This is a genomic window from Enterococcus montenegrensis, assembly GCF_029983095.1.
GTDB lineage: Bacteria > Bacillota > Bacilli > Lactobacillales > Enterococcaceae > Enterococcus_C > Enterococcus_C montenegrensis.
Window position 1 is genome coordinate 1876200 of sequence record NZ_CP120467.1, and the last position, 57671, is coordinate 1933870.

Below are 57671 nucleotides of genomic sequence, written 5' to 3' on the forward strand. Positions count from 1 at the left end.
TTTCTTAAAACACCTAATGTTAAGCGTATTTTATCTTTTTTAGTTTTACCTTCAATTCCTTGTAGCTGAATACGACCAAAGCCCCGTACTGAAATAATGTCTAGTAAATCTAACATAAAATCTGGTCGCAGCGTTTCTGTCCAGTTGACTTTGATTTTCCCGTTTTCCACCAATTGTTTGGCCCGCTGGCGGGAAATGTTGAAAACAGTAGAGATTACTGTGTCTAAACGTAAAGAAGAAACCGTAGTTTTTTCTTCTTCCCAACTGTCTTTGGGTTTTAAAATCTCTGTATAACGTACTTCTTCTAGGCGAGTTGTTACATTACCGACTTTAGTAAGTTGTAAGGCAACAAAACTAGCAACTTCTTTTGCAATAAAGATTTGCCAGGCTGTACCATCACTAATAATATCACCGAAATATTCCCGCTTAATTCCAGTACCCATTAAAGTACCTAATAATTTACCGTGACTTAAATTGGCAAATTTAACAGGATAGTGCACTTGATAAACGGCAATATCAAATTCGTCTAAAGAGGGTTCGTAATAATCCGGATAAATTAATAAACGCCGTCTTTCAGCTTGTTCATAACCGCCATAAAACATAAATTTCAATTCTGTTTCCTGACGAATCAACGTTTGCGCGATATACGCTTGACGCGGATCTAAAAAGTCGGTTAAATACGGTGCATATTGCATTTGCACTTGTTCAATCCAATCGGTTACAGCGTCAATAAAAGGGCGTTCATCAGCCCGAAAATGTTGATAGACATTTACGTTCATTGACTCCCACCCCTCATTTCTTAATACATAATATTGACTAATATAGTCGTTAGGCCTTGGCTGGCCAAATTTAACACGATAATTGCAACAGCAATCGTTAAGTCAATCGGCCCAATTGTTAAATTAAGACGATCGAATAAACTTAAATATGGTTCACAAATTTTCCGCAAAAAGCGACCAATCGCTGATTGATAACCGCCTGGAAACCAAGACAGTAAAGCATAAATCATTAGTAAAACCGAATATAAATAAACGGCATCGCTAAATAAACTCAATAACCTAAAAATGGCAATTGCCTCCTCAATTTAAATCGTATAAATCCGTTTCAGTTGGAAAAGTTCCTTGGCCGTCAATTTCAACATCATAGGGCGTACATAAGAAAATTTCGTCCCCCACGCGTTTAATGTCGCCATCTTGAGCATAGACTGTTCCGGTTAGAAAATCTACGATTCGTCTTGCTTGATCTTCTTCAACTGATTGAAAATTAACTAAGACTGCTTCTCCATTTAAAATATGTTGGGCAATCTTTTTTACTTCATGGTAATTACGCGGCTCTAAAATAGTAATTTTTCCAGCCGTATTTTTACTTGTATTTACCGGCTGTTGCCGTTTAGGCGTTACAGGTGTCTTCATATTTTGCCGTAACGAAACAACTTTTTTATCTGATTTGGGTGTTTCATAGACAGGTTCATGATTTGTTACAGGATTTGATTTTTCAACCGGAATTTCTTCAACAACTGCTTCTTCATAACCATTGACCGCAGGGGCCACTTCATATTCTTCATAGCTATCTTCTGATAGACCGAAAAAATCTGCCGCTTTACTAAAGATCGACATGATAACTCCTCCTTTTAGGCATCTTTGACTAAAGCCGTACCGACACGAATAAATGTTGCCCCTTCATAAATAGCTGCTGGAAAGTCATTACTCATTCCCATGCTTAATTCATGACAGGGAGCATAGACTAAATTGGCTGCTTCAATTTCTTGTTGCAGCTGCCGTAGCTTTCCAAATATAGCGCGTTGTTCTTCTACCTTAGCTCCAAATGGTGCCATTGTCATCAGACCTACGACTTGGATTTTATCATAAGCGTAAAGAGCAGCAATAAATTCAGGAAGTTCTGCCGGTGTGACGCCATGTTTTGACGCTTCACCAGAAACGTTAACTTCTACGAAGCATTTAATTACATGCTCCGCTCTTTTTTGAATTTCAGCCGCCAAGCTTAAGTTATCTAAAGCATGGAAATAGTCTATTTTATTTATAACTAATTTTACCTTTCTCCGCTGTAAATTGCCAATAAAATGCCAGCAAATCGTGTTAATATCGGCTAATTCTTGTTTTTTTTCTAAGAAAACATCTGTCCGGTTTTCTGCTAGATCCAAAACATTTTGCGCAATTAACTGGCGCATTACCTGGCTGGAGACAGTTTTCGTCACGGCAACCAACCGGACACTTTTTTCATCACGACCAACAAGAGCACATGACTCCTGTATCTCTTGTCGGACCTCCCGCAAGTTCTCAGCAATCATGTGCTCTTACCTCCAAAGCTTTAATTAACGTTTGCGACGGAAGAATGGTGGTGTACTTAATTCGTCATCATCACCAGATTTTACATCGTCACGATTAAATGTATCGAATTCTTTCTTTTCGATATTTTCAAATTGTGTATCATCAACTTTAGGACGCACTGTTTGCTCCTTGCGAATATCCCAATCACCAAAAGCATTATCATCTTCAGGTTGTGTTGGTTTTGCTTGTTCCATATCTAAAACCGGTTTTTGTGGGATGCTGTGGATTTGATTTTGTCTTGAAGTGCGGCCTTTATTTTCCTTTTTTGTTGGATCAATTCCTGTTGCAATTACTGTTACGCGAATTTCATCACCTAATTCTTCATTAATTGAAGTACCTAAGATAATGTTTACATCGCCAGTTGCAGCATTTGCAACAATATCAGAAGCATCTTGTGCTTCAAATAAAGTCATATCCAAGCCGCCTGTGATATTTAATAAGACTTGTTCAGCACCATCGATTGAAGTTTCTAACAATGGCGAAGAAATAGCTTTTTTCGTCGCTTCTATTACGCGATCTTCACCAGAGGCAACCCCGATCCCCATTAAAGCAGTACCTTGGTTTTCCATAACTGTTTTCACATCAGCAAAGTCCAAGTTCACGTAACCCGGAGCTGTAATCAAATCAGAAATGCCTTGTACACCTTGGCGTAAAACGTTATCAGCTTCACGGAAAGCTTCTAACATTGGCGTTTTCTTATCAACAACTTCTAATAGACGGTTGTTCGAAATAATTAATAATGTATCCACATTTTCTTTTAATTGTGCGATACCTTCAGCTGCAAAGCGGCCGCGTTTTGGTCCTTCAAAAGTAAAAGGACGTGTCACAACACCTACAGTTAATGCGCCAAGTTCTTTGGCGATTTTTGCTACGATTGGAGCAGCACCAGTACCAGTACCGCCACCCATACCAGCGGTGATGAAGATCATGTCTGCACCATCTAAGGCTTCGCGAATTGACTCTTCACTTTCTTCAGCGGCTTTTTGGCCAACTTCAGGTTGTGAACCAGCACCAAGACCACGTGTATATTTAGGGCCTAATTGAATAACTGTTTCTGCTTTTGAATTTTTTAAGGCTTGCACATCCGTATTAGCTGCGATGAACTCTACACCTTTAACGTTTTCTTCGATCATTCGGTTGACTGCGTTGCCACCGCCACCGCCGACGCCGATAACTTTAATGACTGCGCCGTCATTTACGGTATTGTCAATTGAAAATTCCATAATGTTTATTCCTCCTGCTTGGGTTTAGTCGAAAATATTCGAAAAGAAATCTTTTACTTTATCTTTAACGCTTTCGCCAGTAGATTCATTTGTTTCTTCATAAGTATCTTCTTGGCCGTCATATTCATCATAGGCTTGCTCTTGTGTAACAGGAACTGGTGCTTCATGGCTTGTTGCAGGTTGTGTTTTTTCCCCTGTTACAGCCGTTTTAGCTAATTGATAAACTTCACTTAAGTTAGCGGAATAGTCTACGATTGAAATCACATTAGTAAAGACTGGGTTACGTAATCCCATGTGATTTGGTACGTACAATTTCACATTTGTGCCAAAAATTTCTTGGGCTAAGTCTACCACACCAGGTAAGCTTGCAGCGCCGCCTGTTAAAACGACACCTCCTGGTAAACTTAACGCATCAATTTCGTCTAGTACTTCTTTAGACTTGTTGAAGATTTGTTCCATCCGCGCTTCAATAATTTCTGCTAAATAGCGTTCATCAATTTTAACCGGTTCAGATTTACCAATGACATCTACTGGAAACTCTTCGCTAGCAGAAGTACGCTCTGGATAAGCATCCCCATAATTGATTTTTAGTGCTTCAGCGTTGTTAAATGAAGTATTTAAAACAGTTGAAATATCTTTTGTAACATATTCCCCGCCTTCTTGGTTAACGTGGGTGAATTTCAATTGTTTATCATGCATAACTGAAGTTGTCGTTTGACCGCCACCAATATCAATCACGGTCGTACCAAAATCTTTTTCACCATCAGATAAAATAGACTCTGTTAAAGCAAGTGGTGTAATCACCATTTCATTTAAATGAAGTCCTGCTTTTTCAACACATTTACGAATGTTGTGTAAAATTGTTTTAGGGCCGGTGAAAACAACGCCGAACATTTCTAGACGTACACCAATCATCCCCCGTGGATCTTTAATACCTTCAAAGCCATCCACAGTAAATTCTTGCGGCAAAATCGTAATGATTTGTCTTTCAGGAGGAACTGAACGTACTAAAGCAGCTGAAGCGACGTTACGTACATCTTCATCTGTAATTTCTTTTGATTCGCTGTTAACAGCAATCATTCCTTGACAGTTTTCTACTTCTAATAAGTTTGCTGGAACACCAACGCTCACACTGCGAATTTGGATACCTGCTTTTTCTTCTGCTTGCTTGACGGCCCGTTGAATTGCTTGAACCGACTTTTCAATATCGACAATAATCCCTCTGTTAATACCTTCAGATTTGGCGTTGCCTACACCAATGATATTCATTTGGTTTTCGACATACTCTGCAACGACAACTTTGACTGAAGTCGTTCCAATGTCAAGGCCGACATACATTCCCGTTTTTGCCATGAATGGGATTCCCTCCTACTAAATTTCCATATAGATCGAACAGTAAAGGTTCGTTTTTATCTATCAGTTTAATATTTTGTTCACTGCTAACAATAATACCACAAAAATCGACTTTTTAGAAATACGTTATGAAAAATATTTGAAATTTTTATTGCCCTATTTGGCTGTTATTATTTGTTTCACTTTGGTTTTCATTTTCTGCTGTATTTTCATTAGTTTCATTTTGATTGGTAGTATCATTTGCGGTTGTTGTTTCATTGGTTTTTGTAGTAGCTTTTTTTTCTTCTTTGGGATAAGGATAAGTGAAAATCCCCACTTCCATATCCACTACCCCTTTGCCTTTTAATTCTTTAGCAACTTGAGGATAGTATTTTAATTGTTCTGCTAAATTCGAGATATTAATAATCACCGTATTGCCATCATTCATTAATAGATTTAGCAATTCTTGATTAGCGCTAGTTGGCGTGTATTTAATTTGAGACACGCTAGAACGTAATTCTTGCGAAAGTTTTTGATATTGCGTTAAAACAGCTAAAATTCGTTTTTGCGATTTAAAATCTTCTAAAATTGGTAAGTTTTTAGCTGGTTCTTTGACTGTCTCTGCTAACACTTTCCCATTTTCAATGACAGGGGCATAACTGTCGCCTTTTTCTAAAATAGCCACTTCTTGATATTCGGTAATCGCTAGTTTAAATTCGTTGAAATGTTCAATTGAGATTGCCACATTTTTAACACGTGGTAGTGCTTTTTTTATCCTCTCTTCATTACTACTACGCTGAAAATATTGCGACCACAGGCCTTGACTCAGTTTAAAGTCTGCCGCTTTTGTCACAGCAGCCTTTGGGACGGCATCATTTTTCACCACATGAAGTGCGGATAATTTACTTAATGGTGAAACATAATAAAGTGCAAATAACAACGGAATCAAAAACAGCGTGATGATAATTGCTAAGCGGCGATAAAGAACCGAATTGCGCTCATATTTCAATTTTGGCAGCCGATCGGCAAAAGAACCATTAGGATTTAACGATCCTCCCTCAGCTGGTAAGTCGCTCGCATTTTCGGGTAACTGCACTTCTTCTTTTTCTTGCCCATCAATGACTGTTGGCGACCACGGCGCATCTTGACCATTTTTTTTCCGATACTCCAAGTTGGCCTTTTGCCAGGGCGTCAGATCCACTGCATGAACATCAGAATTCTCACCTTTTTGCTTGGACTGGTCTTTTTTACTGATATGCGTCACCACCTTTAACTTACACTGTAATTTCTTTAACTAATTGATATAAACGCTCACTAGCATCTGGAATTCCCTCAGCCTTAGAGGCCTTAGCCATCTGTTGGCGTTTTGCTTGATCTTGCATAATTTCGTCAACAGCACGAACTAATGTTTCAGCTGTTAGCGCATCATCTTTAATCATTAGTGCTGCCTTAGCATCGACTAAGCTTTGCGCATTTTTTGTTTGATGATCTGCGGTCACGTAAGGACTTGGAACTAAAACTGCTGGCAAGCCTAAAGCCGTAAATTCGGCAATAGATGTTGCACCAGCACGTCCCACCAATAAGTCACAGCAAACCATCACTGCTGCCATTTTATCAATATAGGGGGCAACCCTGACATTTGTCAACTGGCTTAAATCAATCTTTGCTGCATCTTTAATTTCATTAAAGTAGCGTTCACCAGAAGCGTATAAAACCTGATAATCTCGACTAGCAAAAATCGGGAGCGCAGCTGTAACAGCTTGATTGATTTTTAATGCCCCTTGACTACCACCAAAAATTAAAACGGTAGGCTTTTCTTTTGCTAGACCAAACGTTGTTAAAATATCCGATTTTTGCGTATTGCTAACTTCACTGGCACGAGGATTCCCTACCAATACCGTTTTTTCTGCAGGAAAAAACTGGGCAGCATCTTTAAAACAAATCCCAATTTTTGTCGCATAACGACTTAAAAATTTATTGGTTATCCCTGGAATACTGTTTTGTTCGTGAACAATTGTGGGAATCTTCATTTTGGCAGCGGCATAAACTACCGCACCAGAAACATAGCCTCCTGTTCCAATTACAACATCAGGTTTAAAGTTTTTTAAAATTTGTTTTGCTTCTTTGATGCTCTTAAAAAAAAGTTGCAGTGTTTTAACATTATCAAAAGACAACTTGCGCTTAAATCCTTGTATTTCTAACGTTTTAAAAGGAATATCCGTTTTTGGTAGAATTTTATTTTCTAATCCTTTTTTTCCACCAACATACATAAACTCAGAAGCCGGTTCTTGTTGTTTAACATAATTCACAAAGGCTAAGGCTGGGTAGATATGTCCCCCTGTTCCGCCACCGGTTACTAGTATTTTCACGTGCTTCGCTCATTTCTATTGTTTATTCAAGTTATTGACCGCCGCAATAAAGCGATCTCCTCTAATTTCAAAGTTTTTATACTGATCCCAACTAGCATTTGCCGGAGATAATAAAATCGTATCGCCGACTTCACTAATTCCATAGGCTTTTTCAACTGCGGTTTCAGCATTTTCACTAAATTCAATCTGTGGTACTTTTGCATCTCGTGCGGCTTGTGCGAGCTTATCTTTGGTTTCACCAAAAACAATTACAGCCTTCAGACCGACTAAAGATGGAACCAATTCATCAAAACTATTACCACGATCTAATCCACCTGCTAATAAAATTAATTTTTCATGGTCAAAACCACTTAAAGCCATTTCAGTAGCTAAAATATTGGTAGCCTTGGAATCATTAAAAAAGCGTCGTTCATTAACAGTACCGACAAATTGTGTTCGATGCGGCACACCACTGAAACTTTGTAGTGTTTCTTTGATATCTTCATTTGAAATGCCTTTAAGTTTTGCTACTGCAATTGCGGCCAAGGCATTTTCCACATTATGATTTCCGGGAACACCTAATGTATCTGAGTCCATGATAAATTCATCTTTAAAGTACAGCTTACCGGCTTTTTGATAGGCGCCCAAAACAACTTGTGTGCTAGAAAAGGGAATAACTTCTGCCTTGGTTTTTTTCGCTAAATTTTGTAATACTGCTTGATCCCAATTTAAAATTAGATAATCATTTGGCGTCATATTTTCTTGGATATGCCATTTGGCTTTTTCGTATTCAGCTTGTGAACCATGATAATCCAAATGTGCCGAAAAAATATTGGTGATAACCGCAATTTCAGGATGAAAAGTCTGAATTCCCATCAATTGAAAACTTGATAGTTCAGTCACCATAACGTCTTTTTTTTGCGCATGTTGGGCGACTGTACTAGCAGGATAGCCAATGTTGCCGGCTAGTAGCGCTTTACCTTCCCGCATACCCGCATTTAAAATTTCACCAATCATAGTAGTCGTGGTCGTTTTACCATTTGTCCCTGTAATCCCAATTAGCGGACATTCAGCAATTTTATAAGCTAACTCAACTTCTGTAATAATTGGCAGACCTTTTTCTAAAGCCTTTTTAACTAACGGCTGGCTATAAGGTATCCCCGGATTTTTCACCATCAAGGCAAAATCTTCATCTAACAATTCAATTGGATGACTTCCTGTAACAACTTTTACCCCTAACGCTAAAAGATCTTGTGCTTCCGGGTTTTCTTCAAAGGGTTTACCGTCGTTAACGGTAACAAGTGCGCCCAAATCATGTAACAATTTGGCCGCACTGAATCCACTCTTTGCTAATCCCAGCACAAGAACTTTTTTATTTTGATATTCACTAATTTGCTTCATTTTTTTCCATCTCCTACCAAATAATCAAAAGCGTAAGTGCAGAACAGACTACCGTGATCCCCCAAAAAACCAGATCGATTTTCCATTCAGTCCAACCGCTCATCTCAAAATGATGATGGATAGGTGACATTTTAAACAGGCGTTTACCGGTTAATTTAAAGGAAGTGACTTGTAACATAACACTGGCTGTTTCAATCACATAAATTAAACCAACCAATAACAACGTCCACTCTTGATGTAAAAGGATTGACGTTGCCGCAAGCAAACCGCCAAGGGCAAGCGATCCTACATCTCCCATAAAAATCTTTGCTGGTTTGTGGTTGTAAGGGAAAAAACCCAATAGTCCACCAATCACACTTAAACAGATGATCAAGACATCAAATTGGTTTTGCTTCCAAGCTATCATACCATAAGTTGCAAAGGAAATAACCCCCAACCCGGATACCAATCCGTCAATACCGTCCGTTAGATTAACCGCATTGGAAAAACCAACTAACCAGAAAATGACAAAAAGCCCATAAATAATTCCTAAGTTAACTTCTAAACCAAAAATATTTAATGTGTTCGCATTTCCCTCATGTAAAAAAACAACATAAAAAATAATTGCGCCTAAAATTTGACCAATTAATTTTTGTAGAGAATTCAACCCCATATTGCGTTTTTTAAAGATTTTAATAAAATCATCTAAAAAACCCAATAAACCATATAAAAATAGAATAAATAAAAGAATGAACAACGATGGTGTTAGTAAATTTTGCCACGCACCTACCCAAAGGCCTGTTAAAACCGAGGCAATTAAAAAGACAACGCCACCCATTGTTGGTGTACCAGCCTTAGCATTATGCCACATTGGTCCTTCATCACGAATTTCTTGTCCAAATTGTTTGACTCTAAAATAACCAATAAAAAGTGGCATGACGGCATAGGTCATCGCAAAACTACTCACAATCGGTAAAATCATCTTTGTCCATTCCATTTTTTAATTCTCCTAGTTCTTTTTAATGTATTCATTTTTTCTAAAAAATGAGTTCTATTTTCACTGCGTATATCATTTTTCTACAGTGGAAATCACTTAGAAAAACTGACATCCTAGTTCTTTTTAATGTATTCATTTTTTCTAAAAAATGAATTTTATTTTCACTGCGTATATCATTTTTCTACAGCAGAAATCGCTTAGAAAAATTATTCCATGGTGAATTCTATTGCCTTATCACCGATGCGCTCGTAAGGAGCCAGGCTTTGTGCTGTGCAGTAGCCATCACCTTTAAAAGTGACTTTTACCCCCAACAAGTCGCCTAATTTAACTAAGTCAGCTTTAGACCAACTAGTTACGTCTGGCATATAATATTCTGAACCAGTCGTTAGCAGCAATAATTTTTCTCCGGCTAATACTTTTGTTCCATGGGAAGTTCCTTGTTCTTTAATTTTGCTACCTGTGCCAAGCACGACAGGAACTAAACCATTTTTGCTGGCATCAGCTGCAGCAGAGTCTGTTCCTAAATTACGATAGTCGGCAATTTCAATTTTTTCTGTATTCTCACTAGCGGGATCTGTCTGTTCATCTTTAAATTCCATCGCACGTTTTAATAATGAATTCCCAATATCGCCTAAAGCTTTTTGTTCCCAATGTTCAGGCATCTTCATCGTCATGTACAACACATACTCTGGATCTTCTGCAGGTACCATTTCAACAATAGAATACAAATAAGCTGTATCCCCTTGATAATAGCCGCCATTTTTTTCATCCGCAATTTGGGCAGTACCGGTTTTAGCAGCGATTTTATAGCCTGGGACATGATACACGTCATAAGCACTGCCATAGTCTTTGCTTTCCACTACATCCCGCATATATTCGCGTACTTTTGCCGTTGTTTGTGCACTAACAGGATTGCCCACCACTTCAGGTTCGGTTACACGTTCTGTGCCATTTTGACTGTTAACAACTTTACTAATGTAATGTGGTTCTAACATTTTACCATTGTTGGCAATTGCAGAAAATGCCCGCATCATTTGAAAATTCGTTACCCCAACCCCTTGACCAAATGAGCTCATGGCTTTATCCACAATATTATTGGTTGGTAAAATACCACTATTTTCCCCCGGCAAACCAGAGTAAGTACTTTGACCAAAACCAAATTTCTTCAAATACTGTTGCCACGTATCTCCCATTTTTTGCTCGAGTTTTACCATTCCAACATTACTTGACCAAGATAGCGCTTGTCGCATATTCAAAGTTCGGCGTTGCTCTTGGTAATCCCAGTCGTTAATTGTGGCATCAGCAATTTTAATTTCACCAGAAGTAAACGTCTCGTTTTCATTAAAGACACCGGACTCAATTGCCGCTGCGGTAGTCATTACTTTCATCGTTGAACCCGGTTCGTAGCGATCTTCAACTAACAGGTTCATCCAATTGAAGTTTTTATCAGAAAATTCTTTTTTTGTTTCAGGGTTAAAAGTTGGACGTTGTGTCATGGCCAATATTTCGCCAGTCTTAGCTTCCATCAAGACAGCAGTCGCATCTTCTGGTTTGTATTTTTTAACAGCAGTGTCCATTAAGGATTCTAAATAAGTTTGTAATCCACTATCAAGTGTTGTGTAAATATCTTGACCATCTTTGGCTGCTTTTTTTTGAGCAACGGTTCCTGGCAATGGGTTTTGGTAGTTATCTTTTTGATAAACAATTTTGCCATCTGTCCCGCTTAAAATATCGTTATAAGCAGCCTCCAATCCCATCTTGCCAACTAAGCCTTTATCAATTCCTTTGTCATCTACTTCAGGCTCGGCATAACCAATAAAATGAGATGCAAATGTACCATTAGGATAAATACGATTGGGATGTTCATCAAAGTCTAATCCCGAAAGTCCTGCATTTTCCATCGCTTTTTCGATTTTTTTCTTTTTCTCTAAAGTTATATTTTTTCCCTTACCGGAAAACTCCACTTGATACAGTTCATTTTTGGCACCGTCTTTAAGGCGATCGATGACTTCTTTTTCATCTAAGCCTAAAATATCATGCAAAATAGTAGCAACTTTTTCGTAGTCCTTACTTTGAACATACAGTTTTTTATCCCCGGTTTTGTAATTTTTTGACAAAATAGCTTTTAAAGAATAAGAGGTAGCATCTTCAGCAATTGCAACACCATTACGGTCGTAAATCGTTCCTCTTTTAGCCTTGACTACTTTGCTGCCTTCATATAATGCCGCTGTCTTTTTCTCCAGTGATGTGCCAGCAACGTTTCCTACTACGACTAAATAGCCCAAACGAGTGGCAAACAAAAAGAACAACCCAATACTCGTAGCAAAGAGAATAATCCCTACTTTTTTGCGGTTGTTCGTTGGATTTTGATTTTTCTTGCGGAAATACTTTCTAATTCGTTTAAAACGCATTTACTTCACTTTCCTTAAATTATCATCGTTAATTTTAAGTCCTTTTTTCTCTGCGATTTTTTTAATTCGCTCAGTTTTCGAAAGTTCGCTTTTTTCTTGTTCTAGCCGCGTTTTTTCTTCCGCTTGCTGTGTTGTTTGTGCTTCAATTTGGGAAACTTCTCGTTCTAGTTGACTGATATCAGTCCTTACATAGACAGTTAAAACAGCTAATCCGATAACTGCTGCCAAAAGAAAGATTCCAATAATTTTTTCCAAACCACTGATACGTTTTAATTTTCGTGCGGGTGAAGATGGGATGCGAATAATTTCAGGACGAGGTGGCGTCGATGGTTTCGCTGACGGATTTGGTTGTTCAATTTGTGGTGCTGCTTGATTCATATCGTAGTGATATTCACGTTTCGCTTCTGCCATTTCGACGCTCCTTTTTATTCTTTAATTCTTTCAGCAATTCGCAATTTTGCACTACGGGAGCGATTGTTTTCATCAAGCTCTTTTGTAGTTGCAACAATTGGTTTGCGATTAATTAATTTTAATTCTGGTTGATATTCCACTGGTACGATTGGTAAACCTGGTGGCAAATCTTTGGAACTGCTGTATTCTTTAAAAATATTTTTAACCAAACGATCTTCTAACGAGTGAAAGGTAATCACACTCACTCTACCACCAACATTCAAAAGTGCTATCGCTTGTTCTAGAGACTCTTCAATTGCACCTAACTCATCATTGACTGCAATGCGAATCGCTTGGAAAATTCGTTTCGCTGGATGACCACCCTTACGTCTTGCCGGTGCAGGAATCGCCTCTTTAATTAGATCCACCAATTCTCCGGTAGTTTCAATTGGCGCAATTTGACGTGCGCGTTCGATTTTACGGGCCACTTGTTTAGAAAATTTTTCCTCGCCGTAGCGATAGAAGATTTTGACTAAATCATGATAATCATAAGTATTAACTAAATCATAAGCAGAAAAATCTGCCGTTTGATCCATACGCATATCTAAAGGCGCATCCTGATGGTAACTAAAGCCTCGACTCGCTTCATCAAGTTGTGGCGATGAAACACCTAAGTCATATAAAACTCCATCAACTTGATTTATTCCTTGCTCTTTTAATGCGGCAGCTAAATTGCGGAAATTACTTTTTATAAAGGTTACTTTTCCAGCTGCAATCGCGTCTTTTAAAAAATCTTTTGCATGATCAATTGCTTTTTGATCTTGATCAAAGGCATAAAGATGACCTTTTTCATTCAATTGGGATAATAAATATTGACTATGACCGGCTCCGCCTAAGGTACAATCAACATAAATACCGTCTGGTTTAATATTTAGTCCATCGACTGTTTCTTTAAGCATCACGGTGTAATGTTGAAACGACTCCGCCATTTAAGTTCCTCTTTCTATAAGCCAAAATCAATCATTGTTTCGGCAATTTCGTCAAAATTCTCTTCGGCTTCTTCTGAGAAAGCCTGCCATTTTGCTTCATCCCAAATTTCAATACGGTTACTAACGCCGGTAATCACACAATTTTTCGTCAAACTGGCGTGCTTTCGTAAAGTCTGGGGAATATTAATCCGACCTTGTTTGTCAATCTCACACTCAGTTGCTGCGGAGTAGAAAAAACGGACAAAGGTACGGGCATCTTTTTTAGCCAATGGCATTTCATTTAGCTTTTCTTCTAATTTTTCCCATTCTGCTATCGGATAACCAAATAGACAGCCATCAAGTCCTCTTGTGACAATGAACTTTTCGCCGAGTTTTTCTCGTAATTTCGCGGGGACGATTAAACGACCTTTTGCATCGATTGAATGCTGAAATTCCCCCATAAACATCGAAAAAGCCCCCTGTCACCACTTGATATACACAGTCTACCACAATCCCCCACTTTCTACCACCAATTATGTATACTAATCAGAGAAGTTTTTTGACTTTTATTCACCAAGAAAGACAACAGAATCAATAACAAATTCATTTCACTTTTGAATGCTAGAAAATCAGACAAAATGCAGGATGCTAAGCACAATAACAAAAATATAAAATACCATTGTTAACAGAAAAATCAAGCGCCAAAACATTTTCAAGTAACGTCCGTAAGACAGTTCACCATAAAAATAAGCGTGGAAAATTGCCAAGCCAATCCCTAAAACCAACATACCAATAATAAAATACGGTAATGCTGAAAAAGCAAAAGTAGCTTGTGATACTTGGTTGATTCCCAAAAAAAGAAAAGGAACAGCCAAGTCTGGTGCTTTGATTTTGAAACGTTTCGTTAAAGCAAAGGTCGTAACTAAAAAGTTACAGGCAACCAAAACGATTACCGGAAAAATGTACCAAAATGCTAATAACGGTGTAAACTTTTCCATTTTTCATTTCCTCTCCATACCGCTAGGGTAACTATACTTGATTTTCTTTACATCCGTGTAACAGTTCTTTTAAAAGTTCTTGTAGTCACCTAAGTTTTTCTTAAGTTTTCATGCCCTTTCAAAAGAAATCACACCGTTTTTCTATTATAATGTTTCATAAAGGATGTGACTACATGATTACGCATTATTTTCTTAAAGATAATCAATTGAATGTAACAGAAGATATTAAAGAGTCTCTTTGGCTTCATGTTGAAAAACCAACCAATGAAGAAATCGAACATCTTTCAAAAAAATACGAATTGCCAAAAGATTACTTAACCAGTGTCTTAGACGATGCAGAAAATGCGCGTGCTGAAGGCCTTAACCAAGAAAACTTTTTAATTCCCGCGTTGCTATTATTACAGTTTCCTTATGTTTCAACAAGTCCTAGTGGTTATTTGCAATTTAATACTTACCCTTTAGCCTTAATTATCACCCCTGACAAAAAACTGATTACCGTCTGCAACTATCATATGCCTTTTTTTAAAGCTATTTTGGAAAAACCGTTACCTAAAAATGATATGAGCAGCAAGTTAAACTTGGTTTTACAAATTTTATGGCATTTGGCATTAACGTATAATCAAAATCTGGCTGATTTAAAACGGCAAGTCGACAAATTAGAAGGCCAAATCCAAGTTTCCACCGAAAATAAACACCTCTATCAACTTATGGATATTCAAAAAAGTCTGGTTTTGTTTGAAGCCGCTACAAAAGCTAATTTTAAAACCTTAACTAAATTAGCCAGCACAACCGAGTTTCAAGATCATCATGCTTATCATAATCATCTCCATGATATATTAGTTGAAACAAAGCAGTCCATGACCTCTGCTAAAATCAATTTACAACTCGTTAGTCAAATGAATGAAACTTTTTCGGCCATTGTTTCAAACAACTTGAATATCGTGATGAAAATTTTGACTTCTCTAACGATCGTTTTAACAATTCCTACTATTATAGGTGGTATCTATGGCATGAATGTAAAACTGCCTTTTGCCGAATCGGATAATGCTTTTTTACTGATTACTGGTGCTACGATCCTTCTTTGCTATTTAGCAATTAAATATTTAAAAAAGAAGAATCTTTTGTGAATTTATTGCCAGTTTACTTGAAGTAAGGCGCAAAAGAGAGTAAACTCCAAGAGAAGAATCTATGTAAGGGTGGCCTCTATGAACGAAAAAAAATCAAGCAGCACTTTTAGTAAAGTAACTAAAATCGTCATCTGGACGATGCTAATTTTAACGGTTGGTTCTGTCTTTTTGACTGCCATTTTAAGCGTCATGTAAAAATGAATACTGATTAAACAAAAACTGGAGACGAATTGTCCAGCTATAAACAAAGAGACCATAAAATCCAAAAGCTTGAGCGCTATCTTTTGAATTTTATGGTCTTTTTGTCTTAGTGCTAATTCTGTTTTACTTTTTAATTTCAATCTAATCACAGAAAAACATTTACATTCCACGGTTTTTTTACACTTTAATGACCTGCCATAGCTAAAAGTTCTTTGGCGTGTTCCAGCGTTAAATCTGTCACTTCTGAACCCGCTAACATACGGGCGATTTCATTCACTCGTTTATTCGGGGCTAATTCAGAGACGATCGTTTGGGTCCGTCCATGGCTAATTTCTTTTTTAATGTAATATTGATAATCGGCAATGGCGGCCACTTGTGGCAAGTGGGTAATACATAGAACTTGTGAGTTTTCAGCAATTTTAGCGATTTTCTCGGCAATAGCTTGTGCGACCCTGCCACTCACGCCAGTATCAACTTCATCAAAAACAATACTTGTAATGCCCTGACTTTGAGAAAAAATGGTTTTTAATGCTAACAACATCCGCGATAATTCCCCACCAGACGCGACTTTGACTAATGGTTTTAACGGTTCTCCCGGATTTGTAGTCAAATAGAATTCAACTTCATCAAACCCATTTTCATGGAGTACTTTTTTACCATTTTTAAACCGTACTTCAAATTGACTGTGTTCCATATAGAGTTCTTTTAACTCGGTTACAATTGCTTTGGCAAGTTTTCTAGCAATTTCTTTGCGCTCTTGGTGTAATTCTTCAGCTAAGTGCCAAGTAATTTCTTCTTGGGCACTGACCTCTTTTGCTAATTGTTCCAACTGTCCTTCAGAAAAAGCCGATTCTGCCAATTCTTTTTTTATTTCATCATAGTAAACTAAAATTTCTGAAATAGTTTCACCATATTTACGTTTTAATTGGCGAATTAATTCCAAACGTTGGTTAACCTCTTCTAGGCGACCTTCATCAAAGGATAAACTATCTAATTGCCGGGAAATATCCCCAGCAGCATCTTGTAACAGATAAAAAGCAGATTGTAAATTTTCACTGACTGTTTCGTATTCACTATCCAAATGCGCAATATCTTGCATACTCGTTAAAGCTGCACCGATTCCATCTAAACTATTTGCTTCATCATTGGTTAAAAGCGCATAACTTTGGGCCAAACTATCGACAATTTTTTGATAGTTACCCAATTTTGCTCGTTCTTCTGCTAATTCTTCTTCTTCGTTTGGTACTAAATTTGCGCTGGCAATTTCATCTTGCTGAAAATGCAGCATATCCACTCTTTGTACATAGGACTGTTCATTGGCTTGAATTTTACGCATCTGCTGGTTCAAATGGGTAAATTTTTCATAGGCTCGTTGATACTTTTCCAATAACCCATGAAATTTTTTACCACCGAATTGATCCAATAAATGCAAATGACGTTCCGGCTGCAAAAGTTCTTGATGTTCATTTTGCCCTTGAATATCAACTAAAAAAGCCCCAATCCGGCGCAAATTAGCTAACGTCAATGTGCGCCCGTTCACGCGACAAATATTTTTACCACTTTGGCTAATATCTCGCTGCACTATTAATAATTCCTCTTCTGTTTCAATGCCTAATTCTTGTAATAGTTCACTAAATTGACTATCTTTAGGCAATTCAAATAAGCCTTCTAGACTACATTTACTGCTGCCTTCACGAATATAATCACTCGATCCACGACTACCACACAAAAGGCCCATCGCATCAATAATAATCGACTTACCTGCTCCTGTTTCCCCGGTTAAGGCAGTCATTCCTTCATGAAACTGCAGTCGCAGGCTGGAAATAATGGCAAAATTTTTAATCGCTAATTCTACTAACATCTGCCTCAACTCCTGCTTTTATAAAAAGCGTAAAAATTCCCGACGTAAATCTTGCGCTGCCGTTTCCGTCCGGGTAATCATTAAAACCGTATCATCATCATTTAACACCGAAAAAAGATTATCTTGAAATCTTTTTTCAATTAAATTGGCGATAGCAGACGCGTTTCCGGGTAATGTTTTTAACACCACAAATTTTTCCATCTGATCGACAGAAACAAAGGCGTCTTTTAACATTTTTTCTAATTTGGCGCCTACATCTTCTGCTGTTTCAGCTGGTAGACTATAACGATAGCCACCTTCTTGGGATGGTACTTTGATTAATTTTAATTCTTTTATATCACGAGAAATCGTTGCTTGTGTAACCACAACACCGCGACTTTTTAACAAATCAACAAAGTCTTCTTGTTTTTGGATATTCTTTTCTGTTAACAAGCGGGTAATCAAACGATGACGCTCTTTCTTTCTCATAGCTTGCTCCTTCACATAAAATAAAGCCGCAGTAAATCAAATAAATCAATTCACACGCCTTTTTCTAAAAATTATTTTACTTTGAATTCTTATTAATAATAACGTATTTTTGCGTATAAATAAAGGTAGGAGTAAAACTAAAATTGCCCTGTTACTTTCCTTAAAAATAAAAAAAATCCAAATAGTAGCTGTACTTTAGCTATTTTTACAACGCTTTAGCTCAAGGAGAAACGTTGTAAAATTAAAATACAATTACTATTTGGATGATGGAGCTAAAACTTTCATTGTTTTAATTGCAGATGGGCTCTATCCACCACATCGGAAATGACAATATCTGCAGCCAGCACTGGAACTTCACTTTTTTTCAGGTGGGTGATAAACTCAATGTTTCCTTCGCCACCTTTAATTGGTGAATAGTCTAGCCCAACCACAGAAAATCCGCTGGCTACTGCCATTTTTAGCGTCTTTTCCAATACCGCTTGATGGACCTTAGGATCTCTTACAATTCCGTGTTTTCCTACTGCTTCTTTTCCAGCTTCAAATTGAGGCTTGATAAGGGCCATGACATCTCCGTTGTCCACTAGAATTTTAGCTAACGGAGGTAAAATTAAACTTAGTGAAATAAAGGAGACATCAATTGTGGCAATTTGTGGCAAGCCATTGATAAAATCATCCGGTTTACTATAACGAAAATTCGTACGTTCCATCACGACTACCCGGGGATCTTGGCGTAGTTTCCATGCCAATTGATTGTAGCCGACATCTAATGCATAGCTTAACTTCGCACCATTTTGCAACGCCACATCAGTAAAGCCACCTGTAGAAGCGCCGATATCTAACAAAACTTTATCTTGCATCGTCAAATCAAAAACTTGTAAAGCTTTCTCTAATTTTAAACCGCCGCGAGAAACATAGGGTAATTTGGCGCCTTTTAGTTCTAACAGGGCATCTTCTGCAATCTTTTCACCGGGTTTATCCAAGCGTTCGCTATTTTTAGCTAAGTAGACTAACCCTGCCATCACACCTCTTTTAGCTTGCTCTCTGGTTTCAAATAAACCTTGTTGGTGTGCTAAAACATCTACACGTTCTTTTTTCATCTTACAACTTCGCCTCCAAGGTTAATTCTTCTGTTAACATAAGCAGCAACTCTGGTTTCACCAGTGAAATTTCCTGTAATTTTTTAAGAGATTCTTTGGATGCTGCTAATTCAGCTGCTAATAATTGATAGCTTTTTTCTACCCCCAGTAAAGCTGGATAGGTACTTTTATTTAACGCAGCATCATGACCGACATTTTTACCTAATTGGGCAGTAGTTGCAGTTACGTCTAATAAATCATCGCGAATTTGAAAAGCTAGTCCTAAATGCTCCGCTAAAACAGCTAATAAGGCGATGACACTTTCCTCTTGTTGAGCCAACAAACCTCCAGCTGTCAACGCAAACGTAAACAAGGCCCCTGTTTTGCGTTGGTGTATATAAGCCATTTCTTGTAAATTCAATAGCTTTCCTTCGGCTTGCACATCTGCCGCTTGACCGGCAACCATCCCAAAACTGCCGCTAGCTTTGGCTAGATTTTGAACTAATAATAAACGCAATTCACCGTCTAAATCAGCTCGACTTAAAAGGTGAAATGCTTCAGTCAAAAGCCCATCACCTGCTAAAGTCGCCATTCCCGCACCAAATTTCATGTGGTTTGTTGGTAAACCGCGCCGCAGTTGATCATTATCCATCGCCGGTAAATCGTCATGAATTAACGAGTAGGTGTGCATCAACTCTAGTGCTGCACTTACCTGATAGGCACCTAAATCAATTTCTTTTTCAAAACCGGCAATCGTGGCTAATAATAATAGCGGGCGTATTCTTTTGCCCCCAGCATCAATTGAATAGAGCATACTTTTAAGGAGTGTTTCATCTGTTGTCTGCTGTCTTAGAAAATTGCGCATTTCAGCTTCAACCAATGGGAGCTGATCGTTTTTAAAAGTCGTTAATAAACTCATTTTTCTTCCTCTTCAAATACAACAGTCTCACCGTTTTCTTGCATAATCTTTGTTAGTGCATCTTCGGCTTTGGTTAAAGTTTCTTGACATTGCTTGCTCAATGTAATCCCTTTTTTAAAGGCAGTCAAAGCTTCTTCCAAAGGAACATCTCCTTGTTCTAGCTGCTTTACAATAACTTCTAATTCTTGCAATGATTCTTCAAATGTTTGTTTAGCCATTATTTCCTCCATTTTATAAAGACGCTGCTTTAACATTAAAGCTTTTTTTAGTTTACTCGCTTATCTTCTTATTGTCTGTCTCAGCAATGCTTTTAACTTTTGCTGTGGCCAGACCATCTTGATAGTGAACAACTAATGTATCGTCCACTGCAATTTCTGTAACACTTTTAATCACACTATCGTCTTTAGTAGTATAACTATAGCCTCGTCCCATAATTTTTAGCGGGCTTAATAAATCCAAAGACTGCACTGTATTTTGAAACACTTGTTGCTTTTGTTGTAACAAGTGATAAATACTTTTTTCTAAACGTTCTTGTAAATAGTTTTGTTGTTGCATTAATTCATTTACTTTATTTTTAGGATTAAATTGACGCAAATTATGATCTAGTTGCATAACTTTTTTTTCTTCTTCAAAAAGACGATTTTGCGTACTTTGCAGCAGCCGTTGTGTCAACTGATCCAATTTAATCGCTTGAGCTTCATACAATCGTTCCGGCTGGCGCAAGACATACGAAGCACTTAGACGTTCATAACGTTCCTTTTTCAAGGCTAGTTGATGCATAAAGGCTTGTTCTAGTCGCGTTTGTCGTTCTTTAATTTTTAAAATCTCATCACTTAACACCGGTACCGCCAATTCGGCTGCGGCAGTCGGTGTTGCCGCTCTCACATCCGCTACTAAATCGGCAATCGTTGTATCTGTTTCATGTCCTACCGAAGAAATAATCGGCGTTTTAGCTGCAAAAATTGCCCGTGCAACTTTTTCTTCATTGAATGGCCACAAATCCTCAATCGAGCCACCCCCACGGCCAATAATCATCGTATCAAAATCTCCACTGGCTTCTACACGTTCAATATTAGCTACGACATCTCCGGCTGCTTTATATCCTTGTACCACAGTTGGAAACAACGTAATCTCAGCAATCGGATACCGTCTTTTCACAGTTGTCATAATATCACGAATGACGGCTCCACTAGGACTGGTTAAAACGGCAATTTTTTTAGGATATTTGGGTAAAGCTTTCTTTGGCGCTAAAAACAAGCCCTCTTTTTCCAGCTTTGCCTTTAATTGTTCATAGGCTTGATACAAAGCTCCGACGCCATCAGGTTCCATTTGTTCAACATAAATTTGATAATTTCCACTTGCTTCATAAAGGGAAATACGCCCTACAATAAAAACCTTCATTCCTTCTTCTGGCTGAAATTTTAGTTTACTAAACGCGCCTTTAAACATTACCGCAGAAATTTTAGCTCCATCATCTTTTAAAGAGAAATATTGATGATTAGGTCGCAAGCGAAAATTTGAGATTTCACCAGTCAAGTACACTTTTTCCAAATACGGATCTGCATCAAATTTACGTTTCAAATACTTGGTTAAAGCCGTGACTGTTAAATACTCCTGCGCCATTTAAACACCTGATTTCTGCATATTATAAGCTTTGATTGTTTGATACAACAACATCGTAATCGTCATAGGTCCTACACCACCAGGAACTGGCGTAATAAAATCGGCAATCGGCTCCACCGCAGCAAAATCAACGTCACCGATCAACTTATTATTTGCATCGCGATTCATGCCCACATCGACCACGACGGCACCTTTTTTTACATAACTTTCATCCACTAAATGTCCGACACCTACTGCTGCAACCAAAATATCAGCTTGTCTAGCAATTTCTGGTAAATTTTTGGTTTTGGAATGAGTAATCGTTACTGTCGCATTTTCCTGTAACAAAAGATGAGCCATTGGTTTACCAACAATATTACTACGACCAATCACTACCGCATTTTTCCCAGCTACTGAAATATCGTAAGCTGCTAAAAGTTTCATAATTCCATAAGGGGTACATGGAACCATCAAGGGGTCTCCAGCAAACAAACGGCCAATGTTTAAAGGATGAAAGCCATCCACATCTTTTTTGGGATCAATGGCCATGATGACTTTTTCTTCATCAATATGGGCAGGAAGCGGCAATTGGACTAAAATTCCATGAAAACGTGGATCTTGATTATAAGTTTCGATTAAAGCCAATAATTCTTTTTCAGTAATATCAGCTGCCCGTCGATCAACTTTAGAATAAATTCCCATCTTACCTGCTGCCGTTTCTTTATTACGAACATAAATTTTGCTGGCAGCATCTTCGCCTACTAAAATTACGACTAAACCAGGCACTGTTCCATCATTTTCTTTAATCTTTTGAACTTCATCTTTCATTTTTGCCTGCATCGTTGTTGCTAATTTTTTTCCATCTAATAATTGGGCCACACAATCGCCTCTTTCATTCATTTAGACCTATTCTAGCACAGGGGAGTTTTATTGTGAAAGTTCCCGCGATATTTTGTAAGAATTTACCATTGAAAAATAAAATCAACTCACAGCATATAAAGGCTTGGCAAATTCACTTAACTTTTGAGTAATTCAGGCAAAATATTTTTAAAATGCTCTCTTAATTTTTGAAATACTTTACAGATTGCCACTAAAGTTAATTTTTGAAGTAAACTACCAATAAAATTGACTAAAAAGCAGATTCCCTCGTGTCTTAAAAAAATTCTAATCACTAAAAAAACAGGTGAAAATCATTTAAGATTCTCACCTGCCTTAATTTATTTCACTACAGTTTATCCTTATCGGCCACTTCTTTAGTCAAATCCGTATTAATTGCGGATAAAACCCCATTGACGAATTTACGTGATTGATCATCGCTAAATGTCTTGGTCAGCTCCAAGGCTTCGTTTAAGGCCACTTTGTTGGGAACATCTTTTTCATACATCATTTCGTAGCTGGCAATGCGTAAAATACACAAATCCATTTTAGAAAGACGTTTAATACTCCAACCTTTTTTTAAATGTTTTTGAATCAATTCATCTAAGGCAACTTTATGTTCGCACACACCTACTACTAATTGATCTAAATATGCAGGAACAAAATTTTCTTGTTCTGCGTCCACCATTTCGTGGTGCTCTAATTCGATTGCTTGCATAATGGCATCTTTTTTGTCTAAATCCTGGTTAAAATCTAAGGGAAATAAAGCTTGTAAGGCCATTTTTCGGATCTCGTGACGAGATAATTCTTTACTCATTTTCTTCCTCATTTTCAAATAATTCATCTAAATCTGGTGTTTCAATTTTTTCTGGTACGACAGCAACAACATGAACGTTTACCTCAGTTAATTCAACATCTGTCATAAAGAGTACTTGTTGTTTCACTCGTTCTTGAATTTCCATTGCTGTTTTTGGCACAGAAACACCATACTTCATATAGCAGTAAAGGTCAACCTTAATCCCGGTCTCGTCAATAGTTAAAGAAACACCTTTACCATGGTTTGAACGACCTAATAGTTGGGTCACATTACTCGTAAAGCTTCCTTGCATGTCATAGACACCGTCAACCTTGGAAGCGGCAATCCCAATAATAATCTCAATCACTTCAGGAGCGATTACAATTTCTCCTAAATCTTGATTTGCATCTAATACTAAATTCTTTTCGTCAGCCACAATGACGTCCCCCAGTCTAATTACAATTATGCGCGTGAAACATATGAACCGTCAGTTGTATTAATAATCAATTTATCGCCTTGATTAACAAAAAACGGTACGTTCACGGTCACGCCAGTTTCCATGGTTGCTGGTTTACCGCCCCCAGAAGAAGTATCTCCTTTGATATTGGGTTCTGTTTCAGCAACTTCTAAAACCACAGTATTTGGTAAATCAACACCTAAAATCTCTGATCCATACATAATAACCGTGATTTCCATGTTCTCTAGCATATATTTCAATTCGTCTTTAATTTGTTCTGTTGGAATCTCAATTTGTTCATAAGTTTCCAAGTCCATAAAAACATGGCTGTCGCCACTTTCATACAAGTATTGCATTTTACGATTATCAATTTGCGCTTTCGCAACTTTTTCACCGGCTCGGAAAGTTTTTTCTTGCACGGCGCCATTCCGCAAATTTTTTAATTTTGAACGGACAAAAGCTGCCCCTTTACCAGGTTTTACGTGTTGGAAATCTACCACACGCCAAATATCACCGTCAACTTCAATTGTTAAACCTGTTTTAAAATCATTTACTGAAATCATGGCTATCCTCCTTATTTACTAGCACCAAAAGGCTGTCTGCAATCCAGCATATTCGTTAATAGTTTATCATTATTTTAATCCAAAGGCTATAAAAACCCTCTTTGTTAGCTGCAACTCTTATGTAAAACAGTTTGCGTTCACGACAAAAAAAACGCAATTTTTTATCGGATAAAACCAAATAAAAAATTGCGCTTAAAAAATTACTGCAAGGCGTGTAAACCAGCCCCAATAATTCCGCCAGTGTTTGGATAAGGAGAGATAGCTAATGTACTAATACTATGACTTTGCGCAGGAACAATCCATTCTCCTAATTTTGTTTTGATTAATGGAAGTAAATCAGGATTTAGCGTCATAACACTGCCGCCAAAAACAATTTTTTGTGGGTCTAGCAATGACACGATGGTGTATATCGCCTGACTAACATCTTTGCCCCAAGCTTCCACTAAATCTTTTGCTAAGGGTTCTCCTAAGCGATAACGGCGAAAAATTTCTTCTGGTGTTACAGTCCCATCATTATAGGCTTCTTTGCCTTGTTCTGCTAAAGCAGGACCTGCCGCACTTTGCTCGACAGAATACATTTGACCATTTCTTTTCTTTAATGGAATTAAACCAAGTTCTCCGGCAAAACCATTGCCACGAATAAAGTCACCTCTAGTCATAATAGCACAAGACAATCCTGTACTAATGGTGACATAGACGAGTAATTCCTCATTTTTAAGACCAGCATAATTCCATTCTGCTCGCGTTGCTTGATAGACATCATTGTCGATCACGATATTTCCCACAGCTGGGAATGCTTCTCTTAAGCGCGCCACAACTGGAAAATTTTCCCAAGCTAAATTATTTTGAAAAACTGCCACACCAGCTTTGCGGTCCACTAGACCGGGAACTCCTAGTCCTACACACACTTCATGAGGGGATAGCTTACTATCAACTAACACTTGTTCGATTACGCGACAAACGACAGCAAACATTCCTTCACGATCACTAGCACTTGAAAGTAGACGGGTGATATGGGTGACATTCCCCAGTTCATCCACCAAACCACCAGCAACTTTTGTCCCCCCAATATCAATACCGATTGCATATTTCATTTTGCCATCTCCTACTGATAATTTTTGTTATAGCCCCACAAAAGACTAAGTAGCCCTGCAAGACCTACAACTTGTAACGCTAAACCTGTATAGCCAATATTTTTTTGTCCATAAACGATTAATAAAAAACAGACGATAAAGACTGCTACCTGCAGCCAAAACTTCGCTTTACTCATCATAATTCCTCCATTCGATTGCCCCAGGAGCCAATGTAATCACGTAATTTTTTTTGTCTGTATAAATTTTTGACACTTGTTTTTCGTCTGTATTATTTACCACCGCATATTGTCTTTTTTCTGGATACGCATGAACTTCCACATCGGGATTTTCTGCATACCAAATGTTTAACTCTTCTTCTTTATGGGCTGCATAATAAATGGCCCGTAAAAAGATTTGTGCATTTTCTGGTGAATAAGGCATGCCACTAAAGTACACGCCACGTCCTTTAGAAAAGTCGTGGGTAGCCAATTGTACACTACCATCAAGATAGCGTAAAATTTGTGTTTCTTCCGATAGTGCATAAATATTTTTTTGCATTTCTCCAAATTCTACCTGCGTTGCTTTGTCGGTGATGAAATGTGCTGAAACTTCATCTTTAAAGTATTTATCTGTCGATAAGCTGAATCCTAATTCTTTGTCGACACCTAAAATATGCGCCAATTGGAAGAAGCGTCCATTCGCTAGATGAGCCGTTGGTTCTCCAATTCCAATTAAACCACCACCGTTTGCTACCCATTTCGTTAAAGTTGCAATTAATTGTGTATCTTGCCAATTTTTGCCACCAGAAAACGCGGTACCCGCATCTCCTACATTAATCAAAACATCAATATCTCCTGGAACACCTGCTTTTATATCCGCAAAGTTTAAAAATTCAACGGCAATTTTTTGTCCTGATAATGACTCTAAGACACCAAGATAGCTATAAATTTGTTGATACCACAAAGCGTGGGCCACCATATGAGTCTGCCATGAACGCAGTTTTCCCCAAGAGTTTAAAATACCAACTTTTATGCCTACATAAGGTTTGACATCTGCTATTCTTTCATACAAATCGCGAAATTCTGCAGTGACACTACTTACGTAATCAACAAATTCAGGGAATTTATTGGCTAGGGATAAATACCCGCCATAACCAATGCGATCGACAGGTTTACGTAAAATAGCGCGTCGTGCTGTTAACCAGTTTTCTTTGGCTTCGATTGTTGGATCATTTCCCTCATAAAAAACATCTGGGAAAAAGTACGGTAAAAATCTTCCTTCCGTGTACTTCACATGGGGAATTTCTGAAATCATTCTTAAAGTTGTTCCGTTGCCCACGCTTCCTACAACTGCATCCAAGCCAATTTCTTTAAAATAAGGTCCATAGGGCTCTGTTCCAATCCAGTTATCTCCTAGAAACATCATCGCTTCTCGTTTAGCATCGTGTACAACTTCCACTAGCTTTTTGGCTTCATTTGCAACAAAGCGTTGGATGAAATCAATATAATCCAAAAAGGCTTGGGAAGGAACACGAAATGGTGAATTATAATACCCTTCATCAACAAAATCTTCGGCGTGTAATTTGTAGCCATAGGCTTGTTCAAATTCTTTTAACGCTCGCACAGATACCGTCGAACCATAACCAAACCAATCGACAAATTTTTCCTTTTTTTGATCATTGAAAAATAGTGTGAAATGATAAAAAAAGGTCGTAAAACGCACCACATCAGTATCTGGATTATCGGCTAGCCAGTTGATCAAAAAATTACGAACAAAGGCTTTGGACTCAGGCTGTCTAATATCAAAAGGAATCTCATGGGGTTTATCTCCCCAATCGTTGGTGATATGATTGTACATTTGGGTTGGATCCCAAATCATACTGGCTAAAAAGGAAACTGTGTACTCATGATAAGGTTGCCATTTTTTTAAAGAAACGACATTTTGTTCTTGATCCACTTGCCAATCTTCATTGGCTAACTTCTCACCAGTCGTTCGATCGTATACTTCCCATAATTCTTTGGGATCTTCTCTGTAATTTGGTTGCAGTTGTTCTTCTAGATAACCTTTCATAAACCAAATTTTAGGTTCATCTTCTGTGGCACAGACCCGCTCACTTAACAAAAAAGCTTGTTGCACTTCTTCTAAGTGCTTTTGGGCAAAGTCATTGTGTCCTCTTGCTACAAAATAAGTCGTATAAATTTTTGCTCCAATTTGTTTTAGCTCTTCATCAAGCTTTGTACCATCGCTATCGCGAATGGCATCTGCCCCCCACAAAGCCATTAAACGTTTGGTTTCTGCCAAGAAGTTACTCTCACTTGGAATGGTTACTCTTCCTTTTTCCATCTTCGTCTCTCCTATTCCTTATTCCCGCCAACTGTCATTCCTTGGGTCAATTGTTTTTGAACTAAAATATATAAAATTAGTGTAGGTAACATCACGATTACTAATCCGGCGTATAATTGCCCATAATTAGCAGCTGCTTTTTGTCCGGCCATCAAATTAATTAACCCGACTGGTAACGTCTTATTCGGACCTGGAATCAACGTTAAGGCAATGATATACTCATTCCAAAAACTCAAGAAGTTAAACAAAATAACCGTAATAATACTTGGTTTTGCCAAAGGCGCCATGACGACCACCAGCGTTTTGAAAAAACCAGCGCCATCAATATAAGCTGCTTCTTCATATGAAGAAGATAACGTACGAAAATAATTTGATAATAAATAAATCGTAAAAGGTAAGGCTGTAGCGGCATACACAAGGGCTAAAACAAAGAGATTATCAATAAAGAAACCTTGACCACTGATTTTTCGCAATGCATTATCCCCGTCCAAAAGCATTAGAAAAATCGGTACGACAATATAATTGGAGTTAATAAACAAGCCCATCATAAACAATGTATTTAAAATCCCACGGCCTTTAAATTTGAAGCGGGCTAAAACGTATGCTGCTGGGAGTGCCACAACAATTAAAATCACTAATGCCAGTGCTGTTACTTTGACTGAATTCCACATGTAAAGTCCCATGTTAGCTTTTTGGAAGGCGGCTACAAAATTGTCGAAATAAAAGCCTTTTGGTAGTGCCCACGGATCGCCGTAAAACTCTGAATTTTCTTTAATTGATGCTAAAAATACCCACGCAATCGGTACAACAATCGAAATTGCCAACGTGATGAGGGCAACATAGACAAAGATTTTATAAAGTTTTGTAGATTTTTTCATCTTGTTTCCCTCCTAAAATTCATAAACGTCACGTTTGGTAATTTTGTTTAACACTGCAGATAAGATAAACGAAAAAGTAAAGACAACCACGCCGATTGCCATCCCATAGCCATAAGAAGAATTTGTATAAGCTTGTTTATACATATAACTTAAAAATACTTCTGTTGAGCCATCTGGACCACCATTGGTCATTGCTTTGACTAATAAGAAACTTAAATTAATCGTACTAATCACAAAAAAAGTTAAGGTTGTTCGAATGGTACTCCAAGTTAGTGGCAATGTTATCGTGAAGAATTGCTGGATTGCACTCGCCCCTTCTAAAGCCGAAGCTTCATAAAGGCTTTCTGGAATTGAAGCCATTGAAGCCATATACATCACCATGTAATACCCAATTGCCTGCCAAATTAAGGCCGCCCCAATTGAATAGATAACAATTTTTTGATTACCCAGCCACAACTGTTGTAAGTTTTCAAGACGCACTGCACTTAATAAATTATTCAATAACCCGCTGCTGGGATCATAAATAGCAGAAAAAATGGCTGCAATAACAACGATTGATAAAATATTAGGAATGTAAAAAATAATCCGGAATAAATTAACACCCTTGAATTTTTCCCGCGTCAAAATTGAAGCAAAAATTAAGGCTAGAGCTAACGTAAAAATAGTAACGATAACAATTAATAAAATTGTGTTCTGGAAAGAACGGAAAAATGCCATGTCTTTAATTAAGGTCTTAAAATTATCTAACCCAACAAATGTCTTTTCAGCAGAATAACCGCCCCATTTAAATAAGGACATAAAGAAAACATTAATGGTGGGATACACCATGAAAATCAATACCAATAATGTCGCTGGGAGCAGACATAAAGTGATAAACACCTTCTTTTGTTTCTTTTCATTCATAGGATCACCTTTTTTAGTATTATTTATAAACAGATATTATTTTTTTATTTATAACTTTTACTACTTTATGATAAAAGGCTGCCACAAATTCCTTTGTCACAGCCTTTTATCTGCTACTTATTGTTTATCTGCTGCTTCACGAATTTTATCCGCCGCACTTACAACGCTATCTTGCCAGTCTTTTACTGTCTTATCGCCAGAAACAACACTGTCTACTGCGCTAAATAATGTATCCCGCATATTTACGCCTTCAACTGTTACAGTATTTTCAAGGCCACCCATTACTGCTTTGGCACCATTATCGTAAATACTGTAGAATAATTTATTGTCGCCCTCTAATTTTTCTGACATCCCTTGGATTGGTTGAATTGCGCCAGCTTCTTTAAAGATATCTGCTGCTTTATCAGAGTACATATAAGAAATGAATTTCTTACCTTCTTTTTTATTTGCAGCTCCTGTTGGCATCCACATTTGTTCAAAGAATGTATAAGAATAGCTGTCACCACCTGATTCAAAGGCAGGCAAAGCAGTCATTCCCCATTCAAAACCATCAGCTCGTGGTGCATCTTTCATCTCACCAGGTACCCATGTTCCATTTGGCATGAAGATCGCTTTATCATCTAAAATTAGTTGTTGATTTTTAGTAAAGTCATTGTCATTGGCATTGGCAACTGTTGTTGTAGCCGTATATTTCGCCAATTTACCAACTGTATCAAATGCTTCTGTCGCTTCTTTAGAAGACCAAGCTCCTTTTTGATAGGTCATCGCTTCATTAAAGAATTCTGGACCACCTGTTACAGAAAGCAAACTATACATAAATGAGTCCAAGTAACCGGCTGTTGGATAAGTAAATAATGCAATTCCTTCTTTTTTCGCTTTTTCACCTAAATCCCACATCTCATCCCAAGTTTTTGGTACTTCCCAACCTTTAGTTTTTAAAAGATTTGCATCATAGAATAAACCAGTTGGTGAATAAAACATCGGAGCCATATACGTCTTTTTGTCATTGTAAGGATTTGTTGCTAGTGTATCAATAAAGCCTGGAATCAATTTATCTTTCACGGTCTTATCTTCACCAGGTACTTTCATATCAAATACATCTGTTAAATCTTCCAAGTTTTTGTCTTTGATAAAGGTTTCGGTCAACCCCGCTTCACGCCCGGTCGCAAGTAAGATTACATCTGGATAGTTTCCTGCTTTCATATTTGGACTAATGACATCTTCTAATTTTTTGTCAACGGTCAATTCTACGGTCACGCCGGGATTGTCTTTTTCATATGCAGCTTTTACTTTATCCCACATATCTGCGCCATAGGCAGATTCTAGTGCCGCCACTTTCAAAACTTTTTTATCTCCTGCTGCTTTGTCTCCGTTGCTGCCGTCAGTACTGCCACCACCGCCACAACCTGCTAGTAAAAGACCTGATAACCCCAAAGCTAATACCAATCCTAATGCTTTTTTCATGTCGGATTCCTCCCTCATTTGATGGCTTAAGTATACCTTTATTGTAAGCGCTTTAGTTTTAAAATATTGGTCGTTTTTTTAGAAATATTTATAAATTCCCGATTTAGTAAAATATACTAAAACTAACGGTGGCGTTTACGATATTGATTAGGAGAAGTGCCAATCCCTTTTTTAAAGGCTTGGTTAAAATAAGATTGCGAAGTAAAACCCGCAATTTCTGCAATTTGACCAACAGAATAGTCGGTACTAATTAATAATTCTTGGGCGTTTTCTAGACGCTTTTGCATCATATAATTCATTGGTGTTTCAGCAAAGTTCTCTTTAAAAATATGAATCATATAGTATTTATCCAAATGCAGTTGACGGGATAAAACGTCTAAGGTTAGATTTTCTTTATAATGTTGATCAATAAAGTCTTTAATAATCGCGCCATCTTTTGAAATATTTTTATTTTCAATCTCGATTAAACTAAAATTATTACTGCGTAAAACTTTCACCAAAACAACTTCCGCCAATCTTTGCAAAACAGCATTTGCCCCTTGTTGTTTTTCATTTATTTCAGCAATAATCAATTTTAATAAAGGTACCATTTCGTCCAAAACATCGCGAAAAATATAGTGGCTTTCCCGCTTGTTTTGTTTAACAAAACGGATATTGTTCACTCCAATCACGATATACCATAAAGGAAATTCTCCTGATGATTTTTCAGTATGGCGTACATACGGATTAACCACGACAATATCGTGGGCTGCAATCGGATATTCTTTCCCTTCGACAATAAAACTCCCCCTACCACTTAATACGTACATAACTTCCGTAAAATAATGGGTATGTAAAGTACTATGCCAATCTTCTTCACTAAATTTAGATTGATGTACATAGATTAGCTCAGCTTGCTTTAAAACAGCATCAATTTCTTTTACCATAATTTCCCTCCTTCCTTCGAATTGTAAGCGTTATTTTCACTTAGGTCAAAATAATTCTCGCATTTCTTTTTGCAAATAAAAAAATACTATTAACATTCGGGCCAAATTAGAAAAAAAACCATAAAAAATGCGTTACCAACAAGTAGTAACGCATTTTTTGGCTTAGTAGCTTATAAAATAATCAGCTCTTTTGGTGAGCGAGTTAAGACTTCATTCCCAGAAGCTGTAATTAATAAATCATCTTCAATTCTCACACCACCGATTCCCGGTAAATAAATTCCTGGTTCATCTGTAATGACGTTATTTACAACAAACTGTTTATCTGCTCTAAAGGAAACATTTGGTCCTTCATGAATTTCTAAACCAATACCATGACCGGTAGAATGTCCGAATGCTTCGCCATATCCAGCCGCTGCAATGTGGTCTCTGGCAATGGCATCTAATTGAATACCAGTTAAACCTGGTTGTGCTGCTTCAATTACTTTTAATTGTGCTTCTAACACAATTTGATAAATTTCTTTTAGCTTTTCGCCTGGGTCGCCGATTGCAAATGTTCTCGTCATATCCGAAACATATCCCTCATAATAACAACCAAAGTCTAACGTAATTAAATCACCTTGTTCAATTATTTTATCACTGGCAACCCCATGAGGCATTGCAGAACGAAGACCACTTGCTACAATCGTGTCAAAAGAGACGCTGGTTGCGCCAAGAGAGCGCATATAAAAGTCAAGTTGATTGGCAACCTCAATTTCAGTCATACCCGGACGAATAAATTTTAAAACATGTTCAAAACCTTGATCGGCAATTTGGCATGCTTTTTGGATAAGTGCAATCTCATTTTCATCTTTTACTTCCCGTAGCGTTTCAATCATTCCTGCAATAGGAATGAGCGGTGTTTCTTCTATGATTTCTTCTAAAACAGAGTATTCAGCAAAGCTAATATAGTTTTCTTCAAAGGCTAGCGCAGTGATATTTTCTTGTTGACATAATGCCGCTACTTCGTCAAAAATTGGTCCTACATTTTTAATAATTTCAAAATCAGGCGCTTGTGCGCTAGCTTGTTCTGTATAGCGAAAATCCGTCACAAAAAACGCTTTGTTTAATGTGATAACAGCTAAACCTGTCGTGCCAGTAAAATTGGTTAAGTAACGCAAATTATATGGACTTGTCACTAAAAAGCCATCGACTTGTTCTTTGCGCATCGCTGCTCGTAATTTTTCTACTCGTAACATCATGTTGAATTCCTTCTTTCTTTTGACTTTCCCAATCATTATAGCAAATATAAGGGAAAATAAAAAAGATTGCGACAAAACTATCTTTCTTTACGGATACAAATGTTATTTCCCATTCATATCCGTCACAACTACAAAAAGTAGTTGCGTACAGCATAGTTTTTCACAACCTTTTAATCATTATTTGGCTTTACCAAAAAAGAAAGATACTACCGCTACAACGATTACCGCACCTAAAATCGATGGGATAATCGCCATGCCCGCAATATCAGGTCCCATATTGCCAAACAGTGCTTGTCCGACTGAAGCCCCTGCCAATCCGGCAATAATATTAAACAAACATCCCCGTTTTTCACCGGTAATTGCTCCTGCAATTGCTCCAATCACAGCACCTACAATTAATGTCCAAAGCATTTTTTTCACTCCTTTTACAAAAACTACAAAAATAAAGTTTCTAACAAATAACTAGGCTGTCTATAAGCTATTTAAAATTTATCTTCAATTTATGGTAACATATTTCAAAATAATAACGAAAATATTGACTCAAAGAACGCTTTTTTTTTTCAATCTTTTGTGGTCATCAAAAGTTGTTAACGACACGAACTTATACTAAATAGTTACATCTAATTTCTAAGTTTTAACGTAATTTTCAATAACCCCACTAGAGTAGGAAAAGCTAACGAAATCCTCCCCCCTAAGGGAAAAAATTATTAAAGCGACTTTTTTCAATTTCACAAATTTTAACTTTGAAAAAAGTGATTCGTGAAGCTAGTCAGTGCTAGCGCAATCAAATCAATATTTTTTTATGAAAAATTTATACTTCCTTTCTGTCAGATAAAAAATAACCATAAAAGCACATGCCTTTACGGTTACTGTTTTTTGCCCATTAATTTTACTTGCCAACTTTTTAACCCGCGTTTGACAACTTGGAAAAAAGTTAGGGAACGTACCAAGTGGTCTGCCGGTACATATTCTCTGATGGCACGTAAAACCTTTTTCGGTTGTTTTGAAGAAAACGAGTAAATCCCGTTTTTCTTTGTTTGAATAGCATAGCGTGGGATCCATTTTCCTTTGAAATAAACAGAAGCTACCACAAAATCTACTTCTTCCCACGGAATTTGGATGAATTTATTAATATCACGATCATTGTAAAATTCAAAGGCCTTATCACCAATCATAATCTTCCCATACTCACCAATGCCAAGATAAGATGTTGCATCAATAGTCAAATCAACTTTGCTATTTAATGACTGAACCATTACAGACACTTCCTTTATGGATATTTATTAAGTATTATAGCCATAACAACTACCAGATGTAAAACAAAAGCCCAGGGAACAACCCCTGAGCCCTTGTAAAAAATTTTGATTACATGATATTTAATACGTGTAAACCAACACCGACAACGAATAAGCCAATGATGATAACGATTGGAGAAACTTTTTTCTTCAATAACCACATGCAAAGTAAAGTTAGTAATAAACCAGCAAGACCTGGAATTAATTGATCCAAGTTATCTTGTAAGGTAGTTACTTTTGTAGGAGTTTGGGAAAGACCCGCACCTACTTGACTGAAGGCTTCTTGAATACCTTTCCAGCCGTCAGGTAATTTATCCCAGTGAATAAATGCTTTGTCGTCTAATTGAACTTCAGAAACAACCGGCGTAAATTTAACATTTACCCAACGTTGTACTAATGAACCTAAAACGAACATACCTAAGATAGAAGCACCTTTTGTAACTTTTTGTAACAAACCACCTGATAAGTCATCAGTAATTTTTGAACCAGCTTGGTAACCAAATTCTTGTGTGTACCACAAGAAAGCAATCCGGATAATATTCCAAGCAAAGAAGAATAATAATGGACCCATAATGCTACCGCTCATTGCAAGAGAAGCACCTAAGGCACCTAACATTGGACGTACAGTAAACCAGAATACTGGGTCACCGACACCAGCTAAAGGTCCCATCATACCAACTTTAACCCCTTGAATTGCTACATCATCAACAGGTGCACCATTCGCACGTTCTTCTTCAAGGGCTAAAGTAACCCCTAATACTGGAGCTGCTAAATATGGGTGAGTATTAAAGAATTCCAAGTGGCGTTTTAACGCTGCCGCACGATCTTCTTTGGTTGTATATAATTTTTTAATTGCTGGGATCATTGCATATGCCCAACCACCGTTTTGCATACGTTCATAGTTCCATGAACCTTGAAGGAACATTGAGCGGAACATGACACTTCTACGGTCTGCTTTTGTTAATTGAATTTTTTCAGCCATTGTTTGTTCTCCTCCTTCAAGATTAATAGTCGTTCAAAATATCGCCTAATGGGTCGCCTGTGTTACCGCCACCGCCATTACCTGAACCACCAGTTTCTTCTAAGTGTAGGTAAATTAAAGCGATAGAAATAGCTAAAGCACCTAATGCGATTAATGTTAATTGTGAAATAGCCGCTACCACAAAACCGATAGCAAAGAATGGCCATACTTCACGAGTTGCCATCATGTTAATAACCATTGCATAACCAACGGCTACTACCATACCACCACCGATTGCCATACCATCTGTTAACCAAGCAGGCATAGATTCTAAGAAGCCACGTACTGTGTCAGCAGGAATCAATAGTAAAGCGGCAGCAGGAATAGCAATACGTAAGCCTTGCATACAAATTGCAATCCATTGCCATAGTTCAATTTTACGGTAGTCGCCTTCTTCAGCAGCGCTATCCATGATATGGATAATTGGCACAGCTAAAGTACGTGCGATCATTGTTAAGAACAAACCAGCAACAGCTAGTGGGATAGCAACGGCAACAGCAGATGCAACACCAGCTTTTCCTTGTCCACCTAAAACTAAAATAATTGCGGATGCGACAGCTGCCAAAGCAGCATCTGGTGCAACTGCGGCACCGATATTTGCCCAACCTAGGGCGATCATTTGTAGTGAACCACCCAAGATGATTCCGACTTCTAAGTTACCAGTTACTAAACCGATCAACGTACATGCTACTAGTGGTTGGTGGAATTGCCATTGGTCCAAAATACCTTCCATACCAGCTAAGAAAGCAACGATGACCACTAAAATCATTTGGATTATGTTTAAATCGTGCATGATTAAGCCTCCTCTTTCTTATGACTAATTGGCGTTTGCCAATTCAGTTTTTGCTTTTTTCAACAATTCGTCAAAGTTTTCTTTTGAGTTAGCTGGTACTTTACGTACGTCAAAAGTAATTCCTTTGTCTTTTAATGTTTCAAAAGTTTGAACGTCTTCATTATTCATTGATAACACTTTGTTGACTTGAACTTTACCAACTGAATGGGCCATAGAACCAACGTTAACTTCTTTAATATCAACGCCACCTTCAACAGCTTTCAACAAATCTTCTGGATTTTCAAACAACAATAACGCTTTTGTATTACCAAAACGTGGGTCTTTTGCTATTTCAATCATTTTAGAGATTGGAATAACGTTAGCTTTAACACCTGGAGGAGCAGCCTGTTCGATTAATTTTTTACGTAAATCGTCTTTGGCAACTGCATCAGAAACAACAATGATGCGGTTAGGACCCACTGCTTTTGTCCAAGCTGTTGCGACTTGACCGTGTAATAAACGAGAGTCAATTCGTGCTAAAACAAATTTGATATGACCATCGCCTAAAACTGTACCTTCAGGAATAGCACCTGTTGGTTGTCCTGTTCCAGCTGCTGCTGGAGCCGCGGTTTGTGGTTCTAATTCTTCTGGTTTAACCCGGACACCTTCCTTTGCAGTTTCAATGATATGAGCTGCAATTTCTTGTGCAGAGTTCATTGAAAAGCGTGAAGCGTATGCTTCAATGACCATTGGCAAGTTCATGCCGGCAACAATTGCCCATTTGTCTTTGTGGGCTTCAAACAAGTTATTCGCTTGATTGAATGGTGTTCCGCCCCAAAGATCGACCAAGAATAATACTTCATCTTGATCATCAAAAGAACTAATCGCTGCTTCCATTTTGGCTCTTACATCATCGGGACCTTCGCTTGGCATTAAAGTTACTGCTTTAACGTTTTCTTGTTCTCCGAAAATCATTGCGCCGGATTGCAAGATGCCTTCAGCGAATTCTCCGTGACTAGCCAGGATAATTCCTACCATCTGTATACCTCCTATAACATTTTTGTTTTACTAATCGTCTAAGGGATAAATAAATAATTTCTCAAAAATGCGACGATTAAAACCAACTAGACAAAATTTTCCTTTTCCAACAATTCCATTAAGTAGACTTTGCGATCTGCTGGTACCTTTCGCAACTCTAATTCAATACCTTGTGAAGCAAGAAATTGAAAAGAGGCAATATCAGCTTGATCTAAAGAGACAAAATTGGTCAACATCTTCTTTCCAACAGTAAATCGCATTCCCCCAATGTTAATTGAAGTCAACTGAACACCGCCGCGAACCAAGCGTTCAACAGCATTAGGATCGGTAAACAACAACATAACTTTTTGATTAGCCAATAAATCTTCATGATAAAGTGTAATCATCTTATCAACACTAATCACATTTGACTTGATTCCTGGTGGGGAAGCTTCTTGCAACAAAAACCGACGTAACTGATCTTGGGCCACCTCATCTGATACGACTAGAATGCGTTCAATCCCGGTTTGTTTGGACCAGGCCGTCGCAACTTGTCCATGAATCAGACGATCATCAATGCGCGCTAAGGCAATATCAATGCTCACAAGCAACCCTCCTACTTAATAAAACTGAGCAGCAAAAATTTTAAACTCTGCTCACGCCAGAGTATTCACCTCCTGTGTCACCTATATACAAGCAAGATGTGTGCCAACTTCAAAAACGATACACAATTTTAAAAATCCTTAATTATAAAGAATAATCTATGAAAATTTCGATACACAAAAAACAACACACTTTAACACAGTGTGTCGTTTTTTGTGTATTGTATTTTAATTACGTTTTTGGTGATACAGTCTTTTCTTTTGACTCTTCAATGCGTGTCTTCAATACTTCTAAAACATAATATTCTTCTGCCGGCGGAACACCTAAGCGTAACATTCGCCCAAAAGATTGAATATGATTATGCACTTGTTCGTAAATTGGATCAGCAGTTAGTTGCTGTTCTTCTTCTTTTGTTACGGCAAGTGGCTGCTTTAATACTACTCGTTCCAACAAACCCGCTGTATGCAAAGCCAAGTTGACTTCTAAACCAAATTCATGATCACTTAATCCAACATCTTCCACCAGATTTGAAACAAAATCCCAAATGGGTTGGGCAAGTTTTTCTCCATTAATAAAAGTAAAATTCTCACTAATAAAGCGTTTGATCAACTCTACAGCCTTTTCTTCTTGCATTGCTTCATTTGGATATGAAAGCAGCTGTTCACTATCCAATAGTAGTCGATTTAAAATCGCTTTGACATCTTGATTGATAAAACGATCTAAAGGAATAAATGGCGCATTAATCTTTGGATCGACAATTCCAGTTGCCGCAATTAAATTATAGTCTGTTTGAATTTGCCGTAATTGCTCTGGCAACGTAACTACCGATTGCGTAATTACTTGCAACTGCTTTTGTTCACCACTTAAAGAACGTTGAATAATTTCTTTGATTCGCTGGGCGGTACCCTCTCCTGAAGCACATACTGCCAAAATAGCAGTAGGTTTTGCTGTAGTAACATTATTATTTTGTTGTGGTGACATTAATGTATAACCACTAAATCGATGTAATGATTCAAACAGACTATCTAAATCCGTTCCTAAAACAGAAGCTTTTCGCACTGTTTCTAAAACAATTGCCGTTGTCACCATATCGATTGTCCGTACTTCAACACCCGTATTTTGGGTAATTTCATTACCAAACGTTGCCAATGAACCCATATCCACTAATAACATGACCCCAGAACCATCATCAACTTCGGTAACGGCACGACTAACTTTTTCCAAGGCCACTTTTGGCGGCATATCAAGAGGCATGTCTACAGCTTGCACTTGATCAATATCTAATAATTGCGTTACCACTTCCACCATACTCGTAGCTGTGCTATTGCCGTGAGCCGCCACAACAACTCCGATTTTGCCATCTTGTTGGTTTGCGCGTAAAGAAATTAGCAAAACTGCCAAGTAATAATCTTCACTTTCAGGAATTTCGACATGAAAACTTCCACTAATATAGGTACGAATTTTTTGAGCAATTTGAAATTCAGCTGGAAAACCGGCTACCATTTGGCGAATATTGTCATTTGTACTTCGTTCTTCACCATGTTCTAATTTTTTCAAAAAAGAACTAATGTGCAAACTCATAGCATAGACAAAGTTTTGCTGAAAAGCATAGCCTAATTTTTCCTGTACCATATCATAAATATGATTCGTCGTATCAATCACTTTTTGATCAACAAATTCAGCTAATTTATTATCTGCATTAAAAGCAAAACCATGATTTTTATAAAAAGATTTCAAATGAACATTGATATCTGTCGAAATAAAGTGATTAATCGTTTCTTGATCTAGTCCGTCAGCTTTTAATAATGCAGCTTTATCTCCGATGATATCGTACAAATTATACGGTAATTCATACGTATCTTGCTGGATTAAAATCATTTGATCATTTGGCGTAATTACAATTTGAGGATCTAAAATTTTGGATAGCTCATTTAAGATTTCTCGTTTATTGGCCAATAATAGTAATCCCGAACGAATCCCTTCTGGCAAGTCCTCAATCGTGATATTCATTTCATCACTGTTCATATGATTTAAAAAGCCACGGGCACAAACAAGTTGGACATTTGATTTCAATTGTCCAATGTTGCCGTAACTAACGCTACCAATTAAAGCCTTAACCACATCTTCTGATAAAGAAATTTGCCGATCAATCCGACCTGCTTCCTGGGCGACCATCACCTTGACTAAATCAACTTTTTCACTTGCTGGTCGTTGATCAAATGCCGGCAACTGAATATTAATCGGAATTCTACGAACAAAAGTATCTAATAAAGACGAACTTGGGTCTTCTGTTGTCGCGCCCACAATGCGCACGTCAGCCTTATGATTTTTACTACTTTCACCTAAACGAGAAAAAGTCCCATGGTCCATAAAATAAAAGACCATTTCTTGACCTTCTGGTGGTAAGCGATGAATTTCATCAAGAAATAACATTCCCCCATCTGCTTGGTCAATAATCCCTGTTTTATCTTGCTCTGCTCCAGTAAAAGCACCCTTTACATAACCAAACAAATGGCTCATTAAAAGCTCAGGATTATTAGCATAGTCAGCACAGTTAAAAACAATTAATTCTTTTTCCTTGTCAATTACCTGACTGGTGACAGCAAAACGAAACATCGCATGAGCAAAATACGTTTTACCTGAACCAGTAGGGCCTGTGATGAGACAATTTAATCCTTTTGGTGGATACAAAATTGCTGCTTTTGCTTGTTCAACAGCATTTTTCATACTGCCATTAGAACCAATAATTCGTGAAAAAATATCACCGAACCGTAATTCTTGAGGGATACCCTGCTTTTTTTTAGGGATGCTAAATTCTTTATAACTCGCCACGTGCTCATTTTTAGGATAAGACGCTTGATTTATCTCATTTTCGTCTATTGCATCATCTAATTTTGCAACAGTATAGCGAACAGGTCGGCCATCAATTTTAAGCAAGCGTTGCGCACGGACTAATTTATTTAAATCCTTACTTACATTTGTTCGCTGCAATACAAGACCTTCTGCCACATCATTTGTGGTGAGTCCCGTTTGAAACTGATCGTTTGTTGCAACAAACTGATAAACACGTTCAATTCTCTTGGTCATTGAATCTCCTCACCTTATTTGTGCTAGTGTGTCATCTGTGTTGTTTCATTATATCTTTTTTCCTTTAAAGCGCAAACTAAAAAGCCATTTAAGCTATAAGCGCCTTAAATGACTTCTCTACTATTATGTTACTAATAATTAAATACCCAAATGGGGCATAGCTAAAATAAATGAACCGACAAAAATTAATAATGCCGCTAATTGAAATGTTTCCGATTGCACTATTTTTTGTTTCGTCACTTGTTTTTTTATCAGGGCAACCCCAAACAATACAAAACCAAAGATAAAACTGCCAACACCAATTAAACTCATTGCTCCACTCCTTTAAAACAATACCATTTTTAATATATTAACAAATGGCTTACTAATTTACCCTAGTCTAACAAAGATTCCGTCACTTAACCGGCGTTTAAACTATCAAGTGTCGAACATTTTTGTAAGATGACACAAGTGCTTTTCCTTTACAGCAAGAAAAAAAGTGCTAAGATAAATAGCATAGTAATTTGACCTGTTAGTCAAGGGGTTTAAGACGCTGCGTTCTCAGCGCGGAGACACGGGTTCGAATCCCGTACAGGCTATTAATAAAGACTTACGCAATTTTCAGCGTAAGTCTTTTATTTTTTGATAAGCAATAAAGTCTGCAGGTAGACGAGGTACTTCTTGTAACGCTTTTTGTAGCCATAAAATATCGTACCATTGATTAAATTTGTAACCCACATTAGGAAAATTACCGACTTGTTGATACCCTAGTTTTTCATGAAATTTGATACTAGCACTATTTCCCGCCGTGACACAAGCTAGTAATTGTACGACATTTTGTTTGTACAATTCCGCTTCTAGAGCTTGGTACAAACGTGTCCCTAATCCCCGACTCTTCTCACCTTTGGCTAAATAGATTGTTACTTCACAGCTCCAATCATAAGCAGACCGCCCTTTATAAGCACCAGCATATGCATAACCTACAATTACCCCTTCTTTTTCTGCTACTAGATAAGGATAACGAGCTAGCGTTTGTTCAATCCGTTTTTCAAAATCTGCTAAAGTAGGAACTTCATATTCAAATGTGATAGCCGTTTCTTTTACATACGGCGCGTAAATTGCTAGGATTGCTGCGGCATCTTGCTTTGATGCAATACGAATTTTTTCTGTCATAGGAACCCTCTTTTTTTACAGAGCGTAGCACATTATATTTTATTTCTGCAAGTTGTTTTTGACATGTCGTGTCAGTTTCTAATTTATCAATTTTACGTTAATCGCTTTTTGCTGCACCTTTTGATTGATAGCAACCTCATAGGTCACTCTTTGGCCGGCGAAAAGCACCTTATCTGAAGGCATTACAATATCATCTTGATAAACAAACATATCCTGTTTATGGGCATTTACTAAAAAACCATAGCCGCCTTTTTCATTAAAAAATTTAACAGTTCCTTCCAATGGATTAACCTCTTTTCAACATAAAAACTCCAAATCATAACTTATAAAACTACAAAAAAAGTGTCGGCATTCATTCGAATACCGACACTTCATTTTTAATTAAGCTTCTTTCGCTACTGGGTAGACAGACACTTGTTTTTTGTCACGGCCTTTACGTTCAAAACGTACCACGCCGTCAACTTTAGCAAATAAAGTATCGTCGCCACCTTTACCCACGTTTACACCTGGATAAATTTTAGTACCGCGTTGGCGGTAAAGGATTGAGCCACCTGTAACAGTTTGACCGTCCGCACGTTTAGCGCCTAAACGTTTAGATTCAGAGTCACGACCGTTAGAAGTAGAACCGCCACCTTTTTTATGCGCGAAGAATTGCAAATTCATTTTCATCAACATGAGATGCACCTCCTATTTTTCTGTAATCGTATTAATTTGAATAAACTCACTGTTTTCGGCTTCAATTGACTGTAAACCTAACAACAAATTTTCTAAAAGAATTTGTTCAATGTTAGTTTGTTCTTGAGTTAAACCTGACACGACATCCATTTTAAGATAGCCGCCTTCAGATTCGTTTGCTTCAACTTTAGGTGCAACCCCAGCTAAAGCATCAATGCCGTTAATGGTACTGATTGCTAGCGCAGAAACACCAGCACAAACAATGTCACTACCATATGGCCCAGCTTCGGCATGCCCTGTCAATGTGAAAGTAACAATCTGGCCAGAGTCATTGCGTTTGAATGTCCCTTTGATCATTAGTGCGACCTTTCTCGCAAGTATTAAGCGTTAATAGCGTCGATAACCACTTTAGTATATGGTTGACGATGACCTTGCTTGCGGTGAGAGTGTTTTTTAGGTTTGTATTTGAAAGTAACAACTTTCTTTTGTTTACCGTGTTTTTCAACAGTTCCTTCAACAGTTGCGCCTGCAACAGTTGGAGCGCCAACTTTCGTTGATTCGCCACCTACTAAGATAACTTCGTCAAAAGTCACTTTGCCGCCAGCTTCAACGTCTAATTTTTCAACGTAGATTGCTTGACCAACTTCAACTTTAACTTGTTTACCACCAGTTTTGATAATTGCGTACATGCTCTAAAGCACCTCCTTATAATATACTTAGACTCGCCATCCCAAGTGACATAATGTGCTTAATACTTGTTCTGAGCGGTTGTAGCTGTGGAGTCCACAATTACAACATTTACACTTTACCAAAAAATGAGCGTGACGTCAATTAGTTTTCTTCTAAAAGAAAAAGTAAATTTTAAGCTTCATAAAAAACATAACTTTTCATTATTATAAACGAGTAGCGTTATACTAAAAATAGGAGGGATAAAGATGGAGTATCCAAAAGAACTGGTTAAAATAGTCAATGAGCGTTCAAAAAATTACGCCTTGGAAGGCTTTGTTACAGGCAGTGGTCCACTAGATCCTAAATTAATGATTGTTGGTGAAGCTCCTGGCCGCAAAGAAATTGAAAATTTAGTTCCCTTTAGCGGACAAGCGGGAAAAGAATTAACGGCGTGTTTTGCAAGTGTTGGATTAACAAGAGAAGATGTTTATATTACCAGCGCGCTTAGAAGTCGCCCTTATAAAATAAACGAGCGAGTCAATAAAAAGACAGGTGCCAAAGAGATTGTTTACCCAAATCGCACGCCCTCAAAAAAAGAAGTTTTTGCCCATGCCCCACTTTTAGATTATGAAATCAAAGCAGTAAAGCCAAAGTTAATCGCAACACTAGGAAATATCGGCCTAAAACGTTTATTAGGAAATACTTACACCGTTAGTAAATTCCATGGTCAAATAATCAAACACCCGATTCAAATGCTAAATGAAAAAATGGAAAGCTACGTTTGGTCTAAAAAAGATTACACAATCGTTCCCCTCTTTCACCCGGCAGCCATTTTTTATAACCGCAAATTAGCCCCTTTAATAAAAGCCGATTGGCAAGTCATCGGTCAATTGTTACAAACAGTCGATAATAACTAATTTTAAAAATAAAGACTATAAAACTATCTTTAATAAGTAAAAAACGCAGCTACCGCTTTTTAACTGACTATTGCTAACCTGTCAGAAAAACGATAGTTGCGTTTTTAAATATTAACTTCTTCTGCCTCTTTCTTTAAAAGACCGGTATAAAAGTCATACCAAATTTCTCCTACATGGGATTCAGAATAATAATTGGAAGCATCATGAGCAAGACAAGCATATTTTTTTAATAACGCTTCGTTTCTTTGCAATGCTTTAATATCCTGATTCATTTCTTCAAAATCATCTGCTCCAAGATAGTAGCCGGAAATAACGGATTCATATAGCGCTAAATTGCGGACCATTACCGGCGTTTGACAGCTAAAAGATTCTAAAATACTCATCGGAAATAATTCATTATAAGAAGGTAGCAAGAAAATATTGGCCATATTATAATAATCAACCAACTCGCTGCGATCAATAATGCCTGTAAAGGTTAAATTAGCAGGCGGATTTTCATAAACCTCTTTATATTCTTCATAGCCATCCGTTATTTTGCCAAAAGAAAATCCCCCCACCCAAATAAAGGAAACCTCCGGATTCTCTTTTGCTAAACGAATAAAGTCATCTACACCTTTACGCTTTTGAATTTGCCCCACACCTAAAACGACAAATTTGTCTGGTTTTATTTTATGACTTTGACGGAGCGCCAATTTTTTTTCTGGGGACATTTGGTAGAACTCTCCTGCTGAAACAAAATTAGGAATATAGCTGATTTTTTCTGCGGGTATTCCGGCTTTTTTCAACTCAGGAATAAAGCTAGGATTTACAACTACCAATTTGTCCATCCGCCGATAAAAAGATAACACATACCAATTAAAAATCTTTTGAATCGGCTTGGCTAAATGAATGCTTCCTTCCAGTGTTTCAGGTAAAAAGTGAACGTATCCTACGGTAATACCACGACGTCTCTTAAAAAAGGTCGACAAATAAAACTCCGGGTTAATTGTGTGGTAATGGGAGATGTCTGATTTTTTATAGGTATTGATTTGTACGTCAAAATCATTGCTAAAACGCGCCTTTAATAGCTTGATTAACTCATTATAAGCACTTCCCACCCCTTGGCCTTTAATCGTGTCGGCTCGAGAAAACATGGTAATTTTTATCATAATAAAATCCCTTCAAATCTAATTTATAAACTTGCTTGTATTACTCCTCTTATACCTTAGTTAAACATCAGCTGAACAAGCAATAAATAAAATACGGCATTAAAACGTATTTCATAAAAAAATTCAAATCCAAAAATTTCTTTTTAATCTAACGACAATTATAGCATAAGCTTCTTGGGAATAAAATCAGGCTAAAGCCCGACTTCTCGCTTGCGCTATCCCATACAAATGTTAAAATTTAATTAAAGAATAATTTTTCTAACGAAAAGAGGATGGCGATGAAAAAGATATTGTTTCCCCTGCTCCTAACTGCGGCTTTGTTATTATCAGGCTGTCGCGAAAAAAGTACAACAGACGTAACGCTAGCAACAAGTTCAAACAATACAAAAAAAACAACAGCCACGAGTATCGATAAAAATCCCGACTTATTAATCAATCAGGCTCAATATCAACAACTAGCTGAAAAGACAGGTGCGACCAAAGCTAAATTAGTTGGTACTAAAGAATACGACGTCACTTTAAAAGATGCCAATTGGGAAAATGTGACGATTACCAGCGATGAATGTAAAATCATTAAAATCAAAGATTATAAAGATAAACAAAACAAGGAATACGAAGGCTATGTTTTAATGCATTTTACAATTGAAACTGGCGATACTGCGGTAAATGTCGCCCCTGAAAAAGGCGTTTTAACTACCAATACCAGTGGGCAAACGACAGGTAATTTAGCGATGGACGAATTTGGTGGAAAAATCCCTGCAAATAAAACCGTGACCGGAACCGCAGCTTATCCACTAGAAAAATTGGCAGACGCCGATGACGTTACCACTATTGAATTGAAATTTACCGGTAAAAAAGCCAACGCCGCGTCTTCAGAAAAAGAAACTACACATGACTATGACTTTATTTTAAGTAAAAACCGTTAATAAAGCAGAATATTTTTCATTTTTGGCCACTGGGCTTATACTGCCGCTAGGAGATGATCGTATGAAACTAAACATTACCAATGAAGCTGCTTTTTACTTAGCAGATAAATTAGCCGGCAGCAAATCTTTTATATTAGCTTTAAATGACGGTTCAAATCAATTTTCATCAGCCCAGGGATGTTGTATGATTGGGGATCGTTTTTTGATTAAACCCATTAAAGAAAAAATAGCACCTTTTAGTGAACAGCTACAAAACGAGCAATATCAAGTGTATATATCCGATTATGAAAAAATTTTTTTACCCCATAACATTACATTAGATCGTAGTGATAGTTACGGTAATTTCGTTTTACGTTCTGATGAAGGAATATTAGATATGAATGTAGCTTTTCAAACAGCAGAATAAAAACTTATCTGGCAGGTAAACACCATGGATTAAATTCTTTTCGTGTTTATCTGTTTTTTTGCATTTAAGCAATAATTATGTTCACTAAACTACAAGCAATATTTTCGAAATGCGACCGCGATGATGCTACCCTTGTATTACATCAAACACAGGAGGGATTATTATGAAAACGACAAAAGAAGAAATTTTAGCCCGCCGAATAGACGCTTACAAGCAATCACGTGAAAAAATCATAAAAAAAGCTTTGCAAGAAACGACACCAGAAAGAAAAAATAAATCGCTGCATTTTAAATTTGTCCGCCACACAGCTCACTAAACAAAGAACGCGGCAATCATGTTGCCTTGGCTTCAAATTATTAATCAGTCTACTTTTAATCCAAAAAGAAAAACCGCTAGAAATATTAATTTCTAGCGGTTCTTTAGCGTCACAGGAGGGATTCGAACCCCCGACCGTCCGCTTAGAAGGCGGATGCTCTATCCGGCTGAGCTACTATGACATAGCAACAAAGTTCATTATAGAAAACTGACCACCTAATGTCAATCAGTTTTCTTAATAAATACGTTATTTTTTCGCCGACCATAAAAAAGTTTGAATTAATCGCATAACCGTAGGATGAACAACCAACTGGCTATGTTTCGCATTTTCAGTCACAAGAAACGTTTGATAACTTTGACTGTCGCCATAAATTAGTCCTCCAGCCAGAAGACTTGTAACAGGTACAGTCCCGTCAGAATTCCCATCGGCAACATTTCCAGCCACACTAACAACAGAAATTGTCTTAGGCAAACGCTGTTTATTATCCAAATAGCGTTTTAAAACATCACTGACTTTTTTTACTTCATTAAAAGTCGGTGTCATTTCATTATACTTCCATCCCACATCGTTAAATGGCGTTCCTAAAAATAAAATTTTATTTGGCTTGGGATCAATTGACAAAGAAACATACTCCAAATAATCCGTCAAAACCAACCCGCCATTGGAGTGGCCAAGAAAATTATAATGTTCAACACCATATTGGTGCTGAACATAGGCAATTGCTTTTTCATACCATACTGCTTGTTTTGGGACGGTCTCTTCTGAGCTGTCAGCAAAACCAATGACGATAATCGGCTGACTGGCTTTTTGTGATAACTCACCTTTAATCGTTAATTGGCCATTTGTCTGCACCGTGATTTTCAAAACCTCGCATGCAGTTGTCTTTTGCAATTGGACAATTAATTTATCAAAACGGTCCACCGTCGCACCCGTGCCTGGGACCATTACTAATGCTTCATTTTCCAATGTAATCGGTACTTTTCTATCCTCTGCTTTAGCATTTACGTGAAAAGTATTTAATAAAAAAGCCAACAATCCCAACCATAAAACTCCTTTTAACCATTTATTTGCCATGACGAGACTACCTCTTTTTAGTTTAAGATAGACTGTCTAACTTAAATGGAAATTAAACTAAAAAGAAATCGTTTCTTTTTCTTTGGTAATTAATAAAATTCCATCACCTAAAGGCACTAAACTTGAAGTTAAATCTGGGTGTGTCATCACGACATCTAAAAATTGATTTAATTTACGATGGATGCTGCGATTTTTCCGCGGAATATCTTCCACTGGATCTAAAATCGTGCCACCTTGAAAAACATCATCTACCATCAATACTCCGCCAACTTTTAATAAACGTATACATTCTGGTAAAAATGCAATATATTTTGACTTTGCGCTATCCATAAACATAAAGTCATAAGGGCCTGTTAATGTAGGTAAAACTTCAGCAGCATCGCCTTCTATTAAGGTCACTTTTTTTGTTAAACCTAATTTTTCATAATTTGCCTTTGCTTCTTTAATCATTAAATCAAAGCGGTCAATCGTCGTTACATGACCTGCTCCCACGTATTGGGCCATCAGACTAGAAGAAAAACCAATAGCTGCACCAATTTCTAAAATTTCTTTTGGTTTTATTTGCCCGAGTAAAAATTGCAAAAAGACAACTGTCTCATGGGGAATTATCGGTACCCGCCTTTTATGAGCATCTTCTTCTAATTCACCCAATTGCCCCGTCAAAGGCTTTTGTTTGGTTCGCATATAATCAACGAGCCGTGCATCCACGACCGGTCTGTCCATCATTTCATTTAACAAATTCTCCACCTCGCTTTTGTCATTATACGAAGGAACAAAAAAGTCCGCAACCATTAAAATTAATAGTCGCGAACTTGTCTATTATGTATAACGTGTTCGACCAAATGCCAAATCGTCGTTAATGTGATGAAGCCAGCAATTAGCCAAAATATTTGTTGTACCAAATCCAAAAGTTCGCGGGAAACAAAATGCCCCAAGTAAGGTAAGTGAATAACTGGCTGTCCAATTAAATTGCGACTACTTACATAGCCGATTTCCATTTGTTCGTTGCCGTCTCCCTTGGTGTAAAAAACGTGATTTTTTTCTTTGGCAACTACGCGACGCGTTTGGATGCTTTCTCCTTGGTTCACGTAATACGTGACAACTTCTCCAACATAAATACTCTCTGGTTCTACTTGACGCACAAAAATCAAACTACCTTTTGGATACGTTGGTTGCATATCATTATCTTTTACAATTGAAATTGTCATCCCAAAAAGATGCGGCAATAACGTGATCAACAAAGCCAGTGCCATTACAATTGTCACAATAACTGAACCCAATAGGCCCATCTGCTTGAAATTCGTCATGCCACACCTCCTCATATAATTCTTTTTAATTTTTAATTCCAACGAAATTATATCACATATCGTCCGTTGTTTAAAAGCATCCCTGTTCATTTTATCCATTTTTGTTAGAAAGTTATTTTCTTTTTAAAATAAAATGAAAAATAATTTCCGCTGCTTGTTGACCCTAGTTTAAATAACAATTAAACTGAGTTATAAACGACAATAAATATAATTAAAGGCTTTTATACTTATTAAAAAAACATCGTTATTAAACAGAATAGTAAAATTCATTTATAAAAACATAAAAAGAACTACGATATTTTTAGACAACTATCCTTATAATCTGAAAGGAATTTCAACATTATGAAAAGATTAGATAATGAAAATTTAAAAAAGTATAATAAAAAAATTATCTGGATTCCTTATTTTCTTGTTATTATGACTTTTGTTGCAGTGGGCATTTTTTTTGTGCAAGCACTAAATGCCCCCTTCTCACAATCTGCGATGGCAGAAATAAAAGATACTTGGGTCTATTACGCCAAAGATGACCCCATCACATTATTTAAAAGTCGTTATGTCAAGCGGTTAAATAGTGTTGCACCCAACGAAACCATGGTAATGGAACGAACGATGATTCGTAAAGTTTCTAATCCAACCTTATTAATTCAAGGAAATCATCAATGGTTAAAAGTCACAGTCGACGATAAAACCGTCTATGAACACAGCCAAAAAACGGTGACCCCAACTTTATTAGGCAAAAAAAATCCCGGCAATATCATGACAGAAGTGCAATTGCCCAAAAACTATGTTGGTAAAACATTGCGGCTTGAAGTCAGTAGCCCGTATAAAAATTATGCCGGTATCCCCGCCCGTGTATTTATTGGCGATGCAGATTCTCTTTTATCCTATGTTGTATCGGTTTCCTTGCCCCAAATTCTAATTCTAATTGTTTGCACGTTTATCAGTCTAGCCATTATGGTCTTTATTGGTTCTGAATTAATTAAACAAAAACGGCTAAATTGGGAATTGATTTTGTTAGCTTGTTTTTCCCTCACTATTGCCTTGGAGGCTGCCGCTGGAGATATTTTAGCGGGATTGTTATTTAGTCCATTAGTGAACTCAACGATGGCATTACTTCTGGCCATTTTTACGCCAATATTTCTAATTTCTTATTATTGTTTAAAAATGAAAAAAAGCCAACAGTACTACCGACTATGGGTAATTTTTCATATTAGCTTTGATTTATTAATTTTACTTTGGGCTGTTTTTACTAAAATTGATTTGCCAGAAGTAAAATTTTACATTGATGCCGCTAATATTTTTGGCACCTTAGCAACTACCATTGCTGCAATTACTGAAGCCCACCAAAAAAATCGTTTTTTTGTCATTTGCACACCTTGGATCGTCTTAGTTGCCATGGCCCATTGTTTTATTTATATCACCAGCGTCGCACAGTCGAATTTTTATCTCGTCAATATTTCGGGTCTTTTATTTGCCGTGATCCTATTGGTCATTTTCATTTATACCTTAGTTGAAGGTCTAACCGCCAATGAACAAAACAAGCGTCAAATGCATTTTCTAGAACTGAAAACAGAGCTTTTGGAGGACAATCACACAGCTGTTGTTGGTCACCTGCAAGAGTTGGAACAACTCCGTCAAGAGTTCAAACAAAATTTACTGCTAATCAGCGATTTAGGCGAAGACGGCAATTTACCAGCCGTCAATGAATACTTAGCTAAGCTTCTAGATGAAACCAATCAATTGAATATTATCGGTGATTTTTCTGCGCATACTTTAACAAATTTAATCTTGAGTCGCTATCAAAAAAATGCAGACAAAAAAAGTATCACCGTTTCCTTTAGTGCAGATTTACCACAAGATTTAAATGTGGCTGATGATGATTTAAGTCAAATTTTAGTGCACCTTTTAGAACATGCAACGCGGGAAACCTATGCGATTCACGACCCAAAAGAACGACAGATTCACTTGCAAATTCACTGTATAAACGAGACATTACAAATTCACTGTAGTCATACTGCCCATTACCATACCAATATTTTTGACCGCAGCATCACCACTGATTTTCCTCAAAAAGAGGCATTGGATTTGTTTGCCATTGAGAAAGTTGCCAAAAAATATCGTGGTCAGCTAACACAACTACAAGATGACAATCAAGATAAAATCAGCTTATCCTTATCCCTTAATGTTTAAAATAATTTTGACTTGCATTTTTTGGCATTTGCCATTAGCATAGAGACAGTCGGATTAGTATTGAAATTATGGTTTAGAGAGCCAATGTTTTGCTGAAAATTTGGTACCCACTGATTTTTTGAACCTCCCGATGGCAATGATTATGAAAATAATCGGGTTAAGGCCCTTATCCTTGTTTTTGAGCTGGACTGTAAAACAGTCAATAAAGGTGGTACCGCGAAATTCACGCATTTCGTCCTTTTTTAGGATGGAGTGCGTTTTTATTTTGCCTTTTTATAACCAAGGTCAAAAAAGTAACTTATTATAGGAGGAGACACTATGTCTGAACAAAAAAATGATTTTACTGAATGGTATTTAAAAACCATTCAACAAGCCGAATTAATGGCTTACTCGCCTGTTCGGGGCTCAATTATTTTTCGCCCTGACGGCTTTGAATTGTGGGAACACATTCAAGAAGAATTCAATCAGTTTTTAAAAACCCAAGATATTCGTAATGCCTATTTCCCAATGTTAATTCCAAAAAGTTTCTTTATGAAAGAAGCAGACCACATTGAAGGGTTCGCCCCTGAGTTACCCTGGGTAACTGAAGTTGGCGATGAAAAATTAGATGAACCTTTGGCGCTACGCCCTACTTCTGAAACAATGATCGGTTCTGCTTTTTCTGATTGGATTAACTCTTATCGCGATTTACCTTATGAAATCAATCAGTGGGCTAACGTTTTCCGTTGGGAGAAAAAAACATTGCCATTCTTACGCACATCGGAATTTTTATGGCAAGAAGGGCATACTGCACATGCAGATGAAGCTGATGCCAGAAAACGGACAATGGCTATTTTAGATGAATACGCTCGTTTAGCCGAAGAATTTTTAGCCATTCCGGTTTATAAAGGGCAAAAAACGCCTTCTGAACGTTTTGCCGGTGCTGTTGATACGTTTTCAATTGAAGCGATGATGCAAGATGGTAAAGCTGTTCAAGCAGGGACCTCTCATTATTTAGGCACAAAATTTGCTGAAGCCTTTGATATTACGTATTTGACAAAAGAAAACAAACACACCCATGTGCACACAACCTCTTGGGGTATGTCAACACGTTTGTTGGGCTCATTAATTATGACTCACGGGGATGAAAAAGGCTTAGTCTTTCCACCAACAGTTGCACCAACTCAGATTGTTTTAATGCCAGTTGGTCCTTGGAAGAAAAATCCAGCCATTATGGAAAAATTAGACGCATTATTTGCCACCTTCAAAAAAGCTGGTTACCGCGTTCGTCTTGATGATACGGATAATTCGCCAGGTTATAAATTCAACGAGTGGGAATTAAAAGGCGCTTGTTTGCGGATTGAATGCGGTCCTCGTGATTTGGAAAATGGTCACGTAATGGTAAAAGTACGCGACTTAGCTGAAAAAAATACGGTCACCTTTGAAGAATTAGATGCTTACGTAGCTGAGCAATTAGCTATTATGCCAAAACGCTTATTAGAAAAAGCCAAAGCACGCAATAAAGCAAACGAACATTATGACATTAATACCTTGGATGAATTAAAAGCTCACATTGAAAAATGTAATGAAGCCGGTACAGTTCCTGGCTTTGTTTTAGTTGGTTGGGATGGTAGCGAAGAAACCGAAGCCAAAATCAAAGAAGAAACAGGTTTTACAACCCGTAATATTCCCTTTGAAGTTCCAATGGAAAAAGAGTTTGACTTAGTGAGTGGCAAACCTGCAAAACACACTTTATGGATTGCCCGCGCATATTAAAAAATAGTTTAGATAACTAAAGGTTCTAGTAAGAAGTCATCGCGACTTTTTACTAGAACCTTTATATTTTTATTAATAAAGTAATTCTAAAAATTCTTCTTGCGTAATATTCCCAAAGTATTTTTTTACGTCAATTTTTTCAACTGCTTTTGTTAGTGCTTCTTTTTCATATTTCACACCAACGAGTGCTGTTTCAACATCTTTAATATCACCTAAACCAAAGAAATCACCATAAATTTTAGCAGCGGTAATGATTCCTTTTTGAACATTTAAACGTACTTCAATTGAGCCGATGGCAAAACGTTTACGGCGCTCCAAATCAAATTCTGGTGAGCGGCCGTAATTCCAATCCCAATTGCGATAGTAATCTTTTGAAATTTGATTGATTTTTTCCCAATCATCGGCAGTCAACTCATATGTTTTAACATCTCTTGGGTCGGTAACACCAAAGACTTTCAACAAAATTTCTTGCCGGAAATCTTTCGTAGTCATGTTTTGTTTATCTGCCGGCAAGAAAGGTTTCACATTGGTTACCCGAGAACGAATCGACTTAATTCCCTTTGATTCAATCTTATCTTTGCGAACTTTTAAAGCATTAACGACTTCGTTAATATCACTATCAAACATAATGGTTCCATGAGCAAACATTCTACCGTTTGTCGCATACATCGCATTACCAGAGAATTTTTGATCATCAATCACCAAATCATTGCGCCCTTTTAATTGGGCACCTTTAACCCCCATCTCTTGTAAGGCAGCTACAATTGGTTTAGTTAATTTTTCAAAGTCTCTAAATGAATCTCCATTATCTGGCATAATGAAGCTAAAATTCAAATTCCCTAGATCATGATAAACAGCCCCACCACCACTTAAACGACGAACTACATGGATACCGTGTTCCTCCACGTATTCTTGATTAATTTCTTCGATGGTATTTTGATTGCGTCCAATAATAATGGATGGTTCATTAATATAAAACAATAAAATTGGCTCGGTTAAGGGATACTCCTGAACCAAAAAATGTTCAATTGCTAAGTTTACTCTTGGGTCATTGTTTTCATTTGGTACGAAAATCACAATACATCCTCCTCGTTGTTGACGACACATTTTTCTTGAACTTCAGCTTCATCCTTAAATCAAAAATGCTTTACCTATAGCTGCTAATTCAACTGGTACTGCTCCTGAGGCAACTTGGGCTTGCTCTTTTAATAATTGTAAGTCCCCAAATTGCGGCAAGTGTGTTAAAACCAATTTCTTAACATTCGCATTTTTGGCAAAGGTGCCTGATTCTTGCGCTGTAAAGTGAGCTTTGTGATGTTCGTGGCCGTTAAATAAATACGTGTCGGCTAAAAAGAGGTCCGCATTTGTCGCAAATTCATTGAAGTCCGCTAAATAACCCGAGTCACCAGTGAATACAAATACTTTACCTGTATCATTTTCTACAAAGCGCATTGCATAACAAGTTACAGGATGAATCGTCTTCATAAATGTAACAGAAAACGGTCCCAATTCCAACTGTTTTGATTCGTAATAAGGACGACCTTCTGATACATCGGGCATTGTTAAATCATTAAAATGAAATTCATCTAAAGTATGACCGTAAATCGGCAAAATTTTCTTGTTTTCCGCTGGAAATAGTTGAAAATAATATTGTAAAACACCCAAGTCTGCAATGTGGTCGTGATGATAGTGAGAAATTATAACAGCATCCAATGCTAGTGGATCTAAGTGTTTTTCTAATTCCACCAAAGTAGTGCTACCACAATCTAGCAATAAATTAAAATCCTTTGTTTGTAACAAGTAACCTGTAGTTCCTTGTCCTTTATAAGGATAGGCGCCTAGACAGCCTAAGACAGTTAATTTCATTTTCTTCACACCTTTCTTTTCTTTTATGCTAGCACAATCTTTTCTTTTCATGAAATAATAGCTGTTTTAAGACTCCTTTTTCAGCAATAAAAAAAAGACTTTACCAGCAAATCATCTTCTTTTAAAAGTTTGACCAAAAAGTAAACTTAAAAAAAACATGACAAAACTGGAAAGTCTTTTTACATTCTAATGAAACAATCCCACAGGATATAAATTAATAACTACGAATGGCCTTAACTGCCTCATCGTCCAAGCGACGAACAACTTCCGTTACTAATTTAACTGTATTTAAGTAGTCGTCCTCGTGAATAATTGAAGTATGGGAATGCAAGTAGCGCACTGGTACTGTAATGGCAAGAGAAGGTACGCCATCACGAGTTAAGTGCATTTGCCCTGCGTCTGTTCCCCCACCGGTAATAACCGTATATTGGAAAGGAATTTCTAATTCTTCTGCAACATTTACAACAAAGTTCAATAATTTTTTATGTGGTACCATCGAAGCATCAAAGATTAGAACTTGCGGACCTGCACCCAATTTAGAATCGGCTTCTTTTGGCGTCATACCTGGTGTATCACCAGCCGTACCGGTATCTAGTGCAAGTGCAATATCTGGGTTTACTAAATGTGTGCTGGTTCTTGCACCTCTTAAACCTACTTCTTCCATGACATCACTACCAGCAAAAAGACAGTTTGGGTGTCCTTCTTTTGCTAAGTTTTCCAAAACACGTAATGAAACAGCCGTACCGACACGATTGTCCCATGCTTTTGCTAGTAAAAATTTACCGCCATTTAAACGCTCATATTCAATATATGGCGTAATCATATCGCCTGGACGAATGCCCCAATCTTTTGCTTCTTTGAGACTTGTTGCGCCAATATCAATGAACATATCTTTAATCTCATAAGGTTGTTTTCGGGCTTCTGGAGTTAGGACATGGGGTGGTTTACAACCAATCACACCGCGAATTAATTTGCCCGCTTGTGTTTTAATTTCTACTTGTTGGGCCAACATCACTTGGCTCCACCAACCACCTAATGTTTGAAATTCAATAAAGCCTTGCTCGGTGATTTTGGTCACCATAAAGCCAACTTCGTCCATGTGACCAGAAATAAAAATTTTCGGGCCACCACCTTCACCTACGTGTTTTGCAATAACACTACCTAAACCATCAAAAGAAATATCTTCGGCAAACGGGGCAGCGTATTTTTTAAAGACTTCACGTACTTCATCTTCATTGCCTGGTACACCTCTAGCTTGGGTTAATTCAATTAGTAACTGCTCTTCACTTTTGTCCATCTCAATTGCAACTCCTAGCATTATTTATTACGTCCTTGATTATAACACGGGGCATTTAAAAACAGTAGCCGGGACATTAATATAATCCCAGCTACTGTTTTTAATAAGCGGTGGTCTAAATGTAGCTTTGCCACCAACTGCCGTTAAAAATTATTTAATTGTTTCTGGATTTTGCTTTTGCCAATCTTGTGAATAAAAATAATTATTCAAGTGATAGCTTGGCTGGGCTGTTTTTTCTTCCAAAAACGGTTGAATATATTGATCTGCTGCTAACCATCCGCGCCAGCCTAAATGGATAGTATCTGTCATAAAATAAGGCTCCTGATCTTTATTGGTGAAATCAGCAATTTGATTAAAGCCTTGAGAACGTAATTGATACGTGATTTTTTTGCTAAATTCTTGCAGCATATTTTGAGATAAGCCTGTATATTCGCTCCATTTCCCGTTAATTGGCGGAATAATAAAGAGGGCTTGTGTATTTTCTTTGGCAAGTTGATCTAAAACCAATTGGAAATCTGAAAATTCTTTTGAATAACGATAATCCCATTTTACCTGTGAATCATTAAATTTGGCCAACCGCGGTTTAATGCGATGCGTATAAAAATTATTTTCAATGCCAAAAGAATTATTCGTCGTAGCTTTTTGACCAATCTCTTTGGCTTGTTCATCTAATTTTTGCTCATTGTATGCAGCTGGCAATTTTTTTGCTTGTTGTGCAATTTGTGAATTTTTTGAAAGTAAGCCAATTTCACTAAAGAGTTCGTCTTCTCGATTTAACATGTTGATATGGAATTTAGCCACATCTACTTGTTTTGTCGTTGGCACTTTACCCTTAGCAATTTCTCTTAACATTAGCTTCAAGGTTTCATCATGGTTGACTTTACCATAAGCTAACAGACGTTTAGCTAAGTATTTGTCAGTTTCAGAAACTTTGTCTAGCTTAATCGCCCAAGTATAAGTTTGTAATTCAGAAAAATACGCATCAAAATAGGCACGTTTAATCCCGCCTTTG

General features: G+C 37.4%; 62 protein-coding genes, 2 tRNA genes and 1 other annotated feature (2 of these 65 cut by a window edge). Of the genes, 9 read left to right on the forward strand and 55 right to left on the reverse strand.

Going from position 1 to position 57671, the window contains the following annotated elements; all coding sequences use genetic code 11:
• The 15 genes from P3T75_RS09025 to P3T75_RS09095 all read right to left on the reverse strand — a co-directional run.
• A protein-coding gene (locus tag P3T75_RS09025) for a YlmH family RNA-binding protein (protein WP_282461384.1) crosses the window boundary here: on the reverse strand, nt 1-779 show its 5' portion. The gene continues 4 nt to the left of window position 1, outside the view; only the first 779 of its 783 coding nucleotides appear in the window; the start codon lies at nt 777-779; its stop codon lies beyond the left edge, outside the window.
• Nucleotides 780-799: 20 nt separating this feature from the next.
• Nucleotides 800-1009, reverse strand: coding sequence for a YggT family protein (locus P3T75_RS09030; protein ID WP_051113726.1), 210 nt, complete (start codon nt 1007-1009; stop codon nt 800-802).
• A gap of 70 nt (nt 1010-1079) precedes the next feature.
• Nucleotides 1080-1616 (reverse strand): cell division protein SepF, encoded by a 537-nt coding sequence (locus P3T75_RS09035; RefSeq protein WP_206903889.1) that lies wholly within the window; start codon nt 1614-1616, stop codon nt 1080-1082.
• A gap of 14 nt (nt 1617-1630) precedes the next feature.
• Nucleotides 1631-2308, reverse strand: a complete 678-nt coding sequence (locus P3T75_RS09040; RefSeq protein WP_282461385.1) for a YggS family pyridoxal phosphate-dependent enzyme — start codon at nt 2306-2308, stop codon at nt 1631-1633.
• Between the two features lie 24 nt (nt 2309-2332).
• Nucleotides 2333-3571, reverse strand: a complete 1239-nt coding sequence (ftsZ, locus tag P3T75_RS09045) for a cell division protein FtsZ (protein ID WP_206903887.1) — start codon at nt 3569-3571, stop codon at nt 2333-2335.
• A 24-nt stretch (nt 3572-3595) separates the two neighbouring features.
• Nucleotides 3596-4924 (reverse strand): cell division protein FtsA, encoded by a 1329-nt coding sequence (gene ftsA / locus P3T75_RS09050; RefSeq protein ID WP_206903886.1) that lies wholly within the window; start codon nt 4922-4924, stop codon nt 3596-3598.
• Nucleotides 4925-5072: 148 nt separating this feature from the next.
• A complete protein-coding gene (locus tag P3T75_RS09055) occupies nt 5073-6167 on the reverse strand; it encodes a cell division protein FtsQ/DivIB (RefSeq protein ID WP_282461386.1) in 1095 nt (364 codons plus the stop codon).
• A gap of 10 nt (nt 6168-6177) precedes the next feature.
• Complete coding sequence (gene murG / locus P3T75_RS09060) at nt 6178-7272, reverse strand: undecaprenyldiphospho-muramoylpentapeptide beta-N-acetylglucosaminyltransferase (protein WP_206903884.1); 1095 nt, start codon at nt 7270-7272, stop codon at nt 6178-6180.
• A 15-nt stretch (nt 7273-7287) separates the two neighbouring features.
• Complete coding sequence (murD, locus tag P3T75_RS09065) at nt 7288-8652, reverse strand: UDP-N-acetylmuramoyl-L-alanine--D-glutamate ligase (RefSeq protein ID WP_282461387.1); 1365 nt, start codon at nt 8650-8652, stop codon at nt 7288-7290.
• A 13-nt stretch (nt 8653-8665) separates the two neighbouring features.
• A complete protein-coding gene (mraY, locus tag P3T75_RS09070; RefSeq protein WP_282461388.1) occupies nt 8666-9628 on the reverse strand; it encodes a phospho-N-acetylmuramoyl-pentapeptide-transferase in 963 nt (320 codons plus the stop codon).
• A 206-nt stretch (nt 9629-9834) separates the two neighbouring features.
• A complete protein-coding gene (locus P3T75_RS09075; protein ID WP_282461389.1) occupies nt 9835-12039 on the reverse strand; it encodes a penicillin-binding transpeptidase domain-containing protein in 2205 nt (734 codons plus the stop codon).
• A complete protein-coding gene (ftsL, locus tag P3T75_RS09080) occupies nt 12040-12450 on the reverse strand; it encodes a cell division protein FtsL (protein WP_206903880.1) in 411 nt (136 codons plus the stop codon).
• Nucleotides 12451-12464: 14 nt separating this feature from the next.
• The gene (rsmH, locus tag P3T75_RS09085; protein ID WP_282461390.1) at nt 12465-13418 is read right to left on the reverse strand and encodes a 16S rRNA (cytosine(1402)-N(4))-methyltransferase RsmH; all 954 of its coding nucleotides are present in this window, start codon (nt 13416-13418) and stop codon (nt 12465-12467) included.
• 14 nt (nt 13419-13432) lie between these two features.
• On the reverse strand, nt 13433-13864 hold the full coding sequence (gene mraZ / locus P3T75_RS09090) for a division/cell wall cluster transcriptional repressor MraZ (RefSeq protein ID WP_206903878.1): 432 nt from the start codon (nt 13862-13864) through the stop codon (nt 13433-13435).
• 162 nt (nt 13865-14026) lie between these two features.
• Nucleotides 14027-14395, reverse strand: coding sequence for a DUF3397 domain-containing protein (locus tag P3T75_RS09095; RefSeq protein WP_282461391.1), 369 nt, complete (start codon nt 14393-14395; stop codon nt 14027-14029).
• A gap of 173 nt (nt 14396-14568) precedes the next feature.
• Here P3T75_RS09095 and P3T75_RS09100 point away from each other — a divergent pair, with 173 nt between their 5' ends.
• Together P3T75_RS09100 and P3T75_RS09105 are read left to right on the forward strand one after the other, a co-directional pair.
• The gene (locus P3T75_RS09100) at nt 14569-15522 is read left to right on the forward strand and encodes a magnesium transporter CorA family protein (protein ID WP_206903876.1); all 954 of its coding nucleotides are present in this window, start codon (nt 14569-14571) and stop codon (nt 15520-15522) included.
• A gap of 78 nt (nt 15523-15600) precedes the next feature.
• Nucleotides 15601-15717 carry a DUF4044 domain-containing protein gene (locus tag P3T75_RS09105; RefSeq protein WP_016172522.1) on the forward strand — a complete coding sequence of 39 codons (117 nt, stop codon included), beginning with the start codon at nt 15601-15603 and terminating at the stop codon, nt 15715-15717.
• 190 nt (nt 15718-15907) lie between these two features.
• Here P3T75_RS09105 and recN read toward each other — a convergent pair whose 3' ends face one another.
• The 26 genes from recN to P3T75_RS09235 form a co-directional block, all read right to left on the reverse strand.
• A complete protein-coding gene (gene recN, locus P3T75_RS09110) occupies nt 15908-17584 on the reverse strand; it encodes a DNA repair protein RecN (protein WP_206903874.1) in 1677 nt (558 codons plus the stop codon).
• A gap of 18 nt (nt 17585-17602) precedes the next feature.
• Nucleotides 17603-18052, reverse strand: coding sequence for an arginine repressor (gene argR / locus P3T75_RS09115; protein ID WP_206903873.1), 450 nt, complete (start codon nt 18050-18052; stop codon nt 17603-17605).
• Nucleotides 18053-18333: 281 nt separating this feature from the next.
• Nucleotides 18334-19149 (reverse strand): TlyA family RNA methyltransferase, encoded by an 816-nt coding sequence (locus P3T75_RS09120; protein ID WP_282461392.1) that lies wholly within the window; start codon nt 19147-19149, stop codon nt 18334-18336.
• Nucleotide 19150: 1 nt separating this feature from the next.
• Entirely contained in the window at nt 19151-20047 is an 897-nt protein-coding gene (locus tag P3T75_RS09125) for a polyprenyl synthetase family protein (RefSeq protein ID WP_282461393.1), read from the reverse strand.
• Nucleotides 20044-20265 carry an exodeoxyribonuclease VII small subunit gene (locus tag P3T75_RS09130; RefSeq protein WP_206903870.1) on the reverse strand — a complete coding sequence of 74 codons (222 nt, stop codon included), beginning with the start codon at nt 20263-20265 and terminating at the stop codon, nt 20044-20046. Before P3T75_RS09130 ends, P3T75_RS09125 begins: the two co-directional genes overlap by 4 nt.
• 52 nt (nt 20266-20317) lie before the next feature.
• Nucleotides 20318-21670 (reverse strand): exodeoxyribonuclease VII large subunit, encoded by a 1353-nt coding sequence (xseA, locus tag P3T75_RS09135; protein WP_282461394.1) that lies wholly within the window; start codon nt 21668-21670, stop codon nt 20318-20320.
• Nucleotides 21671-22528, reverse strand: coding sequence for a bifunctional methylenetetrahydrofolate dehydrogenase/methenyltetrahydrofolate cyclohydrolase (locus tag P3T75_RS09140; protein ID WP_282461395.1), 858 nt, complete (start codon nt 22526-22528; stop codon nt 21671-21673). It lies immediately after the preceding gene.
• Between the two features lie 346 nt (nt 22529-22874).
• Entirely contained in the window at nt 22875-23342 is a 468-nt protein-coding gene (gene nusB, locus P3T75_RS09145; RefSeq protein WP_206903867.1) for a transcription antitermination factor NusB, read from the reverse strand.
• Entirely contained in the window at nt 23335-23757 is a 423-nt protein-coding gene (locus P3T75_RS09150; protein ID WP_206903866.1) for an Asp23/Gls24 family envelope stress response protein, read from the reverse strand. Before P3T75_RS09150 ends, nusB begins: the two co-directional genes overlap by 8 nt.
• Before the next feature lie 26 nt (nt 23758-23783).
• Nucleotides 23784-24341 carry an elongation factor P gene (efp, locus tag P3T75_RS09155; RefSeq protein WP_206903865.1) on the reverse strand — a complete coding sequence of 186 codons (558 nt, stop codon included), beginning with the start codon at nt 24339-24341 and terminating at the stop codon, nt 23784-23786.
• Between the two features lie 200 nt (nt 24342-24541).
• Nucleotides 24542-25435, reverse strand: a complete 894-nt coding sequence (locus P3T75_RS09160) for an ROK family protein (RefSeq protein ID WP_206903864.1) — start codon at nt 25433-25435, stop codon at nt 24542-24544.
• Between the two features lie 11 nt (nt 25436-25446).
• The gene (locus tag P3T75_RS09165; RefSeq protein WP_282461396.1) at nt 25447-25611 is read right to left on the reverse strand and encodes a DUF6903 family protein; all 165 of its coding nucleotides are present in this window, start codon (nt 25609-25611) and stop codon (nt 25447-25449) included.
• Nucleotides 25604-27757, reverse strand: coding sequence for a 1,3-beta-galactosyl-N-acetylhexosamine phosphorylase (gnpA, locus tag P3T75_RS09170; protein ID WP_282461397.1), 2154 nt, complete (start codon nt 27755-27757; stop codon nt 25604-25606). The genes P3T75_RS09165 and gnpA overlap by 8 nt, the downstream gene beginning before the upstream one ends.
• 11 nt (nt 27758-27768) lie before the next feature.
• Entirely contained in the window at nt 27769-28635 is an 867-nt protein-coding gene (locus tag P3T75_RS09175) for a carbohydrate ABC transporter permease (protein WP_206903861.1), read from the reverse strand.
• A 12-nt stretch (nt 28636-28647) separates the two neighbouring features.
• Nucleotides 28648-29538, reverse strand: coding sequence for a carbohydrate ABC transporter permease (locus tag P3T75_RS09180; protein ID WP_206903860.1), 891 nt, complete (start codon nt 29536-29538; stop codon nt 28648-28650).
• A gap of 117 nt (nt 29539-29655) precedes the next feature.
• A complete protein-coding gene (locus P3T75_RS09185; protein WP_206903859.1) occupies nt 29656-31002 on the reverse strand; it encodes a carbohydrate ABC transporter substrate-binding protein in 1347 nt (448 codons plus the stop codon).
• Between the two features lie 122 nt (nt 31003-31124).
• Nucleotides 31125-31928: a helix-turn-helix domain-containing protein gene (locus P3T75_RS09190; RefSeq protein WP_282461398.1), complete on the reverse strand. Its 804-nt coding sequence runs from the start codon at nt 31926-31928 to the stop codon at nt 31125-31127.
• Between the two features lie 170 nt (nt 31929-32098).
• The gene (locus P3T75_RS09195; protein WP_206903914.1) at nt 32099-33166 is read right to left on the reverse strand and encodes a M24 family metallopeptidase; all 1068 of its coding nucleotides are present in this window, start codon (nt 33164-33166) and stop codon (nt 32099-32101) included.
• Nucleotides 33167-33343: 177 nt separating this feature from the next.
• The gene (locus tag P3T75_RS09200; protein WP_206903857.1) at nt 33344-33577 is read right to left on the reverse strand and encodes a GlsB/YeaQ/YmgE family stress response membrane protein; all 234 of its coding nucleotides are present in this window, start codon (nt 33575-33577) and stop codon (nt 33344-33346) included.
• A 455-nt stretch (nt 33578-34032) separates the two neighbouring features.
• A complete protein-coding gene (locus tag P3T75_RS09205) occupies nt 34033-34422 on the reverse strand; it encodes a DUF956 family protein (protein WP_206903856.1) in 390 nt (129 codons plus the stop codon).
• 109 nt (nt 34423-34531) lie between these two features.
• Complete coding sequence (locus tag P3T75_RS09210) at nt 34532-35443, reverse strand: PTS system mannose/fructose/sorbose family transporter subunit IID (RefSeq protein WP_282461399.1); 912 nt, start codon at nt 35441-35443, stop codon at nt 34532-34534.
• 22 nt (nt 35444-35465) lie between these two features.
• Nucleotides 35466-36275 carry a PTS mannose/fructose/sorbose transporter subunit IIC gene (locus P3T75_RS09215; protein ID WP_282461400.1) on the reverse strand — a complete coding sequence of 270 codons (810 nt, stop codon included), beginning with the start codon at nt 36273-36275 and terminating at the stop codon, nt 35466-35468.
• Nucleotides 36276-36299: 24 nt separating this feature from the next.
• A complete protein-coding gene (locus P3T75_RS09220) occupies nt 36300-37292 on the reverse strand; it encodes a mannose/fructose/sorbose PTS transporter subunit IIB (protein ID WP_206903853.1) in 993 nt (330 codons plus the stop codon).
• Between the two features lie 86 nt (nt 37293-37378).
• Nucleotides 37379-37870 (reverse strand): mannose/fructose/sorbose PTS transporter subunit IIB, encoded by a 492-nt coding sequence (locus P3T75_RS09225; RefSeq protein WP_282462592.1) that lies wholly within the window; start codon nt 37868-37870, stop codon nt 37379-37381.
• 235 nt (nt 37871-38105) lie between these two features.
• Complete coding sequence (locus P3T75_RS09230; RefSeq protein ID WP_282461401.1) at nt 38106-40961, reverse strand: sigma-54-dependent transcriptional regulator; 2856 nt, start codon at nt 40959-40961, stop codon at nt 38106-38108.
• Nucleotides 40962-41099: 138 nt separating this feature from the next.
• Nucleotides 41100-41273, reverse strand: coding sequence for a hypothetical protein (locus P3T75_RS09235; RefSeq protein WP_206903851.1), 174 nt, complete (start codon nt 41271-41273; stop codon nt 41100-41102).
• Nucleotides 41274-41466: 193 nt separating this feature from the next.
• Between P3T75_RS09235 and P3T75_RS09240 the strand changes: the two genes are divergently transcribed.
• Nucleotides 41467-41539 (forward strand) — tRNA-Glu (locus P3T75_RS09240).
• 22 nt (nt 41540-41561) lie between these two features.
• On the opposite strand, the gene P3T75_RS09245 is transcribed toward P3T75_RS09240, so the two are convergent.
• From P3T75_RS09245 to rplU, 5 genes are all read right to left on the reverse strand, one after another.
• On the reverse strand, nt 41562-42113 hold the full coding sequence (locus tag P3T75_RS09245) for a GNAT family N-acetyltransferase (protein WP_282461402.1): 552 nt from the start codon (nt 42111-42113) through the stop codon (nt 41562-41564).
• A gap of 78 nt (nt 42114-42191) precedes the next feature.
• Nucleotides 42192-42395 (reverse strand): cold shock domain-containing protein, encoded by a 204-nt coding sequence (locus tag P3T75_RS09250; protein WP_282461403.1) that lies wholly within the window; start codon nt 42393-42395, stop codon nt 42192-42194.
• 99 nt (nt 42396-42494) lie between these two features.
• Nucleotides 42495-42788, reverse strand: coding sequence for a 50S ribosomal protein L27 (gene rpmA / locus P3T75_RS09255; protein WP_016172551.1), 294 nt, complete (start codon nt 42786-42788; stop codon nt 42495-42497).
• A 12-nt stretch (nt 42789-42800) separates the two neighbouring features.
• Complete coding sequence (locus tag P3T75_RS09260) at nt 42801-43145, reverse strand: ribosomal-processing cysteine protease Prp (protein WP_173102571.1); 345 nt, start codon at nt 43143-43145, stop codon at nt 42801-42803.
• A 23-nt stretch (nt 43146-43168) separates the two neighbouring features.
• On the reverse strand, nt 43169-43477 hold the full coding sequence (gene rplU, locus P3T75_RS09265; protein ID WP_016172553.1) for a 50S ribosomal protein L21: 309 nt from the start codon (nt 43475-43477) through the stop codon (nt 43169-43171).
• Between the two features lie 19 nt (nt 43478-43496).
• Nucleotides 43497-43568, reverse strand: a sequence feature (ribosomal protein L21 leader region).
• A 155-nt stretch (nt 43569-43723) separates the two neighbouring features.
• On the opposite strand from rplU, the gene P3T75_RS09270 reads away from it, so the two are divergent.
• Complete coding sequence (locus P3T75_RS09270; protein WP_282461404.1) at nt 43724-44374, forward strand: uracil-DNA glycosylase; 651 nt, start codon at nt 43724-43726, stop codon at nt 44372-44374.
• A 104-nt stretch (nt 44375-44478) separates the two neighbouring features.
• Here P3T75_RS09270 and P3T75_RS09275 read toward each other — a convergent pair whose 3' ends face one another.
• A complete protein-coding gene (locus P3T75_RS09275) occupies nt 44479-45522 on the reverse strand; it encodes a glycosyltransferase family 4 protein (RefSeq protein ID WP_282461405.1) in 1044 nt (347 codons plus the stop codon).
• 278 nt (nt 45523-45800) lie between these two features.
• Here P3T75_RS09275 and P3T75_RS09280 point away from each other — a divergent pair, with 278 nt between their 5' ends.
• The 3 genes from P3T75_RS09280 (at nt 45801) to P3T75_RS09290 (ending at nt 47170) form a co-directional block, all read left to right on the forward strand.
• Nucleotides 45801-46448, forward strand: a complete 648-nt coding sequence (locus P3T75_RS09280; RefSeq protein WP_282461406.1) for a hypothetical protein — start codon at nt 45801-45803, stop codon at nt 46446-46448.
• A gap of 61 nt (nt 46449-46509) precedes the next feature.
• Nucleotides 46510-46854, forward strand: coding sequence for an iron-sulfur cluster biosynthesis family protein (locus tag P3T75_RS09285; RefSeq protein WP_282461407.1), 345 nt, complete (start codon nt 46510-46512; stop codon nt 46852-46854).
• A 163-nt stretch (nt 46855-47017) separates the two neighbouring features.
• Nucleotides 47018-47170, forward strand: a complete 153-nt coding sequence (locus P3T75_RS09290; protein ID WP_206903844.1) for a hypothetical protein — start codon at nt 47018-47020, stop codon at nt 47168-47170.
• A gap of 107 nt (nt 47171-47277) precedes the next feature.
• Here the strand turns inward: P3T75_RS09290 and P3T75_RS09295 are convergent.
• The 4 genes from P3T75_RS09295 to P3T75_RS09310 all read right to left on the reverse strand — a co-directional run bounded on the left by P3T75_RS09295 (nt 47278) and on the right by P3T75_RS09310 (nt 49551).
• Nucleotides 47278-47351, reverse strand: a tRNA-Arg gene (locus P3T75_RS09295).
• A 65-nt stretch (nt 47352-47416) separates the two neighbouring features.
• The gene (locus P3T75_RS09300) at nt 47417-48244 is read right to left on the reverse strand and encodes an alpha/beta hydrolase (RefSeq protein ID WP_206903843.1); all 828 of its coding nucleotides are present in this window, start codon (nt 48242-48244) and stop codon (nt 47417-47419) included.
• Nucleotides 48245-48301: 57 nt separating this feature from the next.
• On the reverse strand, nt 48302-48982 hold the full coding sequence (locus tag P3T75_RS09305) for an O-methyltransferase (RefSeq protein WP_206903912.1): 681 nt from the start codon (nt 48980-48982) through the stop codon (nt 48302-48304).
• A gap of 59 nt (nt 48983-49041) precedes the next feature.
• Nucleotides 49042-49551, reverse strand: a complete 510-nt coding sequence (locus P3T75_RS09310; RefSeq protein WP_206903842.1) for a signal peptidase I — start codon at nt 49549-49551, stop codon at nt 49042-49044.
• A gap of 342 nt (nt 49552-49893) precedes the next feature.
• On the opposite strand from P3T75_RS09310, the gene P3T75_RS09315 reads away from it, so the two are divergent.
• Both P3T75_RS09315 and proS read left to right on the forward strand, forming a co-directional pair.
• Nucleotides 49894-51741 carry an ATP-binding protein gene (locus P3T75_RS09315; RefSeq protein WP_282461408.1) on the forward strand — a complete coding sequence of 616 codons (1848 nt, stop codon included), beginning with the start codon at nt 49894-49896 and terminating at the stop codon, nt 51739-51741.
• 318 nt (nt 51742-52059) lie between these two features.
• Entirely contained in the window at nt 52060-53496 is a 1437-nt protein-coding gene (gene proS, locus P3T75_RS09320) for a proline--tRNA ligase (protein ID WP_230708917.1), read from the forward strand.
• Nucleotides 53497-53568: 72 nt separating this feature from the next.
• Here the strand turns inward: proS and P3T75_RS09325 are convergent, their stop codons facing one another.
• From P3T75_RS09325 to dltD, 4 genes are all read right to left on the reverse strand, one after another.
• Nucleotides 53569-54573, reverse strand: a complete 1005-nt coding sequence (locus tag P3T75_RS09325; RefSeq protein ID WP_282461409.1) for a lipoate--protein ligase — start codon at nt 54571-54573, stop codon at nt 53569-53571.
• A gap of 54 nt (nt 54574-54627) precedes the next feature.
• Nucleotides 54628-55362, reverse strand: coding sequence for an MBL fold metallo-hydrolase (locus P3T75_RS09330; protein ID WP_282461410.1), 735 nt, complete (start codon nt 55360-55362; stop codon nt 54628-54630).
• Nucleotides 55363-55576: 214 nt separating this feature from the next.
• Nucleotides 55577-56659 carry a M42 family metallopeptidase gene (locus P3T75_RS09335; protein ID WP_206903838.1) on the reverse strand — a complete coding sequence of 361 codons (1083 nt, stop codon included), beginning with the start codon at nt 56657-56659 and terminating at the stop codon, nt 55577-55579.
• 150 nt (nt 56660-56809) lie between these two features.
• On the reverse strand, nt 56810-57671 hold the 3' portion of the coding sequence (gene dltD / locus P3T75_RS09340; RefSeq protein ID WP_282461411.1) for a D-alanyl-lipoteichoic acid biosynthesis protein DltD. The gene runs 398 nt beyond the window's last position; only the last 862 of its 1260 coding nucleotides appear in the window; its start codon lies off the right edge, out of view — the gene reads right to left on this strand; it ends in the stop codon at nt 56810-56812.

Bases quoted from the DNA above. Each gene is read 5' to 3' on its own strand.
- P3T75_RS09030 (WP_051113726.1), bottom strand. From the start codon at position 1,009: ATGATTTATGCTTTACTGTCTTGGTTTCCAGGCGGTTATCAATCAGCG.
- P3T75_RS09035 (WP_206903889.1), bottom strand. From the start codon at position 1,616: ATGTCGATCTTTAGTAAAGCGGCAGATTTTTTCGGTCTATCAGAAGAT.
- P3T75_RS09040 (WP_282461385.1), bottom strand. From the start codon at position 2,308: ATGATTGCTGAGAACTTGCGGGAGGTCCGACAAGAGATACAGGAGTCA.
- ftsZ (WP_206903887.1), bottom strand. From the start codon at position 3,571: ATGGAATTTTCAATTGACAATACCGTAAATGACGGCGCAGTCATTAAA.
- ftsA (WP_206903886.1), bottom strand. From the start codon at position 4,924: ATGGCAAAAACGGGAATGTATGTCGGCCTTGACATTGGAACGACTTCA.
- murD (WP_282461387.1), bottom strand. From the start codon at position 8,652: ATGAAGCAAATTAGTGAATATCAAAATAAAAAAGTTCTTGTGCTGGGA.
- mraY (WP_282461388.1), bottom strand. From the start codon at position 9,628: ATGGAATGGACAAAGATGATTTTACCGATTGTGAGTAGTTTTGCGATG.
- P3T75_RS09075 (WP_282461389.1), bottom strand. From the start codon at position 12,039: ATGCGTTTTAAACGAATTAGAAAGTATTTCCGCAAGAAAAATCAAAAT.
- ftsL (WP_206903880.1), bottom strand. From the start codon at position 12,450: ATGGCAGAAGCGAAACGTGAATATCACTACGATATGAATCAAGCAGCA.
- rsmH (WP_282461390.1), bottom strand. From the start codon at position 13,418: ATGGCGGAGTCGTTTCAACATTACACCGTGATGCTTAAAGAAACAGTC.
- mraZ (WP_206903878.1), bottom strand. From the start codon at position 13,864: ATGTTTATGGGGGAATTTCAGCATTCAATCGATGCAAAAGGTCGTTTA.
- P3T75_RS09095 (WP_282461391.1), bottom strand. From the start codon at position 14,395: ATGGAAAAGTTTACACCGTTATTAGCATTTTGGTACATTTTTCCGGTA.
- P3T75_RS09100 (WP_206903876.1), top strand. From the start codon at position 14,569: ATGATTACGCATTATTTTCTTAAAGATAATCAATTGAATGTAACAGAA.
- P3T75_RS09105 (WP_016172522.1), top strand. From the start codon at position 15,601: ATGAACGAAAAAAAATCAAGCAGCACTTTTAGTAAAGTAACTAAAATC.
- recN (WP_206903874.1), bottom strand. From the start codon at position 17,584: ATGTTAGTAGAATTAGCGATTAAAAATTTTGCCATTATTTCCAGCCTG.
- argR (WP_206903873.1), bottom strand. From the start codon at position 18,052: ATGAGAAAGAAAGAGCGTCATCGTTTGATTACCCGCTTGTTAACAGAA.
- P3T75_RS09120 (WP_282461392.1), bottom strand. From the start codon at position 19,149: ATGAAAAAAGAACGTGTAGATGTTTTAGCACACCAACAAGGTTTATTT.
- P3T75_RS09125 (WP_282461393.1), bottom strand. From the start codon at position 20,047: ATGAGTTTATTAACGACTTTTAAAAACGATCAGCTCCCATTGGTTGAA.
- P3T75_RS09130 (WP_206903870.1), bottom strand. From the start codon at position 20,265: ATGGCTAAACAAACATTTGAAGAATCATTGCAAGAATTAGAAGTTATT.
- xseA (WP_282461394.1), bottom strand. From the start codon at position 21,670: ATGGCGCAGGAGTATTTAACAGTCACGGCTTTAACCAAGTATTTGAAA.
- nusB (WP_206903867.1), bottom strand. From the start codon at position 23,342: ATGAGTAAAGAATTATCTCGTCACGAGATCCGAAAAATGGCCTTACAA.
- efp (WP_206903865.1), bottom strand. From the start codon at position 24,341: ATGATTTCAGTAAATGATTTTAAAACAGGTTTAACAATTGAAGTTGAC.
- P3T75_RS09160 (WP_206903864.1), bottom strand. From the start codon at position 25,435: ATGAAATATGCAATCGGTATTGATATTGGGGGGACAAAAGTTGCTGGT.
- P3T75_RS09165 (WP_282461396.1), bottom strand. From the start codon at position 25,611: ATGAGTAAAGCGAAGTTTTGGCTGCAGGTAGCAGTCTTTATCGTCTGT.
- gnpA (WP_282461397.1), bottom strand. From the start codon at position 27,757: ATGGAAAAAGGAAGAGTAACCATTCCAAGTGAGAGTAACTTCTTGGCA.
- P3T75_RS09175 (WP_206903861.1), bottom strand. From the start codon at position 28,635: ATGAAAAAATCTACAAAACTTTATAAAATCTTTGTCTATGTTGCCCTC.
- P3T75_RS09180 (WP_206903860.1), bottom strand. From the start codon at position 29,538: ATGAATGAAAAGAAACAAAAGAAGGTGTTTATCACTTTATGTCTGCTC.
- P3T75_RS09185 (WP_206903859.1), bottom strand. From the start codon at position 31,002: ATGAAAAAAGCATTAGGATTGGTATTAGCTTTGGGGTTATCAGGTCTT.
- P3T75_RS09190 (WP_282461398.1), bottom strand. From the start codon at position 31,928: ATGGTAAAAGAAATTGATGCTGTTTTAAAGCAAGCTGAGCTAATCTAT.
- P3T75_RS09195 (WP_206903914.1), bottom strand. From the start codon at position 33,166: ATGATGTTACGAGTAGAAAAATTACGAGCAGCGATGCGCAAAGAACAA.
- P3T75_RS09200 (WP_206903857.1), bottom strand. From the start codon at position 33,577: ATGCTTTGGACATTAATTGTAGGTGCTGTGATTGGAGCAATTGCAGGA.
- P3T75_RS09205 (WP_206903856.1), bottom strand. From the start codon at position 34,422: ATGGTTCAGTCATTAAATAGCAAAGTTGATTTGACTATTGATGCAACA.
- P3T75_RS09210 (WP_282461399.1), bottom strand. From the start codon at position 35,443: ATGGCTGAAAAAATTCAATTAACAAAAGCAGACCGTAGAAGTGTCATG.
- P3T75_RS09215 (WP_282461400.1), bottom strand. From the start codon at position 36,275: ATGCACGATTTAAACATAATCCAAATGATTTTAGTGGTCATCGTTGCT.
- P3T75_RS09220 (WP_206903853.1), bottom strand. From the start codon at position 37,292: ATGGTAGGAATTATCCTGGCTAGTCACGGAGAATTCGCTGAAGGCATC.
- P3T75_RS09230 (WP_282461401.1), bottom strand. From the start codon at position 40,961: ATGACCAAGAGAATTGAACGTGTTTATCAGTTTGTTGCAACAAACGAT.
- P3T75_RS09235 (WP_206903851.1), bottom strand. From the start codon at position 41,273: ATGAGTTTAATTGGTGTTGGCAGTTTTATCTTTGGTTTTGTATTGTTT.
- P3T75_RS09245 (WP_282461402.1), bottom strand. From the start codon at position 42,113: ATGACAGAAAAAATTCGTATTGCATCAAAGCAAGATGCCGCAGCAATC.
- rpmA (WP_016172551.1), bottom strand. From the start codon at position 42,788: ATGTTGATGAAAATGAATTTGCAATTCTTCGCGCATAAAAAAGGTGGC.
- P3T75_RS09260 (WP_173102571.1), bottom strand. From the start codon at position 43,145: ATGATCAAAGGGACATTCAAACGCAATGACTCTGGCCAGATTGTTACT.
- rplU (WP_016172553.1), bottom strand. From the start codon at position 43,477: ATGTACGCAATTATCAAAACTGGTGGTAAACAAGTTAAAGTTGAAGTT.
- P3T75_RS09270 (WP_282461404.1), top strand. From the start codon at position 43,724: ATGGAGTATCCAAAAGAACTGGTTAAAATAGTCAATGAGCGTTCAAAA.
- P3T75_RS09275 (WP_282461405.1), bottom strand. From the start codon at position 45,522: ATGATAAAAATTACCATGTTTTCTCGAGCCGACACGATTAAAGGCCAA.
- P3T75_RS09280 (WP_282461406.1), top strand. From the start codon at position 45,801: ATGAAAAAGATATTGTTTCCCCTGCTCCTAACTGCGGCTTTGTTATTA.
- P3T75_RS09285 (WP_282461407.1), top strand. From the start codon at position 46,510: ATGAAACTAAACATTACCAATGAAGCTGCTTTTTACTTAGCAGATAAA.
- P3T75_RS09290 (WP_206903844.1), top strand. From the start codon at position 47,018: ATGAAAACGACAAAAGAAGAAATTTTAGCCCGCCGAATAGACGCTTAC.
- P3T75_RS09300 (WP_206903843.1), bottom strand. From the start codon at position 48,244: ATGGCAAATAAATGGTTAAAAGGAGTTTTATGGTTGGGATTGTTGGCT.
- P3T75_RS09310 (WP_206903842.1), bottom strand. From the start codon at position 49,551: ATGACGAATTTCAAGCAGATGGGCCTATTGGGTTCAGTTATTGTGACA.
- P3T75_RS09315 (WP_282461408.1), top strand. From the start codon at position 49,894: ATGAAAAGATTAGATAATGAAAATTTAAAAAAGTATAATAAAAAAATT.
- proS (WP_230708917.1), top strand. From the start codon at position 52,060: ATGTCTGAACAAAAAAATGATTTTACTGAATGGTATTTAAAAACCATT.
- P3T75_RS09330 (WP_282461410.1), bottom strand. From the start codon at position 55,362: ATGAAATTAACTGTCTTAGGCTGTCTAGGCGCCTATCCTTATAAAGGA.
- P3T75_RS09335 (WP_206903838.1), bottom strand. From the start codon at position 56,659: ATGGACAAAAGTGAAGAGCAGTTACTAATTGAATTAACCCAAGCTAGA.